This is a genomic window from Bremerella sp. TYQ1, assembly GCF_020150455.1.
GTDB classification, from domain to species: Bacteria; Planctomycetota; Planctomycetia; order Pirellulales; family Pirellulaceae; genus Bremerella; species Bremerella volcania_A.
In genome coordinates this window covers 4,728,527-4,786,197 of the sequence record NZ_CP083740.1, presented here as the reverse complement: position 1 = coordinate 4,786,197, position 57,671 = coordinate 4,728,527, and the positions used below count along the sequence as shown (strand labels likewise).

The 57,671-nt window shown below is 54.4% G+C and carries 51 protein-coding genes (2 of these 51 running past the window's edge); 27 read left to right on the top strand and 24 right to left on the bottom strand.

All coding sequences use genetic code 11. The annotated features are described in order from the left end of the window. From LA756_RS19370 to LA756_RS19360, 3 genes are all read left to right on the top strand, one after another. Positions 1-1,009, top strand: the 3' portion of a protein-coding gene (locus LA756_RS19370; protein ID WP_224436379.1) for a DUF1593 domain-containing protein. Its footprint begins 149 nt before the window's first position; only the last 1,009 of its 1,158 coding nucleotides appear in the window; the start codon falls outside the window, past its left edge; it ends in the stop codon at positions 1,007-1,009. A 145-nt stretch (positions 1,010-1,154) separates the two neighbouring features. Further along, positions 1,155-2,558, top strand: coding sequence for a DUF1254 domain-containing protein (locus tag LA756_RS19365; RefSeq protein WP_224436378.1), 1,404 nt, complete (start codon positions 1,155-1,157; stop codon positions 2,556-2,558). A gap of 95 nt (positions 2,559-2,653) precedes the next feature. Next, positions 2,654-3,808, top strand: coding sequence for an aldo/keto reductase (locus LA756_RS19360; protein WP_224436377.1), 1,155 nt, complete (start codon positions 2,654-2,656; stop codon positions 3,806-3,808). Between the two features lie 14 nt (positions 3,809-3,822). On the opposite strand, the gene LA756_RS19355 is transcribed toward LA756_RS19360, so the two are convergent. From LA756_RS19355 to LA756_RS19320, 8 genes are all read right to left on the bottom strand, one after another. Continuing rightward, positions 3,823-4,809, bottom strand: coding sequence for a glycosyltransferase family 2 protein (locus tag LA756_RS19355; RefSeq protein WP_224436376.1), 987 nt, complete (start codon positions 4,807-4,809; stop codon positions 3,823-3,825). A gap of 142 nt (positions 4,810-4,951) precedes the next feature. Next, positions 4,952-5,257, bottom strand: coding sequence for a hypothetical protein (locus LA756_RS19350; RefSeq protein WP_224436375.1), 306 nt, complete (start codon positions 5,255-5,257; stop codon positions 4,952-4,954). Between the two features lie 148 nt (positions 5,258-5,405). Next, complete coding sequence (locus LA756_RS19345; RefSeq protein WP_224436374.1) at positions 5,406-5,924, bottom strand: flavodoxin; 519 nt, start codon at positions 5,922-5,924, stop codon at positions 5,406-5,408. A gap of 93 nt (positions 5,925-6,017) precedes the next feature. Beyond that, positions 6,018-6,746, bottom strand: coding sequence for a hypothetical protein (locus LA756_RS19340; protein WP_224436373.1), 729 nt, complete (start codon positions 6,744-6,746; stop codon positions 6,018-6,020). A 296-nt stretch (positions 6,747-7,042) separates the two neighbouring features. Continuing rightward, positions 7,043-8,035, bottom strand: coding sequence for a DUF1559 domain-containing protein (locus LA756_RS19335; RefSeq protein WP_224436372.1), 993 nt, complete (start codon positions 8,033-8,035; stop codon positions 7,043-7,045). A gap of 37 nt (positions 8,036-8,072) precedes the next feature. After that, positions 8,073-9,164 carry a DUF1559 domain-containing protein gene (locus tag LA756_RS19330; protein ID WP_224436371.1) on the bottom strand — a complete coding sequence of 364 codons (1,092 nt, stop codon included), beginning with the start codon at positions 9,162-9,164 and terminating at the stop codon, positions 8,073-8,075. After that, a complete protein-coding gene (locus tag LA756_RS19325) occupies positions 9,161-9,865 on the bottom strand; it encodes a DUF2306 domain-containing protein (RefSeq protein WP_224436370.1) in 705 nt (234 codons plus the stop codon). The genes LA756_RS19330 and LA756_RS19325 overlap by 4 nt, the downstream gene beginning before the upstream one ends. 135 nt (positions 9,866-10,000) lie before the next feature. After that, the gene (locus LA756_RS19320) at positions 10,001-11,167 is read right to left on the bottom strand and encodes a serine hydrolase (protein ID WP_224436369.1); all 1,167 of its coding nucleotides are present in this window, start codon (positions 11,165-11,167) and stop codon (positions 10,001-10,003) included. Positions 11,168-11,356: 189 nt separating this feature from the next. Here LA756_RS19320 and LA756_RS19315 point away from each other — a divergent pair, with 189 nt between their 5' ends. Then, entirely contained in the window at positions 11,357-12,148 is a 792-nt protein-coding gene (locus tag LA756_RS19315) for a hypothetical protein (RefSeq protein WP_224436368.1), read from the top strand. 10 nt (positions 12,149-12,158) lie between these two features. Here the strand turns inward: LA756_RS19315 and LA756_RS19310 are convergent, their stop codons facing one another. Further along, positions 12,159-13,643 carry a SulP family inorganic anion transporter gene (locus LA756_RS19310; protein ID WP_224436367.1) on the bottom strand — a complete coding sequence of 495 codons (1,485 nt, stop codon included), beginning with the start codon at positions 13,641-13,643 and terminating at the stop codon, positions 12,159-12,161. A 423-nt stretch (positions 13,644-14,066) separates the two neighbouring features. Next, positions 14,067-14,411, bottom strand: a complete 345-nt coding sequence (locus LA756_RS19305) for a hypothetical protein (protein ID WP_224436366.1) — start codon at positions 14,409-14,411, stop codon at positions 14,067-14,069. Positions 14,412-14,540: 129 nt separating this feature from the next. Here LA756_RS19305 and LA756_RS19300 point away from each other — a divergent pair, with 129 nt between their 5' ends. Further along, the gene (locus tag LA756_RS19300) at positions 14,541-15,425 is read left to right on the top strand and encodes a M28 family metallopeptidase (protein ID WP_224436365.1); all 885 of its coding nucleotides are present in this window, start codon (positions 14,541-14,543) and stop codon (positions 15,423-15,425) included. On the opposite strand, the gene LA756_RS19295 is transcribed toward LA756_RS19300, so the two are convergent. Together LA756_RS19295 and LA756_RS19290 are read right to left on the bottom strand one after the other, a co-directional pair. Then, positions 15,422-15,829 carry a DUF4259 domain-containing protein gene (locus LA756_RS19295; RefSeq protein ID WP_224436364.1) on the bottom strand — a complete coding sequence of 136 codons (408 nt, stop codon included), beginning with the start codon at positions 15,827-15,829 and terminating at the stop codon, positions 15,422-15,424. The two genes, LA756_RS19300 and LA756_RS19295, sit on opposite strands and share 4 nt — an antisense overlap. Positions 15,830-16,056: 227 nt before the next feature. Beyond that, positions 16,057-17,457, bottom strand: coding sequence for a sulfatase (locus LA756_RS19290; protein WP_224436363.1), 1,401 nt, complete (start codon positions 17,455-17,457; stop codon positions 16,057-16,059). Positions 17,458-17,689: 232 nt separating this feature from the next. On the opposite strand from LA756_RS19290, the gene LA756_RS19285 reads away from it, so the two are divergent. The 6 genes from LA756_RS19285 to LA756_RS19260 all read left to right on the top strand — a co-directional run bounded on the left by LA756_RS19285 (position 17,690) and on the right by LA756_RS19260 (position 25,908). Next, positions 17,690-20,422: a PQQ-dependent sugar dehydrogenase gene (locus tag LA756_RS19285; protein ID WP_224436362.1), complete on the top strand. Its 2,733-nt coding sequence runs from the start codon at positions 17,690-17,692 to the stop codon at positions 20,420-20,422. 344 nt (positions 20,423-20,766) lie between these two features. Next, positions 20,767-21,777: a DUF1559 domain-containing protein gene (locus tag LA756_RS19280; protein ID WP_224436361.1), complete on the top strand. Its 1,011-nt coding sequence runs from the start codon at positions 20,767-20,769 to the stop codon at positions 21,775-21,777. A 107-nt stretch (positions 21,778-21,884) separates the two neighbouring features. Continuing rightward, a complete protein-coding gene (locus LA756_RS19275) occupies positions 21,885-22,271 on the top strand; it encodes a hypothetical protein (protein WP_315858322.1) in 387 nt (128 codons plus the stop codon). Next, complete coding sequence (locus LA756_RS19270) at positions 22,261-24,174, top strand: hypothetical protein (RefSeq protein WP_224436360.1); 1,914 nt, start codon at positions 22,261-22,263, stop codon at positions 24,172-24,174. Before LA756_RS19275 ends, LA756_RS19270 begins: the two co-directional genes overlap by 11 nt. Before the next feature lie 316 nt (positions 24,175-24,490). Then, on the top strand, positions 24,491-25,423 hold the full coding sequence (locus LA756_RS19265) for a DUF1559 domain-containing protein (protein WP_224436359.1): 933 nt from the start codon (positions 24,491-24,493) through the stop codon (positions 25,421-25,423). Positions 25,424-25,479: 56 nt separating this feature from the next. Next, positions 25,480-25,908, top strand: a complete 429-nt coding sequence (locus LA756_RS19260) for a hypothetical protein (RefSeq protein ID WP_224436358.1) — start codon at positions 25,480-25,482, stop codon at positions 25,906-25,908. Between the two features lie 94 nt (positions 25,909-26,002). On the opposite strand, the gene rph is transcribed toward LA756_RS19260, so the two are convergent. The 6 genes from rph to LA756_RS19230 form a co-directional block, all read right to left on the bottom strand. After that, positions 26,003-26,722 carry a ribonuclease PH gene (rph, locus tag LA756_RS19255; protein ID WP_224436357.1) on the bottom strand — a complete coding sequence of 240 codons (720 nt, stop codon included), beginning with the start codon at positions 26,720-26,722 and terminating at the stop codon, positions 26,003-26,005. Between the two features lie 36 nt (positions 26,723-26,758). Continuing rightward, positions 26,759-27,694 carry an ornithine carbamoyltransferase gene (gene argF, locus LA756_RS19250; protein WP_224436356.1) on the bottom strand — a complete coding sequence of 312 codons (936 nt, stop codon included), beginning with the start codon at positions 27,692-27,694 and terminating at the stop codon, positions 26,759-26,761. A 60-nt stretch (positions 27,695-27,754) separates the two neighbouring features. Continuing rightward, positions 27,755-28,984 (bottom strand): aspartate aminotransferase family protein, encoded by a 1,230-nt coding sequence (locus tag LA756_RS19245; RefSeq protein WP_224436355.1) that lies wholly within the window; start codon positions 28,982-28,984, stop codon positions 27,755-27,757. Positions 28,985-29,058: 74 nt separating this feature from the next. Next, positions 29,059-29,937 carry an acetylglutamate kinase gene (gene argB / locus LA756_RS19240; protein WP_224436354.1) on the bottom strand — a complete coding sequence of 293 codons (879 nt, stop codon included), beginning with the start codon at positions 29,935-29,937 and terminating at the stop codon, positions 29,059-29,061. Positions 29,938-30,172: 235 nt separating this feature from the next. After that, positions 30,173-30,592: a DUF4198 domain-containing protein gene (locus LA756_RS19235; protein WP_224436353.1), complete on the bottom strand. Its 420-nt coding sequence runs from the start codon at positions 30,590-30,592 to the stop codon at positions 30,173-30,175. A 49-nt stretch (positions 30,593-30,641) separates the two neighbouring features. Continuing rightward, entirely contained in the window at positions 30,642-31,595 is a 954-nt protein-coding gene (locus LA756_RS19230) for a DUF1559 domain-containing protein (RefSeq protein ID WP_224436352.1), read from the bottom strand. 258 nt (positions 31,596-31,853) lie between these two features. Here LA756_RS19230 and LA756_RS19225 point away from each other — a divergent pair, with 258 nt between their 5' ends. From LA756_RS19225 to LA756_RS19205, 5 genes are all read left to right on the top strand, one after another. Next, on the top strand, positions 31,854-32,315 hold the full coding sequence (locus LA756_RS19225; RefSeq protein ID WP_224436351.1) for a hypothetical protein: 462 nt from the start codon (positions 31,854-31,856) through the stop codon (positions 32,313-32,315). Then, positions 32,315-32,872: a peroxiredoxin-like family protein gene (locus tag LA756_RS19220; RefSeq protein WP_224436350.1), complete on the top strand. Its 558-nt coding sequence runs from the start codon at positions 32,315-32,317 to the stop codon at positions 32,870-32,872. Before LA756_RS19225 ends, LA756_RS19220 begins: the two co-directional genes overlap by 1 nt. Before the next feature lie 83 nt (positions 32,873-32,955). Beyond that, positions 32,956-34,404 carry an MATE family efflux transporter gene (locus tag LA756_RS19215; RefSeq protein ID WP_224436349.1) on the top strand — a complete coding sequence of 483 codons (1,449 nt, stop codon included), beginning with the start codon at positions 32,956-32,958 and terminating at the stop codon, positions 34,402-34,404. Next, the gene (locus LA756_RS19210) at positions 34,401-34,745 is read left to right on the top strand and encodes a type II toxin-antitoxin system ParD family antitoxin (protein ID WP_224436348.1); all 345 of its coding nucleotides are present in this window, start codon (positions 34,401-34,403) and stop codon (positions 34,743-34,745) included. Before LA756_RS19215 ends, LA756_RS19210 begins: the two co-directional genes overlap by 4 nt. A gap of 30 nt (positions 34,746-34,775) precedes the next feature. After that, positions 34,776-35,060, top strand: coding sequence for a type II toxin-antitoxin system RelE/ParE family toxin (locus tag LA756_RS19205; RefSeq protein ID WP_224436347.1), 285 nt, complete (start codon positions 34,776-34,778; stop codon positions 35,058-35,060). Between the two features lie 255 nt (positions 35,061-35,315). On the opposite strand, the gene LA756_RS19200 is transcribed toward LA756_RS19205, so the two are convergent. Then, a complete protein-coding gene (locus LA756_RS19200) occupies positions 35,316-36,965 on the bottom strand; it encodes an FAD-dependent oxidoreductase (RefSeq protein ID WP_224436346.1) in 1,650 nt (549 codons plus the stop codon). 250 nt (positions 36,966-37,215) lie between these two features. Between LA756_RS19200 and LA756_RS19195 the strand changes: the two genes are divergently transcribed. After that, positions 37,216-37,977, top strand: a complete 762-nt coding sequence (locus LA756_RS19195; protein ID WP_224436345.1) for an MBL fold metallo-hydrolase — start codon at positions 37,216-37,218, stop codon at positions 37,975-37,977. Between the two features lie 12 nt (positions 37,978-37,989). Here the strand turns inward: LA756_RS19195 and LA756_RS19190 are convergent, their stop codons facing one another. The 3 genes from LA756_RS19190 to carB form a co-directional block, all read right to left on the bottom strand. Beyond that, positions 37,990-38,769: a class I SAM-dependent methyltransferase gene (locus LA756_RS19190; RefSeq protein ID WP_224436344.1), complete on the bottom strand. Its 780-nt coding sequence runs from the start codon at positions 38,767-38,769 to the stop codon at positions 37,990-37,992. Positions 38,770-38,774: 5 nt separating this feature from the next. Next, positions 38,775-39,512, bottom strand: a complete 738-nt coding sequence (locus LA756_RS19185) for a hypothetical protein (protein WP_224436343.1) — start codon at positions 39,510-39,512, stop codon at positions 38,775-38,777. A 198-nt stretch (positions 39,513-39,710) separates the two neighbouring features. Further along, a complete protein-coding gene (gene carB, locus LA756_RS19180) occupies positions 39,711-42,986 on the bottom strand; it encodes a carbamoyl-phosphate synthase large subunit (RefSeq protein ID WP_224436342.1) in 3,276 nt (1,091 codons plus the stop codon). Positions 42,987-43,538: 552 nt separating this feature from the next. Between carB and argH the strand changes: the two genes are divergently transcribed. From argH to LA756_RS19160, 4 genes are all read left to right on the top strand, one after another. Then, positions 43,539-44,927, top strand: coding sequence for an argininosuccinate lyase (gene argH / locus LA756_RS19175; protein ID WP_224436341.1), 1,389 nt, complete (start codon positions 43,539-43,541; stop codon positions 44,925-44,927). Between the two features lie 80 nt (positions 44,928-45,007). Then, positions 45,008-47,212: a HEAT repeat domain-containing protein gene (locus tag LA756_RS19170; protein WP_224436340.1), complete on the top strand. Its 2,205-nt coding sequence runs from the start codon at positions 45,008-45,010 to the stop codon at positions 47,210-47,212. Between the two features lie 106 nt (positions 47,213-47,318). After that, a complete protein-coding gene (locus tag LA756_RS19165; RefSeq protein ID WP_261362119.1) occupies positions 47,319-48,305 on the top strand; it encodes a sigma-54-dependent Fis family transcriptional regulator in 987 nt (328 codons plus the stop codon). Further along, on the top strand, positions 48,302-49,360 hold the full coding sequence (locus tag LA756_RS19160) for an endonuclease/exonuclease/phosphatase family protein (RefSeq protein ID WP_224436339.1): 1,059 nt from the start codon (positions 48,302-48,304) through the stop codon (positions 49,358-49,360). Before LA756_RS19165 ends, LA756_RS19160 begins: the two co-directional genes overlap by 4 nt. Positions 49,361-49,368: 8 nt before the next feature. Here LA756_RS19160 and LA756_RS19155 read toward each other — a convergent pair whose 3' ends face one another. Further along, positions 49,369-50,547, bottom strand: coding sequence for a substrate-binding domain-containing protein (locus tag LA756_RS19155; protein WP_224436338.1), 1,179 nt, complete (start codon positions 50,545-50,547; stop codon positions 49,369-49,371). A gap of 177 nt (positions 50,548-50,724) precedes the next feature. On the opposite strand from LA756_RS19155, the gene LA756_RS19150 reads away from it, so the two are divergent. Further along, positions 50,725-51,606 (top strand): DUF1559 domain-containing protein, encoded by an 882-nt coding sequence (locus LA756_RS19150; RefSeq protein WP_224436337.1) that lies wholly within the window; start codon positions 50,725-50,727, stop codon positions 51,604-51,606. Between the two features lie 28 nt (positions 51,607-51,634). Continuing rightward, positions 51,635-52,021, top strand: coding sequence for a carboxypeptidase-like regulatory domain-containing protein (locus tag LA756_RS19145; RefSeq protein WP_224436336.1), 387 nt, complete (start codon positions 51,635-51,637; stop codon positions 52,019-52,021). An 81-nt stretch (positions 52,022-52,102) separates the two neighbouring features. On the opposite strand, the gene LA756_RS19140 is transcribed toward LA756_RS19145, so the two are convergent. Then, positions 52,103-53,035, bottom strand: coding sequence for a metallophosphoesterase (locus tag LA756_RS19140; protein ID WP_224436335.1), 933 nt, complete (start codon positions 53,033-53,035; stop codon positions 52,103-52,105). 321 nt (positions 53,036-53,356) lie between these two features. Here LA756_RS19140 and LA756_RS19135 point away from each other — a divergent pair, with 321 nt between their 5' ends. The 4 genes from LA756_RS19135 to gltB form a co-directional block, all read left to right on the top strand. Next, complete coding sequence (locus LA756_RS19135; protein ID WP_224436334.1) at positions 53,357-53,929, top strand: DUF2179 domain-containing protein; 573 nt, start codon at positions 53,357-53,359, stop codon at positions 53,927-53,929. A 131-nt stretch (positions 53,930-54,060) separates the two neighbouring features. Continuing rightward, a complete protein-coding gene (locus tag LA756_RS19130) occupies positions 54,061-55,200 on the top strand; it encodes a peptidylprolyl isomerase (RefSeq protein ID WP_224436333.1) in 1,140 nt (379 codons plus the stop codon). 459 nt (positions 55,201-55,659) lie between these two features. Continuing rightward, positions 55,660-56,658, top strand: coding sequence for a LysR family transcriptional regulator (locus LA756_RS19125; protein WP_224436332.1), 999 nt, complete (start codon positions 55,660-55,662; stop codon positions 56,656-56,658). Positions 56,659-56,792: 134 nt separating this feature from the next. After that, positions 56,793-57,671 carry the 5' end (the start) of a glutamate synthase large subunit gene (gene gltB, locus LA756_RS19120; RefSeq protein ID WP_224436331.1) on the top strand. It continues 3,732 nt past the right edge of the window, so 879 of the gene's 4,611 nt are visible here — the first part of the coding sequence; the start codon lies at positions 56,793-56,795; the stop codon falls past the right edge of the window.

The following is a 57,671-nucleotide window of genomic DNA, read 5'->3' as shown; positions in this document are numbered from 1 at the left end:
ATTCGGCCTGTCCTATCACTTTTCGGCAACTGCCTACGGCGAAGACAATAGTTCACGTGGTCCCAGGCTGCTTGTTTTGACCGATATCGGTGGCGATCCCGATGATCAGCAGTCGATGATTCGGTTAATGCTGTACGCGAATCAGTTCCGGATCGAAGGCCTGATCGCCTCAGCGTCCGGCACACCTGGCGAACTGAAAAAAGCCATCACGCAGCCAGATCTGATTCGTGAGATCGTTAATGCGTACGGTAAAGTGCGCCCCAATCTGTCGAAACATGAATCGGATTGGCCCACGACGGAACACTTGCTTTCATGCATTAAGTCTGGAAATCCACAGCGTGGTAGAGAACACATCGGCGATCGACACGACACCGAAGGTTCGCAGTTCGTCATCGAACGGATCGACGCGGGATCGTCCAGCGATCCCTTGAACATCACGATCTGGGGAGGCCAGACCGATCTTGCCCAGGCCCTTTGGAAGGTCCAGCATGGCCGCGGCCCCAAAGGCTATCGCGACTTTATCTCGAAGTTTCGCGTGTACGACATCAACGACCAAGACAAAATCGCCGACTGGATGCATGAACAGTTTCCTGGCTTATTTTACATCCTCGCAAAAGCGCCCCGAGGCAAAGATAAGCGGCTGGGCACCTATCGCGGCATGTATCTAACCGGAGATGTTTCAACGACGAGTCGTGAATGGATTGAAAAGCACATCACCGCGCAAGGACCGCTCGGAGAGCTTTATCCAATGCGGACTTGGACCAGCCCGAATCCCCATAAATGCCTCAAAGAAGGAGATACTCCCGCGTGGTTTTTCTTTCTACCGAAAGGAGGCAACGATCCGACCGATCCCGCGAAACCAGGATGGGGAGGGCAGTTTGTACTTGCCGAAGATGGCTGGTATCGCGATATGTCTCACTCGAAGGGCGATCCGCGAGAAACCGTCTCGAAGTGGCGACCAGAGTTTCAAAAAGACTTTGCCAAGCGAATGTCCTGGTGCATCCCCTAAGCACCTCAACTGCGCAAGATCCGACGATTTATTGGTTAAGCGTCAATAGTTTATTCTCACGACCGTCAGAACTGCAGTAAACTTCCAGAAACGCCTTTGAGTTGAGGCGTCTCTATTCTATGGGAATCGTTCGGGGGAATCTTCCATGAAGATCGTTTTGTGTAGTTTACTTTCACTCCTCTTGTTGGTCGCATCGAGCTGCTATATCCAGGCAGTCGAACTTACGCCGAATCAAGCCAAATCCAATGCGATCGACGCGTACATCTTTGGCTATCCGCTGGTGACAATGGAAATAACGCGACGCGTTATGACCAATGTCGAAAAGCCTAGTGGTACTCATGCACCGATGGGACAATTCGCGAGACTGCGCGAGTATCCTAATGCTGAGTTTCGAGATGTTACGGCACCCAATGCCGACACGCTTTATACGGTTGCCTGGATCGATGTTGCAACAGAGCCGTGGGTGTTAAGCCTACCAGACGCGGATGATCGCTATTACCTTTTTCCAATGCTCAGCGGATGGACAGATGTCTTTGAAGTACCAGGGAAACGGACAACGGGGACCAAAGCGCAAACTTACGCGATCACTGGACCTGGCTGGGAAGGTGAACTTCCTGAGGGAGTTGTCCAGTACAAATCACCGACAAGCATCGTTTGGCTTTTAGGTCGTATCTACTGCACTGGTACTCCGGAAGACTACAAAGCGGTCCACGAGCTTCAAGATAAAGTCAACGTTGTACCGTTAAGTTCATACGGGCACGACTATTCGCCTCCCGCTGGTCAAGTCGATCCCAGCATCGACACCAAGACTCCGGTTCGTGATCAAGTAAACGGCATGACGACCGAAGCGTACTTCAACTTGTTGGCGCAGCTAATGAAAGACAATCCGCCCTCGCCAGCTGACGAGGCGATGGTCAAGAAGATGGCGGCCATTGGGCTTGAACCAGGAAAGCCCTTCAAAATGGAATCGCTTCCAACCGAAGTTCAAGCTGCGTTACAAGACGTACCGAAACTTGCATTCCGGAAAATCCTGGGGCACTATGCCGATTCTGGAGAAGACATCCACGGCTGGCTCTTTACCACCAAGACCGGGCTGTATGGTACCGACTATCTGCAACGAGCATTCATCGCCGCGATTGGCTTGGGAGCAAATCGCCCTCAAGACGCAATCTATCCAACGTCCGAGAAAGATCCCAATGGTGAAGCGTACGACAGCCAGTATCAATACGTCATGCATTTCCCCAAAGATCAACTTCCACCGGTAAACGGATTCTGGTCGCTGACGATGTACGACAAGGATTACTTCTTCACGAAAAGCGAACTAAATCGTTACACGCTAAGTCAACGCAACGACTTGAAGAAGAATGCTGATGGCTCTGTCGATCTATACATTCAGCACGAAAACCCTGGCCCTGAAAAAGAATCGAACTGGCTGCCAGCGCCCGAGGGTAAATTCGTGTTGATGATGCGTCTGTATTGGCCTACAGAAAAATCTCCATCGATCTTGGATGGTACCTGGGAACCGCCAGGGGTTGCCAAAGCGGAATAGCTCTCCGCAGACCCACAATCGATCGGTATGAGTTTTGCGGCGATGAACGAGAGGTACTTTTCGTCCATCGCCGAACTTTTTACCGTGAGATTGTCATGAGTGAATTCTCGAGACGCCGTTTTTTATCGAGTGTTGGTGCCGGAACGACCGCAATGGTTGCCGGTTCGTTGATGGCCCAACAGCCCAATGCAGGAAAAGTTATGCCGACGGAAGGCCCCTCCAGCGATCGCCCGCTTCCTAAAAATGAAACTTCTCAGCTATCCCGCTACCGCCCTGCCCACCGCTTCGGCCTGGGTGGTGTCGCAATCGGGAACGGCTTTGCCCCAACATCGGATGCTGATGCTGAAGCAACGCTGGAAGCCGCTTGGGACGCAGGCGTGCGGTACTTCGATACGTCTCCGTTCTACGGATTCGGACTCAGCGAACGACGCTTCGGTCATTTCCTTGATAACCATTCACCTGATGACTATGTGCTGTCGACGAAAGTGGGCCGTGTTTTCACGGCGACTGCCAATCCACCGAACGCCGGCATTTGGAAGGAACCTTCGTCGTTCGAATACCGCTACGACTATACCGCCGAAGGCACGCGACGCTCAATTGAAGACAGCCTTCAACGGCTCGGCGTTTCGCAGATCGATATCGTGTTCATTCACGACTTGAACGAAGGCAATAGCGACCTGGGCAAAGACTGGGAGAAATACTTCGACCAAGCGGTGAAGGGTGCCATGCCTGAGCTCTGCAAGATGCGCGACGAAGGCTTGATCAAAGCTTGGGGGCTCGGTGTTAACCAGCCGGAACCCGCTTTGCGAGCCAGCGAAGAAAGCGATCCCGACATTCACCTATTGGCCACGCAGTATTCGTTGCTGGAACACGAAGATGCCTTGCACAACACGTTCCCCAAGTTGGAGGAGAAAGGAATCTCGGTCGTCGTCGGTGCTCCGTTAAATGCCGGCTACCTGGCTGGACGTGAGCGTTACCATTATGGAGGTGATATCCCTGAATGGGCACCGCAAAAGCGTTCACGCGTTCAGGCAATTGCCGAGCAGCATGGCATCGACCTACGCACGGCAGCCCTGCAGTTCTGCCTCGGGCCGAACGTGGTCTCGTCCGTTATTCCAGGGGCACGCAATGCAGAGCAAATTCGTGCCGACGCTCAATCGATGAAAGTCGACATTCCGGAAGAGTTCTGGACGGATCTTAAGCGAGATGGCTTGATCGCCAAGGACGCGCCCCTACCCAAGCTTGGATAGACGACGTCAATCGACTAAGCAGCCTGCCGTCGCATCTTGATCGACTGCGGGCTGTTTTCGTCAAAGTTGGTCAAACTGCGAACAGCATACGAATCGTTACCGTTCGAGGCGTAGTAGATCCGAGCATTGACTTCGCCCAGCAAGCCCATCCCAAACATCTGCGAACCAAGGATGGTGCTGAGTACGGCAAACAGCAGCAACGGGTTTCCCGTCATATCGACGCCGCCGATAAGCTTCATACCCAGTGTTGTCAGGACGCTAATTCCGGCGATGCCGATGCAAGCGAAACCCATTCGGCCGAACAGTTTCATCGGGCTCGTGAAGAACTGCTGCATATAAGCGACCGTCAGAAGGTCGAGTACAACGCGTGTCGTGCGCCCGATTCCATACTTCGTTTGGCCGAAACGGCGAGCATGATGACGGGTGACCACTTCCACGCACTTCGCACCGCGCTGGTGCGCCAGGATCGGAATGAAACGGTGCATCTCGCCGTACAATTCCAACTCGACGGCAATCTCTCGGCGAATAGCTTTTAGCGTGCATCCCAAGTCGTGAATCGGAAACTTGGTGACTTTGGAGATTAACCAGTTGGCGATCTTCGATGGAAGCTTTCGATTGACCCAGGCATCTTGACGGTTCTTTCGCCAACCATGAACAAGATCGTACCCTTCGTCGATCTTGGCGAGCATCATCGGAATGTCTTCCGGATCGTTCTGCATGTCGCCATCGAGCGTGATCACCACGTCCATGGAAGCATGCTGAATGCCCGCGTGCATCGCCGCCGTTTGGCCATAGTTGCGGCGAAATTCGACTACCTTTACGTGCGGATCGGTCGTGGCAACTTCCTTCAGTTTCGCGGACGAACCGTCAACCGAACCGTCGTCAACAAACAAGATCTCGTAGTCCCGTCCCAAGTTTGCTAGCACCTGATGCAAACTGCTATATAGCAGGGGAATGGTCTCGATTTCGTTGTAAATCGGAACAACAACGGAAACGCTCATAATGGCTTAAACCCGCAAAAACTCGAAGAAAATGGACATCGAAGCGGCAAATAGATTGCCGCCCAAGTCCCAATTGCGGGCAGATGTTAGCAAAGGAGCGGATCACGGGGCAAGATGGATCAAATCTCCCGGGCATTCTATCTCAACTTTGTTTGGTCTCGATTCGCCGAATTCCCAGCTCGACGAAGAGAGACCTCAATATCAGGACGCCAGACATCACCACCGCGATGACTATCCAGCCGTAACCACCGAGGACATTCAAGTAGTGAAATCCAGCACATGTCAACGCAGTGATTGTGGCGGCCCCAAACGTAATCAAATGACGTTTGTTCTTTTCGGTTCGCGTCGCCTTACTAGAAACAGCCAAACTGCCGCGGCGAAAAGCGAACACCATGCCGATGACGACGATTGTTGAGCTAAGGAACAGAGGAATGATCCAGATAAGCATAGTGCCCCTCGGAACGGAAGCGTTAGCGATCCGAGGATTATAATCAATCTATCGAGTTGCCGACCAGGAACGGCCGCGGAATGCTCGGGTCGCTACCGTTCCCAGTCGGACATCTCGACATCGTTGATAATTTGCGTTCCTGCCGGACTTACGCTGACTCAACGATGCCCGCCTCTTGGACCACTTGGGCAAGCCATTGCTGAATTCGATCTTCTGTCATTTCCCACTGGTTGTCGTCGTCCAAGCCAAGCCCGATGAAGTGGTTGTCGTCGAACAGTCCACGCGATTCATCGAACTCATAACCTTCGATCGGCCATACACCGATCAACTCGGGCGAACCAAGTTTCTGAATGGTTTCCCAAAGCTCGCCCATAGCATCGAGATAGTTATCGGGATAGCCGACGGCGTCTCCCATCCCAAAGAACGCTACCTTCTTGCCGGTTAAGTCCAAGCCTTCCAACTTTGGCAGGAAGTCGTCCCAGTCCGCTTGCATTTCACCGACATTCCAAGTGGAAACGCCGAAGAGCAAAATGTCGTACTTCATCACATCGTCAGGCTTCGCCTTATAGACGTCGTGTACCTGGCTGATGCAATCCCCGAGCAATTCTTTCATCCGATTAGCGGCGCCTTCGGTATTGCCGGTCGTCGACCCATAAAAAATGGCCATGGATAAATCCATATTTTCCTCGCTAGTGTTGGCAGTCATTCTTGAGTCCTCGACGACAATCACGTTCACATCGAGGATGAAATTTATCTGTTTTCAGGAAGAGATACCTAGCCGCTCGCAACAGAGATTGGCTCGGTGGTTGTCGCCTGCTTCGCGGTAGATGTGTGCCAATCGCTGCAAACAACAGGAACACTTCAGCGACTGGATCTCAAACGTTGTCGCATCCGCAATCGCGAGATACGCTTTCTCGTTTTGATGGAGCCGAGAAAGGACAGTAACCAGCGCGACACGGTAAAAGAAGATTTGCGGCGCCATCTCGATCGCAATGAGCAGAATCGGTTGAATCAACTCGGGAGGATAGCCCGCCTTCGACATGTAGTACGCAACTCCGTATCGTGCGTTGTGGGAATCTGGCTCGACATGGCATGCACGCTGACAGACATCGGCGGCGAGCGCAAACTGCCCGACCATCCCTAATCCGCGCGCAAGCCGTGACAAGACTTCGGCGTCGATGATGGGCAGCTGTGCCAAATAACAATAGACGTCGACCGCCAAGTCGGCCTCGTTCAAATGGGCGTAGCAGTCTGCAAGTGCCAATTGACCAGACACCGAAAGACCCTGAAGCGTTCGGGCCTGCTCTAAAGCATCTTTACCGTTTTGGAAGTCACACAATGCATGACATAAGACACCCTTCAACTCCCAAGCCGAGGCGTCGTCGGTATATTGAGCCAAATGCAGTTGCAATGTGTCGAATGCTTCGACGTAACTGCCTTGGTGGTAATAAAATAGAGCCTGATGGTAGGCATTTCCTGCACAAGCCATATCACTCTCGCATCATCTGGAGTGGACGGAAACCATGCGGCGATCAGCTTACTTTTAACGCTAGAATGCCGCAGCCGAGAGACCAAGAGGGCGGGAGAGCGGTAAGCTTCTTTCCCTCATTCGATGGCTAGCGAACGGACAAATCCGCGGCGGCTTGCTATAGATACTGAGTCTCAGTTTTAATGGATTTTAACGTTCTTCCCAGATGTTGGCAACTCTTTCGGGACGAAATTCCTAGAAGACGGGGCAATCCACCGATTGGTCTCGACAGGTAACGACCACGCTCGTGCTTATTGCTAGTAGTCGTGATGATTCGACTCTTCCCCGGCCCGCGTTCCCAAGGCACCCCACACGCCAAATGGGCTCTTACGTGGTTGCCGGTCTTGGGAAGAGGGTGGCGTCTGAGTTAAATCTCCCACATCAATCGTATCGGGAATGAAGCGTACGCTCCCATCGGCAAACGCTACTTGCGTTCCTCCGGGATGATAACTTCCCACAGAGAAAAATCCATCGACCGCCTCGTTACCACCGATTGCACAATTGGGGCTATTGGGTGGCAGGATGGTACTGAACATACCAGGCCCGGCAGCCCCATCTGCCCAATGGGCTCCACGGCCTTCAGGATGAAGTGGCATATCGATCGCGTAGTATTGCGGCAACGTGTCGCGTGTCTCGAAACAGAAGCTTGGACTATCCAGCAAGCTCTCTGGCTGATCGACCGCGATTTGCCCAGCGGTGAATAGGCCTTTCTCCGTGCCGATCTCGCCCATCAGGATCGTATTGCTCATTCCGTCCGTAATATCACGAAACCGAGTTGTCGTTTCACAGCCGAAGATGCCTCGTTGATGTCCTTCTCGATGAAGACCCGACGCGACGTCCCCGATGCAAAACGCATAACTGGTCGGCTCGCGCCCTGGCTTTACGCGAGACGAAGTAGGGCAACGAAAGATCTCGAGCGGTTGCTGCCATGGGAGTGATTCTGTTTCGCTGTTCCATCGATGATCGACAATTCGATCGTACAATTCCGATTGTTCCAACTCAGGCAGTATGGCCACTAAACCGCTTAGCCGCTCGCGATTGCCTGATGCAAGCGAAGTAGAAACGTCTGTTCCTGCCATCGCCGCAGGAAAGTAACCCTGCATGTCATGACAGTTATGCAGCGCCAGTCCGAGCTGCATGAGGTGATTGGCACATCGCATGCGACGAGCCGCCTCATGTCCGCTTTGCATTGGCAACACGCATATCAACAGCAGGATGAGCAATACCGAAACGACAATCGCTTCGGTCAAAGTGATTCCATCGCGGGATTTTCCCTGTCGAGTGTTCTTACAATGCATCGGCCGGTATCACCTCACGTCCATTAGAAGTCCCTAATGCTCCCCAGACGCCAAAGGGACTGGGCACGGCAGTGGCCGTCGGCTCGTCTTCATTTTCTGATGGTGCCGCAGCAAGGGCATCTGGTGAAGGAGGTGATGCGGAAGGGTTACCGGCATCGATTTCCTCCGAGATGAACCGCACGCTGCCGTCGCACATCAATACGTGGCAGCCCCCGGGGTGATAGCTTCCGGCTGAGTAGATTCCGTCGACCGCTTCCTCCCCACCGACAGCGCAGCTGGGGCTGTTGGGTGGTAGAATGGTGTTGACCAACTGCGGACCTGCTCCGCCATCGGCCCAGTTGTAGCCGCGTCCCAATGGATGCAATTCGACTTTGCTCAAATAATGCTCTCTCGCGGAGTCGGTCGTCCTAAATGCGATCGCTGGATCAGAAAGAACGTTCGGTGGAAGTTCAATGGCGTACTGCCCCATAAGTTGACGATTCCACTTCGTTCCCATTTCCGCCATGGCAATCGTATTGGAAGTGCCATCGGTTATGTCCTTAAATTGACTAAACTTCCCAGGAGCGAAAGCTCCCCGCAGCTTCGGCAAGTCGTGGATGTTCTGGGAAACATCTCCAATACAAAACGCATAATTGGTGGGCTGAAAATCTGTTTCTGTCGAAGGGGCGGAAGGACAAATGTATGTGTCGATGCGTGTCTGCCACGGCGTATACAGCGTTTCCCAGGGGGCTGGTCCCCCAGGCGAGAAGCCCTCGAAGCCCGTAGGATCCATAATCTGATCGTAAAGACTGCTTTCCTCGATGAAGGGAAGCAACACCACCAAACCGCTCCGGCGACTTTCATTGCCACCCAATCCGGTTCCACCTGTCGACATGGGGAAACGTCCCAAGGTGTCGTGGTAGTTATGCAGCGCAAGTCCCAACTGTTTCAGGTTGTTATTGCACTGCATCCGCCGCGCGGCTTCCCTGGCACAACGCCGCCCGAACGGGATCAAACAAAATAGCAGCGCCGCAATGATAAAAATGACAACGAACAGCTCTTTCAGCGTAAATCCATCGCGGGGCGTTTCGACGTCGTTCATGACATAACCTCTTGGGGCTGAGAATCGCTGGGGATCGCTTCGCCGGTAGAGCGTCGTCGCATCTTTCTCCAGCGAACGCATTCATAAGCGGCCATTGGCAAAATCCAACTGAGCCAAGCGTTCAGTTGGTAGGCGGCAAACGTCTCGGTATCGGTAACGATCAAGATGCCGGCGAAAATGCGAAAGAGCAGGGGAGCGACTAACAACAGGAAACAATGGGATGCCCAGCGTTGATGAATAGCAAACTTCCGCTGCATCGCGTACTTCGCGGCAAAGATCATCGTCACCGCAGTGGCAATGGCCTGCAATCCGAATCCAATACCTGCCAACGGCCCAGTAAATGCCCAGAAAGCCATCACAAATCCACTGGGGGCGACCAACGCCAGGATCAGAAAGAGCTGAACTTTTCCCAAACGACGATGCAGCGTCGCATGTGCCTTCCGTTTACCACTGATCATCAAATAGGCCGCAATCACTAAAGCAATCGGAGCGGTAAGAATGTGGACGTAGAAAGCCGGCGGGTAGATTCCCCGAAACGACTCCTCGCGCCCCAGCAGAAACACCGCGTCGAAGTTCGGCGGAAAGTAGTTGACGTATTCGGCGACGATTGAAAACAGTACACGTGCCAATAGAAAAACAACGACGGCAGCCGCGACAAGCTTCAGCTTTTGATACCGTGATGTCTTCGCACGTGTCGTCACGACATTGGAGGCATCCAGTGCCTCTTCCTGGTTACCCGAAGAGAGTTTGCAAAAAGTGGAGCAATAGGTGCGGTCCTATGCCCCACTGTGGAGGATAACCGAAGTTGCCAGCGACGTCGATTGAATTGTGTCAGGCTAGTTGGCGGCCATCATGACGCCGAGCAACTGCCGGGCAATGATGTTTGCTGCCGCTTCGCCCCCTGGCGTCTCTTGCAGATTGGTCCAGACGATCAAAGTCGTATCGGTCTCTGGATCGTATCCCATGAACGACTGGTAACCCGGCAACGAACCATCATGTCCCAGCATAGGCCCCAGCTTCGCGATCGCCAGTCCATATCCTGCGGTCTGCGGATCGCTTGGGTTGTTGGGCTGAATGCTCTTGAGACGTTCCTGCTGCAAGCTCTTGTCCAGCAAATTGCCTCCGACCAACGCTTCGACGTAGGTCGCCAAGTCTTCTGCGTTAGAAATCGCCCCGCCGGCAGCCCATGCCCACGATGGATTGGCATACGTAACATCGGTCGGCAGCAGTTTTCCCGCAAGTGCCTCTTTTTGCTCTGCTTTCGAGAGCTCTGGATTTTCATTGGAGCCGAACAGATATCCGTGCGCGTATGGCTTCGGCAACGTCGTATCGTCTTTAGCAGGAAGAAGTGTCCGCGTCATATTAAGCGGCTTGAAGATGCGTTCTTCAAACGCTTCTTCAAGTGGCATATTGGTGAAGCGTTCGATCAAGACACCTAACATGACAAAGTTGGTGTTGGAGTAGAAGTACTCGCTACCAGGCTTGAACATGGCTTTCTGCTCGATGCCCATCTGAATCAGTTCTTCTGGCGTGAAACTTTTCTCAGGGTGTTGATCCAAGATACGGTTGAACGACTTAAGTTCGCTATAAGTTGCGATTCCGCTTCGCATGTCGAGCAGATCAGCGATGGTGACCTGATCTCCTTGGGGAACGTTCTCGAAATACTTCGAGACTTTATCGTCCAGCTTCAGCTTGCCTTCTTGCACCAACTGCAAGATGACCGTGCCTGTCATCGTTTTGGTATTCGAGCCGACACGAAACGACATGTCCGCTTGCATCGGTTTCTGGGTTTTCAGATCTGCAACGCCAAACGCTTTCAACCACTGCTTGTCGCCTTGGCGAACCAAGACGACAGCGCCAGGGATGGCGTTGTCCTTCAAGATCGTTTCGACGGTCGCCTGAAGCTTTTCCTGGTGCTTGAATTCTTCCGCCGAGCTGAAACCAGACAGGGCGTAAAGAATCACCAAACTAACAACCACGCGGAAAAAATAGAGACGATTCATAGCCACCGTTTCGCCAGATAAAACACTTGGGTTGATCCATACTAGAAAAACTATAGCTTATCGACCCGCCGATTTTCTCTAGTCGGTACCTATCCAGAAAATTCCTTCCCGTTCGTGGCACGTTCCCATGATATTCGTTAGGTTCCGGGAAGGCTTGAGGATTCTATCTGTTCCAATAAGGAGATGGTGATGCGTACTTTGGCGATTATGCCTGTTGTCTGCCTACTGATTCTTGCCTCGAATGCGCACGGAGAAGAACAAGCACCAGGTAAATCGTCCGACACGTACGACCCTTTCCAGGCTTCTCCTAATGAGACTTCGCAGACGAAAACACCGTCAACAAAAACAACTAACTCTGGTCCCACTGACCCATTGGCCGCTCCTTCAACTCGCATGAAAAGAAGCGATCCTCAGCCATCGAAGTTCGTACGCTGGCTAGGAGCATCGGCCAAAACAGATCAGCTGATCGATGCCAAGATTCGTTATCAAGAAACCAAAATCCAGTTCATCGACACGCCGCTAGATGAAGTGGTTGGCTATCTCAAGCAATTGCACGGTATCAATATCGTGCTGGACCGGGAAGGGATGAAAGCTGAAGGCTTGAAAGTCGACATGCTGATCACTCGGAACATCGAGGGGCTCAAACTGCACAGTGCCCTCAACATTCTTTGCGGCGAAGAGGGACTGGGGTGGTACGTCGAGAACGAAGCGATCGTGTTCACTTCGGCGGACGCGGCAGACGAACATATGACCGTTCGAGCGTACTTCTTAAGCGACGCTATTTCCGTCGACCAGCTAACAGTCGCCCTTACTCAAGTGATCCTTCCAGAAACCTGGCAAGCTTCCGACGGGGCAAGCATTTCCCAGGTCGCCTCATGTCATATGCTGCTCGTACGACAAAATCGCATGGGGCACGACATGATCGAGTCGTTGCTTCAACAGTTGTATGAAGCAACGCAACAGACGTCGAACACGAACTAGTTGGCAGTGATTAATGCCCAGCCAGCTGCTTCACTGCATCGGGCTTATCGTGAATAGCGAAGCGGTCCACCATGTGAGCGCTCGCTGTGTTAAGCCCGATGAGCTCGACTTCAACCTCTTTCTGTCGATACTTCACGATCACTTTGTCCAGCGCACCAATCGCAGTGATGTCCCAGAAATGTGCATCGGTCACATCGATGTGCACGCGATCGAGTTCTTCCTGGTAATCGAACGAATTGACGAAACGATCGGCCGAGGCAAAGAAGACTTGGCCGCTGACGTTGTACGTCTTGCCCGTTTTACATTCGTGTAGTTCGCCTTCGACTTCCAAAATCTGCTGCACTTTGTGAGCGAAGAAGAAGCCGGACATCAGCACGCCAACGAGCACTCCCTGAGCCAAGTCGTGTGTCACGACCACGACCACGACAGTACTGACCATCACCACGCTGGAGCTCTTAGGATGAAACACGAGATTCGTAAGCGATTCCCATTTGAACGTCCCGATCGAAACCATGATCATCACCGCGACCAATGCGGCCATAGGAATCATCGAAACATACTCGCCTAGAAAGACAATCAGAATCAGCAGGAACACCCCGGCACACAGCGTCGAAAGTCTTCCACGTCCGCCCGACTTCACATTGATGACCGACTGACCGATCATCGCACAGCCAGCCATACCGCCGAGGAAACCAGCCACAATGTTCGAGCAACCTTGGCCGATGCACTCTTGGTTCTTATTGCTTTGTGTGTCGGTCATTTCGTCGACGATCGAGGCGGTCATCAACGATTCCAGCAAACCAACGACTGCCAATGTCACCGAAACGGGGAAGATGATTTGCAACGTTTCAAACGTCAGCGGAATCTCAGGGAGCAGAAACACTGGCAAGCTGTCTGGCAACTGCCCCATGTCGCCCACGGTATTGATGTTAAAACCAAACGTGACCGAAACGGCGGTCAAAGCACAGATGGCAATCAGAGGTGATGGAACTGCTTTGGTCAGATAGGGGAACAAGTAAATGATTGCCAAACCTGCGGCCACCATCGGATAGACGATCCATGGCACGTTAATCAGCTCTGGTAGCTGTGCCATGAAGATCAGAATTGCCAATGCATTCACAAACCCGGTGATTACCGACTTCGAGACGAAACGCATCAGCACACCGAGCTTTAAGTACCCAGCAGCGATCTGCAGGATGCCTGTCAGAATGGTCGCGGCAAGCAAATACTGCAGGCCATGCTCTTTCACCAACGTCACCATCACCAACGCCATTGCCCCGGTTGCGGCCGAGATCATGCCGGGGCGGCCGCCAACGAAAGCGGAAACGGTGGCAATACAAAACGAAGCGTACAATCCAACTTTGGGATCGACGCCAGCAATGATCGAGAAAGCAATCGCTTCAGGAATCAAAGCCAGCGCGACAACGAGACCCGCGAGAAGGTCTTTAGGAATATTGCCAAACCATTGTTGACGCCAGGATTCTGGTTTCTGCATCGTACTTCTTGTTCCAAACAGGAATTTGTGGGTAGGGAGCGGGGGGATCTTCATCCCAGCTCAAATCGATTTAGAAGGATCGCTACTCGGTGCAATTCAGCGAAAGGAGAGCTTGTTCGCAGCCGCCGTCGGGAAAACATCCCACGTTGCAGGTATGCCGAAGGGGGCGAACTTCACGCTGACAGAGAATCAACTACACCGGTCTATTTACCTTTATTTGGCGATATAAAGCTTGAACGGCATTCATAATACCACAAGCCTTGTCAGGCCGAAAGTTCAACTTTACTGAAGTTTGTCGTAGTTACCGCAGTCCGCCAAGAAAGCGGGCAACGCCCACGCAAACACAACCATAACACCAGAGAATACCCCATTAGATACCGCGGCCGCCGTGGCGATGAGTCCCCTGGTACGAGGAAAGAATGCCTAACGGGCCGAATTGATCGTCGTCGCTGTCCCGATCGCGACTCTCTCACCTTGCCGAACATATCCCCAACGTCCGATGCCGTCCGACTCGAACTCAACGAACATCACGTCGAGACGCCGCGAACGGATCAAGACACCGCGGCTATTTTCGAGTAGTTCGATCTGGCTCTCTCCCTGATCACGGCGGTCCAAAAGCTCGACAATATTCGGGTCTTCAAACAGCTCGGCGTTGTCCGGTACGATCGAAAACATGCAGTCCCCCTCCACATCGCCTGGAGGAATGGCGCATAAGATGAATCCGATGTGATGTTCGCCGTCGAGCGTTTGTAAAACGATGGCTTTCATATGGGCTTATCCACAATTGAGAGAACCGTGCGATTCCGGTTCGGTCGATTCTACTTCAAAAGAATCGAAACGCGCACGATTTCCATATAATCGTGACGAACTTGCCTTCCCAGTGTGGTGCACTAACTCATGGCTTTCGACAAAAATTCGATTCATGCCCAACTTCGCCAGCATGTCGATTGCCTGGCCACCGAGATCGGCCCACGAATCCTTGCGAAACCAGATACCATTGAGGCAACTTCTTCCTATCTAATTTCCCAGTGGCACAAGATGGGCTACGAGGTCCGAGAAGAAACGTACGAATCTTCAGACGGGCCGGCAACGAATCTCATCGTAGAAATTGAAGGCACCCAAGCAACAAACGAGGTGATCGTACTCGGAGCCCACTACGACACCATCGCCACGACTCCAGGGGCCGACGACAACGCATCGGCGGTTGCGGTTCTCTTGGAAACCAGCCGACTTCTCAGAGGGCTTCGACCGAAGCGGACAATTCGCTTTATTTCGTTTGCCTGCGAAGAAGCTCCCTACATGAGTCTCGACAGTATGGGAAGCCAATACCATGCTCGCGAAGCAAAGAAGCGTGGCGAACAAATTGCAATGCTCTGCCTAGAGATGGTCGGTTACTTCCGCGACGAACCGAACTCACAACAAGTCCCAGCTTCAATCCCAAAGTGGCTGCATCCACTCTTCCCGAAACGAGGCAACTTCCTCGCTGCCATCGGGAACCTGAACTCCTGGCAATTGTCTTGGGCTTTTCGCCGAGGCTTTAAGAAGGCGACCAAGCTAGGACTGTTTTCCTTATGCTTGCCTGAGTCGATTGAAGAGATACGACGCAGTGATAACAGTTCGTTCTGGGATCAAGGATACCCCGCGTTGATGCTGACAGACACAAGCTTCTTGCGGAATCCAAACTATCATCAACCGAGTGATACAGCAGACACGCTGGACTACCACGCCATGACGGAAGTTACTCTTGGTGTAACCTCTTCGGTAAAACGCCTTGGCAACTAAGCAATACGCCGTGCCACGTCATCAATCGTAGCGAGCCACTGATCGTACTGCCCACTTACTTCCCATAGTCGCCTCAACTGACAAGCTTCCGACTTGATTCGAGGCAGTGCCTGGTGAGCTAAACTAACCAAGTGATCCGTCTCGACACCCTGTTGCGATTGGCTCCAAGCGGCTAGGCAATCGAGCGACGCTTCTTGAAGGCCAGGACGCCCTCGAAGGTGGGCAAGTGCTTCGCAGGCCGCAAGCATTCTGATCGCAACATCCGTATCGATTTTCCCTTGGGACGTGTCAACGACGTCCTGCAACGCCTCTTCGATCAAGCAGACTCCTTTACTTCGCAGTAAACGATCTTGCCAATCACAAGCGGTATCGTTGTCGAAAATCTCGTATCCCCAGGCACCCATGTACGATGCGTCTCCGTGCAGTCCAACTAGCTCGCCACACAAAATAAGACCTATCGTTAGATACCGTCAATCGCCTTTCGAGTTCCCAAGAACAAATGGGAGATTCAAAAACAGTTCTCAACGAATTGCTTCATGCTTCTCAAGACCTCGATTGCCGAAGAAACCACCTCGTAAATTCCTGGGGCGTGCTGCAATATATTCATGTCGAAGGGGTGTTGCTTTGCGAGCTAATCAGCTTGCAGTTCATGCCAGTCGGCACCATCTTCCATGATGCTTTGGTTGATCTCTAAAAGCTTTGATTTTAACTTCGCAACGAGTTCCGGCTGCTGTGCGGCAAGGTCATTTTCTTGCTTGGGATCCTGCTGTAAGTCGAACAGTTGATAGTTCTTGTAACTTCCACCTTTAATCCGTGGGATCCAGGCTTCTTGGAACATATTGTTTTTGCTCATTTCATAGTCGCGTTCAGCTACGAGCGAGTAGTTTCCGTCACGCATCGCCACGATCGGACGCGAACGTTGCAAATGCCAGAACATCGGTTGGTGGCGTACGAATTCCCCCTCTCCAGAAACGAGTAGCGGCGTTAAATCACTTCCATCAAGATGGCGATTCGCAGGAGGAATTATTCCTAAAATTCCGCAGACAGTCGGAAAGATATCAACGATTCCCGCTGGTGTATCGCTGGCAATCACTTTTCCTGCATCAATTTTGCCTGGCCAATAGAAAATACCTGGCACACGAATCCCCCCTTCCCAATTGACACCTTTCTTTCCGCGAAGACCTCCTGTTCGATCGTCTCGATAACTGCCATTGTCAGAAGCATAGATAATCAACGTGTTTTCCGGCTTATCGATCGAATGCAACTTCTCAACCAAGCGTTCGATAGCGCGGTTTGTATTGTCGATCGTTCCAGAATAGATTGCCGCGTTGTCTTTCAGCGACCCATATTCAGAAACGATGTCATCCGGCGCGGCGATGGGCGCATGAGGCTCATGAAACCAGACGTTTAAAAAGAAGGGCTTCTTGCCATCTCGATGATTGTCGAGCCAGTCAACGGCCTCGTCGACGACTAGCTGACATGAATATCCTTCCAGCTTACCGACAGGCTTTCCGTTACGGATAAAGTTGCGAGGGTTCTTATGGCTTGGCTCGGCATTGTTCCATGTTGCAAACCAATAGTCGAAACCATGTTGATCCGGCGTTGGTTTGTCGAACTTTTTCGTGGGTAAACCAAGATGCCACTTGCCGATGTGCGCGGTCGCGTAACCTTGCTCCTTTAAGACTTCGGCCAAGGTATTTTCCCGCAGCAGCAAGTGCGATCGCTGAGACTCGTCATGAATCCAGCTGTATACGCCTGCTCGAATATGGTGACGCCCCGTCAGCATCGTTGCTCGTGATGGCGAACAAACGGCACAGCCGGAATAGAAGGCTTCAAATCGAGTTCCACCACGTGCCAGCGCATCGATCGCCGGCGTTTTGACAGGCCCGTCGTAGCATCCGACATCTTGATAACCCAGATCGTCCGCCAAAAGCATAACGACGTTCGGCTTCGTCTCAGCAGCCGATACGTTCACAGAAAAACCTATCGTCAGCACGCAGGGCAAAGCAAATAGCAAGATCGAACGAAACATGGAGTAACCTTTGGACAGGCGGGGACACTACAGGGTGGGGACGTGAATCGAACGCTTAGTGGACAACAACCGTTATGCTGGACGCCGGTTCTACTGACAACTATGTTGTAGCGAACCACCCCGGAAGTCAAAAAGTTCGTTCGATTACCTCACTTTCCCTTCCAGTTCCTACCTTCGGTTCCTCGCGAGCCCCTAATCCTTCCTCGACGCTGCCTACTTCAGGAATGCCGCCATGTCGTTTGTGAAGCTACCCTGTTTACTGCTCTGCCTCATCCCACTGCTTATCACCGTCTCTGGGATTTCCGCAGAAGATACTTCTTTCGATCCCTCTCGTTTGGAAGTCACAACGCTCGGAACGCAATTGAAGCAGCCCATGGAGCTGGCCGTTGCCCCAGACGGCAAAGTCTTTTACATCGAGATTAAAGGGCAACTAAAAGTCTATAACCCCGCAACGCGGCAGACAGAAACCGTTGGTGAAATCGAAGTCACAACGGCCCAGGAAAATGGCCTGATTGGCTTGGCTCTCGATCCAAAGTTTCAGGAGAACCGCTGGATCTATCTGCAATACTCTCCTCCTAATTTCTCAGGCCAGCATGTCAGTCGATTTACTCTCGTCGATGGCAAGCTCGATATGGAAAGTGAGAAAGTACTTCTAAAGTACGAAGAGCAACGTTTGCAATGTTGTCATCACGCCGGATCTCTTGAGTTCGGCCCGGACGGATGTCTGTTCATCGGCACCGGCGATAACACGCATCCGCATGGCGATTCTCACGGATACGCTCCGATCGATGAGCGGCAAGACAAGTTTCCTTGGGACGCTCAAAAATCATCCAGCAATACGAAGAGCTACAACGGCAAGATTCTTCGGATCCGTCCGCTTGCCGATGGTACGTATGAAATCCCCGATGGCAATCTTTTCCCCAAGGATGGATCGATCGGACATCCCGAAATTTATGTCATGGGATGTCGCAATCCGTGGCGAATTAATGTCGACCAAAAGACTGGCTACTTGTACTGGGGAGAAGTTGGCCCCGATGCTGGGAACGATGGTGCCCGCGGCCCGCGCGGTTACGATGAAGTGAATCAAGCCAAGAAAGCTGGCAACTTCGGCTGGCCCTATTTCATTGCCGACAATCAAGCGTATCACGACGTCGACTTTACGAGCGAAAAGATAGGCTCACAGTTCGATCCTGCCCGACCGATCAACGATTCCCCCAATAATACCGGCGCCCGTGAACTTCCTCCGGCGACGGAAGCTTTCATTTATTATCCCGGTGCCTCATTCGATAAGTTCCCCGAAGTAGGGTCTGGAGGTCGCACGGCATGCGCTGGACCGACCTACGATTTCGATTCGAACAACAAAAGCGAGACGAAATTCCCGTCGCACTACGATCGCTGCTTGTTCATCTATGAATGGTCGCGGCATTGGATTCTTGCTGTCCACTTGACCGGCGACTCTGAAATAGGGTCAATCGAACCATTCATGCCTGAGCAGAAATTCACGCGACCGGTCGACCTACAATTTGGTCCTGATGGCGCGCTGTACATGCTGGAATATGGCGAAACATGGGGAGTGAACGAAGACGCGAAACTGGTACGAATTGACTATGTTCGAGGAAATCGCCCACCGATCGCCGTCGCGTCTGTCGAGAACAATACGGGGAAACAACCGCTTAAAGTCAAGCTAAGCAGCGAAGGGACAATCGACAAAGATAACGACGCATTAGCATATCGGTGGATCGCCTACCGCGCTGGAGAAGAAACGCCGCAGCCCCAAATGATCTCGACTTCATCCAATTCAGAAGTAACTTTCAACGAGCCAGGCGTCTTCAACGTGGAACTCAAAGTCACCGACCCAAGTGGTGCCGAGTCGATCGCCTCGGTCCCTGTTATCGTTGGAAATGCGAGACCTGAGATAACGTTCGTTTCTCCAGAACAAGGAGATTTCTTCGACTCGGCAGAACAAATTCGCTACCAACTGACAATCCGTGACATGGAAGATGGCACATCAGACTTTGATGCAGCCGACGCTTTGGGTATTCCGGAAATCGATTTGGAAGCACCTAGACGTACGGCGGTAAACTTGAGTTTCGGCACCGGGAGCATTCCCAACGGTTCCGGAAGCTCCGGCGACGACAACGATCCAATCGGGCTCAAACGCATGAAGAAGAGCGACTGTTTCAATTGCCATGCCGTCGACAGCCTTCGTGTTGGTCCTGCATTCTTGAAAGTTGCCGAAAAGTATCGAAACGTTCCAGAAGCCTTCGAGGCATCGGTCAAACGAGTTCGTGAAGGATCTGCGGGAGTTTGGGGCAAAGTTCCCATGCTTCCTCACAGCCAACACTCAGTTGACGAAATTCGTGAGATGGTCTCGTGGGTTTATTCGCTTGAACCAGATAACGCTGTCCGTGTGTTCGATGGACTCGTCGGCAATATTCAACTCACAGATGCCGAGGTCGAAAAAGCTGGGCACGTGAAGTTAGAAGCAAGCTATCGTGATCTGGGTGCAGGCGATATTCCGCCACTTGTTGGAACCTCCAAGATCTATCTTCGCAAGCGAACTCTTGAAGCGGAACAAGCTGACGAAGTGAATGGGCCGCGAACTCTCGGCGGTCACACCGCTTCTGATGGAAAGTTCCTCGGAGCAATCAACCATGGCCATTTCGCGCGTTTCGACAGCATCCCTTTCGATCGCGTTGGCGGGCTTACGTTCCGAGTCACCTCGGCTGGCTCCGGTGGAAGGATTGAAGCTCGCTTAGACCAGCTGGATGGCCCCGTGATCGGTACGGCCAGTATTGACGTCAACGGAAGCTGGGATGCGTTTCATGATGTCTTCACGACGATCGCCCCTCAGAAAGGACGCCACACGGTCTTCTTTGTCTTTCAGAACGAAGAACGCCAAGGCGGACTCATGAATCTCGACACGGTCACATTTGAGCCTGCGACCAATCAGCCCCCCGAATGACCACTTACCACAGGCCAATAGTGGACATTTCTCCATAAGACGAAGCGCGAACGCAGAAGCAGATTACTCGTTTCACAAATGACTTGAGACTCTTTACCGGCTGAGGAACATTCACAGCTTTTGCGCAACATTATTTGCACTGTTTTTTATGTTTTTTCCTCATTTACCATTGTACATCGGCAGCATTGGATCGATAACCATAGCGAGAGATAACATGCCGTATGCATAGGCTTTGCGCTGACCAGGCAGTCACAAGCCAACCTTCCGCGTGCGACAAGCATTCTCTGCATACTTTTCATTTTACCTATTCTCGCCTATGCCTCTCCGCGAAAGGAATGCGATTCATGCCTCACGCCCTATCAATGTGCTCGCGTCGCCCCAAAGCCTTTACGCTTGTCGAACTGCTAGTTGTTATTGCCATTATTGGCGTCTTGATTGCCCTTCTCCTTCCTGCTGTGCAACAGGCCCGTGAAGCCGCGCGACGCTCGCAGTGCATCAACCATCTGAAGCAGATCGGTCTCGCTGCCCACAATCATCACGATACGTTTTTGAAGTTCCCCGCTGCTCTCTATAACCACAACGATGGCTACGCCGGCAACAACGAATCGGATCAGATTGGGCCCAACTGGGCAGTTAAACTGCTTCCTTTTGTCGAACAAACAGCATTGCACGATCTGTTTGAGGTTAACGAAAACCAAGCCGCAACCGCCGACAAATGGAACCGAGACGTCGCACTGCCCAACGGCGAGTTGGCACGAGCTCAAGAGATCCCTGGCTACCTCTGCCCTAGCGATGCCGCATCGAAAACTCCTTACAACGGCGTTGGCGGAAACTGGGGACGTGGCAACTATGCCGCCAATGGTGGTTTCGGCTCCTGGTGGAACGATGGGGAATCGCACACTCCCAATGGCTATGGAACAGCCTTGAATTCCGATGGCGCATTCACCGTGAACGACGGCCGAAACATGTCGGCAGTGACCGATGGAACTTCCAATTCAGTTCTCGTCGGCGAGATTCGGATCGGTGAAGTCGCAGGCGATCAGCGTGGCGTCTGGGCATTGGGAGTTTCAGGTTCCAGTGTCGTCAATAACTTTTCGCGGGGCGACTGTCACGGACCAAACGATAAGAACGGCAACTCGGACGACGTCTACGATTGCCAGGACTTTGCAGATGGCCGAGGTGGCTGCTGGGAGAATTGCCCGAACACGCAAGCCGTTTCGCGATCGCAGCATCCAGGCGTGGTGAACCTGGTCCTGATCGATGGAAGCGTTCGCAGCATCTCGGAAACAATCGACCAACCGACATGGGCCATGATGCACGCCATCCGAGACGGTGTCCCTTACGAAAAGCCATAATCCGTGGCTTTCAGTTTATTCCAGGATCGGCAAAGCATATAAAGAACTTGCCGATCCTGATTTCTCATACCTATATTCTTACCGTCCTATACGAAAGGCCTCCGCTCGTGACGATGCGATTACTGTTCCCTATTCTTGCAGTCTCTCTATTGGCCTGCTTCGGATGTGGTGAAAGTGTCTCTACGGTCCAAGGGACACTCACCGATGGAGGTGAAGCTCTTCAAGTTAGCGATCAAGGCGATATTCAGATTCACTTTATCCAGGAAGAAAATGGTCAGCTGACCGGTCAGACCTATATGACGAGTGTCGACTCTACCGGTCACTTTCAGGCAGAAGTCCCGGAAGGAAGCTACCGCGTTGCCATCCAACAACTCGATCCCTATCCGAACGTCGACAAGCTGAAGGGGAAGTTCGACCAGAAAAAGACCCCTATCAAACAATCCATCAAAAGCGGCGACAATCTCGACATCGATTTGAGTCAGTATGAAAATTAACGGCCGCAAGCATCTCCTTCTTGCGACTGCAGCGGCATTGTCAATTCTCACGTTTCTCGGCGGCTGGTACCTATTCTCAACTAAGTATCCGCCGCCCAATATGGCACTCTCGCAGTATGTTGCGGAACCGCCTCGTTTTCCGATTGTGTTTACGTCTCGGTCCAGTGCAGCCAGTCATCGTGCGGCCGCCGATGCAGGAGAACAGTTCAGCTACCCTGGCAAGTCGCTTTGGCAAGCAGCGGAAGGCAGACTCCGCCTTCTGCTACCCAATGGCAACGTTAGCGAATTGACTTGGGGTAGGCCGCTAGCCGACGGCACAACAATCATCGACGTCATGAGCCCCAGCGTGTCGCCGGATGGTAAAAGGATTGTCTTCGCCGGTCGTAAGTCCGAACCTGACGCGGGGCACTTTCGCTTGTTCGAAGTAAACGTCGACGGAACCGGCCTTCGTCAAGTGACCGGAGGTCCGAACGATTCCGGATGCACCCAACTTCCTCCGATGCGATACGCAGAAGATGGCATTTCTGTATTATCTGACAGCGAACGCACCAGTGTCGACTACGACGATGTCGATCCCACTTATGCACCTGGTGGGCACATCGTATTTGCCTCAAGTCGCACCCCAGACCTCGGACGAGATCACGCACGGCGAAGTACGACGATTTGGATTATGCGAGAAGATGGCAGCGATAAAAAACCGCTTTCTGCCAATCGAAACAACGATCGTTGGCCATGGATCGCGGAGAACGGCTACGTGATCTTCAGCCTCTGGAGTCGCAATCGTGAAGTCGTTTCGGAAGATCATCGGACGATCGAACCTTACCAGGAAGGTTCCCAATCCGGCACACTGCCGACCGATGCCTGGTTAGGTGCCCACATTGAACCCAACGGCGACTACTTTGGAAGCGTTCTCAAAACGAAACGACCGGTGTGGCGTCCTCGAAGGCTGTTCAATGGCAACTATGTCTTTATGACACCTCACACGGATGCAGACGACTCGCCAACGGTGACCATCTTGCAAGCTCGTCCAGGAAGCGTTGAAAACTCTCCTAGCTCCCTGGCGCGAGGAACGCAGTTGCCTGAATCGAACGAGACGTTCCTGATGGCAGGGCCAACACAATCAGCAGAAGATCGCCCACTACAGTTGGCATGCCCCAATCCTTTCCCTGATAACAACATTGTTCTTGCTGCGGCAACGCCGGATGAAGATGGCAATTGGGATGACCGTCGCTTTGGCATCTATTTGGCTAGTGACCAATGGAATCAAAACGGTTCCACAGAAACGATCGGGTTGACGAAGCTATTCGATGATCCAGCATTAGTCGATAGCGAGCCTGTCGCGGTTTATCGTCGCGAGATTCAATACAACTTCCAGACGCTCGAGTCGGGAAACGGAATGACAACAGTGACGCTCGCCGATGGCGAAACCTACACTGGGCCAACCGCACGTGTTTACAACTCGATGGTTCCCAGGATGAATAACGACGATGCTCCTGGCCAGCAGGCATCGGACAGCAACAGCTCCCCGATCTTTAACTCTCCTCCCGATGATCTGATTGAAACCATTCGCGTATTTGCCTCACATCGCGATCGGTTTGACTCACCAACCGAGGCCCGAACGCCTGGCAACTTTGAAATGCTGTTCGAGATCCCTGTCGAGCAGGGTGCCTTTGAATTCCAAATTCCCCCTGGCTCTCCCACAGTACTTGCTGGCTTTGATGCCTCGGGAAACGTTGCCAGTTGGCATAGCACGGCGACTAATGCTTCAGGCAACAGGACTAAGTTCTTCGCTTTCGCCGGCGACCACTATAGTGGAGCCCGACCAGGCTTTACCCATTTCTGCACAGGGTGTCACACCGGGCATAGCGGAACGCCCACACTCCGAATGCCTGTAAATCGCTAAGGCAATTTGCGATTTGCCCCATAGGCAAATCGGGGCACACGTCTCGTCCGATAGCATGTCGTCACCAAATACGACGCCATTATTCGCATTTTATTGGCTATCTGCGGCATTTCATTCGCCTTTGCAGATTGAGCCCAATGTGCCATTACATTTTTTACACTTTTCTACATAATTTCACCTGTCACCTGAGGCAGGATCGTTGACCGCTTCAGCGACAAACTCCTTTTCTTTCAACTCTTGAATTTGCCGGTACCCAGAAGCCCATCGAAGCATCGGTAAAAAACATCCTTATCTCTATTCTTTAGGACCTGAACTCATGCGCGTTGTTGGAATCGCCGAGCGTCCTCGGCATGGCTTTACTCTTGTAGAACTTCTTGTCGTCATTGCGATCATCGGTGTTTTGATCGCGTTACTGTTGCCTGCGGTACAGCAAGCTCGTGAAGCAGCTCGCCGTATGCAGTGTGGTAACAACTTGAAACAGATGGGAATCGCGATTCATAACTATCACGACACCTATCGCAACTTCCCTCCCGGACGTGTTCAATCGGGCGAACCGTTTTACGGCAACTGGTGCATCGCCATTCTGCCGTTCATCGAACAAAACGCTCTCTACGAATCGTACGATCACACGGTTACATGTGATCACTCCAACAACGCCGATGAAGTTGTCATGCGTTTGGACGCGTTTATCTGCCCCAGCGATCCGATGCCAGCTCCGATTCGCCAGCCGTCGTCCGGTTTTGGTCGCGATGCCCATGCGATGTCGTACAAAGGGATGAGCGGTTACGTCGAAGACGAAGCGTACAACTGGGACCATATCAAAGAAGTCGATATGTCGACCCAAAAATGGAAAGGCATCCTGCACTCCGTTGGTAACTACAACAGCGACAAGTTGAACTTCGAGAACATGGCCTCGGTCACCGATGGAACTACCAATACGCTTCTCGTGGGCGAGTATCATCAGCCGAAAGATGACTCCGGCCGTGGTGCGTTCTGGGCCCATTCCAAGTGGGGCTATGGGGTTGGATATGTGATTCTCGATCCGTACATCTTCGGAAACGAGTACAACACCTGCACGGCCAACACCAGCACCAACATTTGCCGACGGGCTTGGCATTCTCAGCACCCAGGCGGGATGAACTTCCTGCGAGCGGACGCTTCGACTTTCTTCCTCCAGGAAACGATTGACCTCCGTGTTTTCGCCGCCCAAGCCACCATGGGCAACGGCGAAGTCGAACGCATCAACTAACGTAGGCTCAACGGAAAACTCACCGCTTCGTTCACTCGGAACAGAGAAGATTCAATATGGTTCTTACGCTTTCACTTCGTACCGTCGCGCTAGGCATGCTGGTTGCCATGGTGATCGGCTGTAATCAAAGCAGCGAAGAGTTCGCCCCTGTCAGTGGCACTGTCACCATCAAGGGAAAACCTCAACCTAACTTGATTGTCAGCTTCTTGCCCATGGCCCAAGGAGAAGAATCGGGACCTGCGTCGTCGGGCTTGACTGACGAACAGGGCCGGTTCACGCTCAAGACAACCGGCGAAGATGGGGTCGAAGGAGCTCAGATTGGCCAACACCAGGTTCGTATCCGCAATCGGATTGTGCTAGGTGCGGAAGATGCAGTCGTTCAGGAGAAATCGTCTGGCATTCGACTGCCGAAGAAGGCGACCGACGGCAGCATGACCATCGATGTCCCCAAAGAAGGTCTCGATACGTTAACGTTCGAGTTGTAGTCCCTCGTGACTCGGCACGCACCATCGTGCCGTTGAGTTCAAGGCTTGCCCTGAAGCGTTCAGCTGCTTTTCAGGGCAAGTCTTACTCAACGTTCTAGCCGGCAATGGGCCATTTGCGGCCAAGCGCTTTCTGCTGCATTGCGGTCAATTCCTTGATACCGCTCTTCGCATGCTTCAGCAGCTTCGCGAGCTCGTCCTCGCTGAATGTTGCTTCTTCGCCGGTTCCCTGGATCTCGATGAACTTGCCACTTCCGGTCATGACCACGTTCATGTCGACCGTCGCCGCGAAGTCTTCTACATAGTCTAAGTCCAACACCGGCGAACCATTGACGATGCCAACGCTTACCGCGGCCAGGCTATCCTTAAAAACAGGACGCTTCGGATCAGGAAATTCGATCGTGCTGACCGCATCCACCAAGGCAATAAATGCCCCGGTGATACTCGCGGTTCGGGTACCGCCATCGGCATCCAGCACATCACAGTCCACAGTGATCATCTGTTCGCCGAGCGCTTCCAGATCGACAACCGCACGCAAGCTACGACCGATCAACCGCTGAATCTCGGTCGTACGACCATCGACCCTACGCGATTTACGCGTGGGCGTACTGCCAGGCAGCATGTTGTATTCGGCGGTGACCCAGCCTTTCTCGCTTCCTTTCAGCCATGGCGGCACCGAAGACTCGACGCTCGCGGTGCACAGTACCGTGGTCGCGCCGGCTTGGATCAACACGCTCCCTGGCGCGTTCTTGGTGTACTTCCGTTTCACCTTTAATGGGCGAAGCTGAGAGGCCGAGCGGCCATCGTGACGTGCCATGGGAACTCCTTGGTGCAAATCGTAGTAGCGAGTGTTTTAGTCGACTTGGATCTTGTCGACCGCTTCCGTCAAAAGCCAAACCAACAATCCCTTTTGGGCATGCATTCGGTTACCAGCTTCTTCAACGATGCGGCTCGTCGGGCAATCCATCACTTCGTCAGTAACTTCCTGGCCACGCTTCGCTGGCAGGCAGTGCAGGAAGATGGCTCCCTTCTCGGCAGCATCCATCAACTTACTGTTTACTTGGAACGCAGCGAAGTCTTTTTCGCGTTTGGCTTGCTCCGCTTCCTGCCCCATGCTGGCCCAAACATCGGTGTAAACCGCACACGCTCCATCCACAGCTTCAAACGGATCGTTCGTCTGTTCGATCTTTGCATCGGGGACATGCTTCAGAACTCGATCGATGAATTCCTGTTCGATCTCGTATCCCTTCGGAGCTGCGAGAGTGAACGTCATGCCCATCTTGGCACACGCCAACGCGAGACTACGAGAGACATTGTTTCCATCACCCACGAACGTCAGCTTCTGACCTTCCAGCTTGCCGAACTCTTCATGAATCGTCATCAAGTCGGCCAATGCCTGGCAAGGATGGCACAAGTCGGTCAAGCCATTGATGATCACCGTATTGGCGTACTTGGCCAGCGTTTCAACTTTTTCGTGCCCCTTGGCTCGACAGATAATCACGTCGAGATACTGACCGATCACGCGACTGAAATCTTGCGGAGCCTCTCGCTTTCCCCAGCCAACATCTTCGCCGAGAAACAAACTGCTGCCCCCTAGCTGAGCCATGCCGGCTTCAAAGCTGACGCGTGTTCGTAGCGATGGCTTCTCAAACAACAGCCCTGCCACTTTGCCTTGAAGGACTGGCTCGCGGACGCCCGACTTCAAACGTGCTTTGAGCTGATGCCCAAGCTCGAAGATTCGTTTTAGTTCGTCATCGGAAACGTCAAATAGGCTCAAGAAGTGTCGCATGGAAACGATCTCACGATTGGAAAAAGGGTCGCACTTGGTACCCGAGAAAGAGACAAGAAACTATTCTGCCGTCGTGGGCAGGTTTTTCAGCACGTCGGCCAGGATGTCGCATCCGCGATGAACTTCTTCTTCGCTGATGTTCATCGCCGGCAACAGACGAATGACTCGTCCCTGCGTGCAATTGATGAGAAGATGTTTTTCGAGGCAAGCTTTCACTGCAGGTGCGCCATCGACCGAGAGTTCCAGGCCAATCATCATTCCGCAGATTCGAACTTCCTGAATCAGATCGCACTCTTCCTTCAATGCGGTTAAGCGTTGTCGGAAAATCTCGCTGACCTGCTTCGCTTTCTCCAGAAGGTTGTCGCGTTCGATCTGCTGGATCGCGGCAATACCTGCTCGAGCAGCCAATGGGTTGCCGCCAAACGTTGCGGCATGCATCCCCGGCTTCAAGCTGGCGGCAATTTCGTTCGTTGCCAACAAAGCACCGCCGGCAACGCCACCACACAAGCTTTTGGCAAGCGTCAAAATATCGGGCTGAACGCCGAAATGCTGATAACCGAACCACTCGCCGGTTCGACCGCAGCCGGTTTGGACTTCATCGAAGATCAGCAGCAAGTTGTTCTCATCGGCGATCTTCCGTAGGCCTTGCAGGAACCCTTCCGGCGGAAGCTTGACGCCACCTTCGCCTTGGATGGGCTCGATCATGATGGCGCACGTATGCTCGTCGACTAAATCCCGGACTGCTTCCAGATCGCCGTGCGGGGCATAACTGAAGCCGGCCATCATCGGGCCGATCCCTTGGTGGTATTTTGGCTGAGCCGTCGCTGTTACCGCTCCATAGGTTCGACCATGAAAGCCACCCAGGAACGTGATGATTTTGTACTTCTCGTCTGGCGTGTGCAGACGAGCCAGTTTGATTGCCGCTTCGTTTGCTTCGGCACCACTGTTGCAGAAAAAGGCCTGCCCACCAAAGCTACGGTCGGACAGCATCTTCGCCCATTCCCCTTGGACATCCATATGCCAAGTGTTGGGGACGTGGATCAGCTTGGCCACTTGATCCTGCACGGCAGCAACGACCATGTCGGGACAATGCCCAAGCAAGTTACAGCCCCAACCAGGAAACAGGTCGAGATACTCGTTACCTTCGGCATCCCAGATCTTGGAGCCTTCGCCGCGGACCAAGTTGACCGGATAACGTACGTAGTTAGGCACCACATACTTTTCGAACATGGAAACGGTGTCCGCAGAGCTCAAAGGCTCGGTTCCGGCAGAAGCATCGGTCGTCGACATAGGAGGTTCTCCAAGACCAGGGTCCGTGAATGGGAAAATCGAAGGACAGCGGTCGGACCTAAAAGTTCGGCAAGTTAAAGAACGATTTCCGTTCCTACCCCGGTATTCGTGTAAATTTCCAACAGCAACGAGTGACGCAAACGCCCGTCGATGATGTGAATCTTGCTCACACCACGCGAGAGCGTTTCCAAGCAAGCTTCCACCTTCGGAATCATGCCGGCTGCGATTTGGCCTGACTTGATCATCGCTTCCGCTTTTTCACGGTTGAGCGAATGCACGAGCGTGTCGGGATCGTCCTTGTCGGTGCGCACGCCGTTGACGTCCGACAAGAAGACCAGCTTCTCAGCCCCCAAGGCTTCTGCGACAGCGTTGGCGGCGGTGTCCGCGTTGACGTTCAGCTTCTGCCCGGTGCTTTGATCGATGCACATGCTAGGGATGATTGGAACCTGGCCGGCATAACACAAGTTTTCGATTGTGGCTCGATCCACTTCGGTCACCGTGCCGACGTGGCCGAGATCGATTGGCTTGCCATCTTCACCAGGGAGCGTCATCCTTTCGCCGAACAGCACGCACTGCGGATCGAGGTTCAAGCTCATCGCGCGACCGCCGATGTCTTCGATCTCTTGTGTGATGTGGCTACAGACTTTGCCGGCAAGCACTTCTTCGACAATCTTCAACGTCGCATCGTCGGTATAGCGGCGTCCTTGAATGAAGTTCGGCTCGATCTTCGCTTCCGCCATCGCCCGACTGATGGCAGCTCCGCCGCCATGGATCACCACCGGCCGCATGCCGACTGTTTCCATGAAAACGATGTCAATCAAACAGTGCCGCAGCGCGTCGGGGTTTTCCATGACGCTACCGCCCAACTTGATGACGGTGACTTTATTGCGAAAGCGGCGGATCCATCCTAAGGCTTCAATCAGGACGTCCGCTTTTTCGATGGCTTCTTTCAAGGATGAATCTCTTCTGAGTGGAGCAAGCTCCGAGGTTCTTCTAACTTCGAACGAGAGCAGCGAGGGAACTACCGAGCCAGAAGCCGGTTTCCCCTGTCAAGGCACCCTGTGTCCGGGAAAACCCAACATTTTAGGGTGTCTTAAATCGCTGTGTCAACGCAAGACTGCCCAGTTTCCCCCGCTACAGTACGGGTAAACCAGCGGCACAGGGTGAAGATAGGAAGAAGATCGAAACTTACCGCCGCTGCAGTTCCAAATTGGCCTGATCGGTGCCCCCAGGCGGAACTTCGATGACTAGCTCGGTATCGTTGTTGTAGCGAGAGGGGACACGCTCCTTCGTGAGGCCCAGGATCTCGCCATTTGGGCCTTCGCGACCGACGACCGTACTGACCGACACGCGATGCCGCCCCACGAGGGCGCCATCTTCCTTTTTTAGCGAAAGGAGTTGATAGCGTCCGTCCTCATCTGTCTTGGCATACGAACCATACCCAGCTTCAAGCTGCCCCTCGACCGCGATCGGCTCGAATCCGACGACAGCCCCAGACAGTGGCTCACCGTCGAGTGTTACTACGCCTGAAACCGGAACGACTTTATCGCTACCGAAGCAACCGCTCAGTAGCAGCAGCGAAACGACCAATCCGAAACGATATTGCATCCAATAACTCCTTGCTCCGTAAAGTTCCCGTAACTTCCGAACGTCGGAACTAAGGAAGCGATGCCACTTCGTTTCTGGAAATGGTCGACAGTGCCTCGAAGACTACATTGTCGATCGTTTGAGGAATGCTTGTGACCGAGCCATCGCACATGGCGAAGTTTACCGTGCCGCCGGCATGTAGACTCGCAAACGCGCGATAGCACTTCCAATGCTGACTGTTGCCGGTCGCAGCATAGCATGCTTCCCAGTCAGGAATCCGGGTATAAGACTCTGGCTGAGCGGCTGCCAAGTTGTGGAAGTTCTGCGAACTTGCCCAGAAAGTCTTGCAGTCTGGACGGGTTTTCGTGTGATATTCCCCGATTAAAAGCGTATTCGTCGAGCCATCGGTGATCGTAGCGAACCGCTCGCAAGTCAGCCCATTGACGCCAGACACGTGCAGGGGACCGATCGATGCTCTTTCCGCCGCTGTATAAGTCCCAGCATAGGGTGGATAGTCGAAGTAGCCGTTCGCTCCACGGAACCGACGTCCAATGTTTCCCTTATAAGAGCCTGGGGCAATATCGGTGCCGACCAACTGGCTAGGCGTGACGAGCACTTCCGAACCAACATCGGATGGGCAAAGCATCGCGGGAAGAATCGTCTTCAGCACGTCCTCGTTACTCGCGTGCGAATTGTGGACGCTGTGGTCGTACTGTTCGTAAAGTGCGGTCTGCTCGATGTACGGCAAAATGGCAATCGCCCAGTTGGTCAAATTCTGGTTTGCCGCCGAAGTGGTACTCAGATTCACACTACCTGGCGGAAAGACCTGATAGGTGTCGTGATAGTTGTGCATCGCCAAACCGAGCTGCTTCAGCTGATTACTGCACTGCATCCGCCGAGCCGCCTCGCGCGCCTGTTGGACGGCCGGCAAAAGCAGGGCGATCAAAACGCCAATAATCGCAATGACGACCAGCAGTTCGACCAAGGTAAAGCCGCGCATCCGTCGAGGAGATGAAATGGGCATCGAATGTGTCCCGATATAAAGAATAGGAATTCCCCAGGTAGGCAGATCTACGCGTTAGGAGCGATAACTGACCCGCTCACATGGACTAAGGGATGCATTCAGCCTAAGGCAATATTTCCGATAACACAACTTTTTTATTCTTGGCGATCCATTTCCAGCATTTAGCCTGGAAATAGAGGCTGACATTGGACTAGGTCAGTCGTGGGGTATCTCGTTACGATAGGGGCTTCGAGACTCTCACGACCCCAGGGTGCTATCATGCGAACCGCCGTTCTTACTCTTCTCGCTTTGCTGATGTTTCCAGGCCTCGCATCCGCTCAACGTTACAGCGTGCTGCCGGGGGTTCATCAGCTTCCGAATGATTTGGTCGGCTATCTTGAATACCTCCAGGACCAGCAGTTGGAATCGCTGAAGCTATTCACCGACTACCTGGAAGAACGTGTCGAAGAGAAGGCTGTCCCCGAAGGTGTCCTGCTGAATGTGCAAGCGATTTACACCGAAGCCCAACTGAAAGCGACCGCCGATCCGAACGTGAAACGTGAGAAACTGGCGGAACTAACGGACATTTACTCCAAGCGAGAAAAGCTGGATGCCTCGGCTCCGCGAAACACCTGGTTCGGTGTCGATCGGGTAAAATTAGGTAACATGATGCGTACGGAATTCGAGACTTTCAGCAAAGAAGCCGAACGTACGCCGAAAGATCCTCCCCGCAAAAAGTAATGTCGCACTTCGCCCCCTCGATCCCTGCTCCTTCCGGAAACCTCCTTGCCGAGGATGGTCAGCAGGTTTCGTTGGCTACGCTATACGCCGACCGGCCGCTGCTGCTTCAGTTCTCGCGGCATCTCGGCTGTGTCTTCTGCGTCGATCACGCAAAGCAGCTTCTCAAGCATTACGAAACGTTCCAGAGACATAACTTGAACGTGGCCCTCGTCATCATGGGCGACGCCGATCAAGCTCGGAAGTTTCGGGAAGTGCTCAAGCTGAAATTCCCTGTCTACGCCGATGTCGACCAAAGCGTCTACAAAGCGTTTGAAGTCCCTCGCGGCAATGTCTGGCAAGTGGCCGGGCCACACCTTTGGTGGGAAGGCTTAAAGGCCCTCACACGAAGCGGCATCGGTCCACCCAAAGGGGATTTGATGCAGCTTTCCGGTACCTATCTGATCGATACCAACGGTCAGATCGTTTGGGACTTTCGTCCGAGCTCTTCGGCCGAGTTCCCCAATGTCGACAAAATCTTGGTCGCCGCTGACACGCTCTCGCCTATCGCCGACGCTTAACGCAATGCCCCCGTCACGAAACGGCCTCGGCGGTCTATAATCCAGTTTTCCATCTTGCGCCCTTTCGTACGGACCGCCTCCCCATGTCGATGACGCAGGCCGAGCAAACTGCGCCGCGGACGCCTATGACGTCCAAGGGGGATCTCAGCGCGGTGATGACGATCGCAACGCCAGCTCTTGCGGAACAGTTTCTCGAGTTCTGCGTCGGCACCACCGACACGTGGCTTGCCGGAAACTGTTTGTCGGAAGCCAACTCGGTTCCCGCGGTCGCTGCCGTAGGGCTGATGTCTTACACCTGCTGGATGATCTTCGTTATCTGTGCTTCGATCGGCATCGGTGCGACCGCCGTCGTGGCTCGTAATATCGGAGCCAATAACTGGAAGGATGCCGAGTTCGCAACCGAACAAGCGATCTCGCTTGGACTGATCCTTTCGGTCATCACGACCTTCGTGCTGTGGTTCCTGGCCGACGACTACATTGCCGCGATGCAGTTGGAAGGGAAAGCGTACGACATGGCGTTGCTTTACCTCCGCATTCTCATTCCCGCGATTCCAGGGTTCATGATGATCGCGGTAACGACTGCTTGCCTGCATGGCGCCGGCGATACGGTTACCGGGCTCATCGTCATGACAATCGTCAACATTCTGAACATCGCCATCAGTGCTGCGTTGGCGATTGGTGTTGGCCCCATTCCTAAACTTGGCTGGAGTGGAATTGCAATCGGCACGGCCGTATCTCATGTGATCGGCGGCTTGCTGTTATTGGCGATTCTCTTTCAAGGCCGAGCCCATCTCAAAGTTCAATGGCGCGGCATGTGGCCAAACGTTTCTCGAATGCGACGACTTCTCCGCGTTGGCCTGCCGGGCGGCTTGAACGACGCGATCGTGCTTTCCTCGCACTTGTGGTATCTCGGCATTATCAACAGCCTCGGCACGACTCAGGCCGCAGCACATGGACTCGCAATTCGCTTGGAGTCGCCTGGCTTCCTGTCGGCGTGGGCCTTTTCGGTGGCGGCGTCGTCTCTAACGGGCCAGCACCTCGGGGCGAACAATCCGAAGCGAGCGACCAGGGCCACGCTCGTCTCGCTATCGATCTGCTTCACGATGCTGTCGCTTTACTCGCTTACCATCGTGTTGGGCGGCAACTGGTTGACCGACGTTTTCCTCGGCTTCCCCCAGGAAGGAACGACCGCCTATTCGACGAGCGAAGCTGTCCTGAAAATCCTTTGGATCATGGCGGCCTGCTTGCCGTTTTACGCGGTGTTTACCGTCCTGAGCGGATCCCTTCGCGGCGCCGGCGATACGACCTGGCCGCTGCTGATCACGTTCATCGGCTTCCTGCTGATCCGCATGCCGGCCACCTATTGGCTGGCCTGGGAAACGATCGAAATCCCCCTGACCGGAATCACGCTCGAAGGCGTCGGCTGGGGCCTCACTGGCGCCTGGCTCGCAATGCTGCTCGACAACGTTGCCCGAATGATCCTCATGATCATCCGCTACCGTCACGGTGCCTGGACACGCATTGAAGTTTGAACCGCGTTTCAAATTCGTTTGTCATCGCGGCGATTCCACGCGATAATGCCATCATCTCCTTTTTACGGTTCCGCACTGTCTATCCGAAGGTAAACGACGTGAACGTCAAGCTGCCCAACAACCAGGAAGCGTTTCTTCAAAGCCTTGTTGCCAGCGGTCGATTTGCCTCGGAAGCCGACGCCATGGCCGAAGCGGTCCGCCTGCTTGCGGCCCAGGAACAACTTCGCGCCGAGCTTGCCAAAGGGATGGAGCAACTCGACTCTGGTGAACGCCTTACCGAAGAGGAAGTCTTCCCTGATATCCTCGCGGAATTAGCCGCCCTGGAAGAGCGTCGCTCTTAACCGTCTGCCCCTCCACCCACGTCTACAACGATGCCGAAACTCTTTTACTCGCCCGCAGCGAAAGAGGACATTCGCGACGCCGCTCTTTACATCGCTCGTGATAATATTCCCGCCTCTCAGCGATGGGTATTGGGCGTCAAAAACAAGTGCCGTCTGCTGGCAAAGTATCCAGAGATGGGTGAACGCCGTAACGACCTGGGGGATGGCATTCGCCTCTCGTCGTACCAAAACTATGGCATCTATTTCCAACGCACCGAGCGAGGTGTCGAAGTCGTCCGAGTCATCCGCGGTGACCGCAATACACAGTCGCTTTAATACCCGCCACGCAGACGCATTGCTTATTCTACCAGACTGTACAGGCATACTTGAGCGATCGATGGCTTGGCGGAATGGGTGCCCTTATTTTTGGCTGGGCGGGTGACGAAAAGGGGCTGAAGTTGGGGATTAGGCCACGCACATACGTGAAGAGTTCACGCATTTTCCTTGTACACTTGGACAATACTTCGTTACAATTTGCGCGTCGCAGCGGATTTGGGGCTGATCTCTGCTTTTAGGGGCGAAAGAATCGCGTTAGTTCTGGGGCTGATCTTCGGCGGCAGCGGCCATGTCGGCTTTGATTTGCTGCATTCGTTTTTCGTGAATGTCGGCCATGGCTTCGGCGGCACCAGGAACGTACTGGATGATCGAGTCGAACGCATCTTTCGGCAAGCTGACTAAATCGGTCGGCTCGACCGCACGCACGGTGGCACTTCGCGCCGTGTGCGAAAGCAACGCCATCTCGCCGATCACGTCTCCTTCTCCGGTCGTGTTGATCACGCGGCCATCGACTTCGATCTCAAGTTTTCCTTTCGCGACAAAGTAGAGCCGATCGCCAAAGTCGCCTTGATGGAAAAGTGTTTGCCCGGCAGCGATGTGTTCGCGACGAACGTGCTGCTCGTTGTGAACGTTCAACTGCGTGATGTCTCGCGGCAAGAAGAAGTCTTTCAGCCAATCAATGAAGACACGAATCTTCCGGTCCAAGCCTGGCATCTTGCCAACATAAATGGCTCGCCACATCACCCATGCGAAGAAGCCGGAGAACGTAAAGCCGAACACTTCGGCCACCGCACAGCGTGCCCCCAACGAAGCGAGCTTACCGAGACCTGCGAACTTGAAGTGAGAGCGTGGTTTGTCGCGAATCGTGGCGAGGATGTTCTCGGCACAAACAACAGCCTGACGCACGGCATACTGAGCAGTCGGCGGGCTGTTGTACCCTTCGCCGCTGGGCACCGCGGCACAGTCGCCCAAGCTCCAAACGCCGGGATGGCTGGTCGATTCCATCTCGTCGTTCACTTGAATGCGTCCCCGATCGCACTCTAGTGGTGTGTTCAAAATCACTTCGTGCGGCTCAGTGGGTACCGTCGCGACGACGGTTCGCGAAGGGATCGTCTTCGCTTCCTTGCTGGCTTTGCAAAGGATCACGGCTCGATCGGCCGAGACTTCGTTCAAGCGATGCTCGAGAATAATCTCGATGCCTCGTTTCCGCAGCAGCTTGTCGGCGTAGGCGGCCAGGTTTTCTTTCATCTCTGGCAGAATGCGATCGGCACTTTGCACCAGAACCATTCGCAGGTCACTGCGGGAAATGTTGGGGAACGCGCGGACCGCCTTCTTAAGGAAGTCATCCATTTCCGCGATGCACTCGACCCCGGAGAAACCACCGCCGGCAACGACAAACGTGAGCAGTCGTTCTCGTTCCGCTGGATCGGTGCAAACGCTGGCTTCTTCCAGCATTTCGACCACGTGGTTTCGCAGCCGAAGCGCATCGCCCAGGTATTTAAACGGAATGGCATGCTCGTACATGCCTGGCACTTTGGCGTGTGCCAGCTGGTTGCCCAGCGCAATCACCAAGTGGTCGTACGAAAGGACCTCGGAACGTGGCACACGCCCAGGAGCAAGCTGTACGGTTTTATTGACGACGTCGATCTTTTCGACCGATCGGGTATACAGCACAACGCCAGGGGCGATGCGTCGAATCGGACTGATCACGTGCAGCTGTTCGACGGCCCCGGAAACCACTTCCGGCAGCAGCGGCTGGAAGGTGATGTAGTTCTCTTCGCTGACGAGAATTACCTCGATGTTGACCGACGCTTTGTGAAATCGCTTCACACGCCGGACCAACTCGGCAGCCGTATAAACGCCCCCAAAACCACCGCCCAGAATCACGATCCGTTGTTTATCCATCAAGCTGTTCACCACCGCTGGGAAGGGTCTTCCGGGTAAAAACGATTGCTGACGTTGGCGATATTGTAACGACTTTAACTACGACAATCGATTCGCTGCGCTTGCGTGGTACGTTGCCCACTCTTACAGTTAAAATCTGTTTAAGACGCCTCGCACGTGGCGTCGTCGCAAACCATGGTTCGGCTTGCGACGGTTTCCTGGTTTCTTTTAAACGCAGCGTCCCCATTGCGGAACGTCTGCCGATGATGGCATGAAAATTCGCCTGCTGATGCCGATGGTCGATCCGAAGAGTCGACTGCAATACACCGCTTCGGCGTTGATCGACGATCATATCGCGATCGATACCGGCGGGCTTTCGTACTTGGGCAGCATCGAGCAGCAGCGCGCCATCGAACATGTGCTGTTGACGCATTCGCACATTGATCATGTCGGCGGTCTGCCGCTGTTTCTCGACAATATCTTTGAGCCAACTGCGGACTGCCCGACCGTTTATGCGGGTGAAGCCACGTGGCACAGTTTGGAACGGCATTTATTCAACGACGAGATCTGGCCAGACCTTCAGCGTATTGGTGGCGACTGTCCTTTCTATCGGAAACAGATTGTCGACGCGCAGCGACCGATTGAGATCGGTGGATACAAAATCACGCCGATTCCTTTGCAGCACATTGTCCCGACGCTGGGGTATGTGATTGAAGGAGAGCAGGGGAGTGCGTTGTTCGCCTGGGACACGGCACCGTTTCTCGAGTTCGATGCCATCGCGAAGTCGATCCCGAACTTGAAGCTGATCTTCCTGGACGCCAGCTTCCCGAACGAGATGCAGTGGCTCGCCGAGAAAAGCCAACACACGACCCCGGCACAGTTTCAGCGACAAGTCGAGAACATTTCAGCCGACGTACAGATCGTTGCCGTCCACCTGAAGCCAGGCTATCACGAGCAAATGGTCAGCGAACTGGAAGCACTTCATCTACCCAACGTCGAAGTCGCATGCCGCGACAAGATTTACGAGATTTAAACCGAGACGTGATTACGCAGGTGGCTTTACCGCGCGGGTCGCCATAAACGTATCGATGTACCGCGAGATGAGATCGCTGTCGTCGAAACGATCTTCGAACAGACCTGCTAAGAGAAACCCTGCCTGCAGCTGGCCGCCGAGCTGATCCTCTAACGTATGGCCGAACTCTAAAGGACGCTGCTGCATGGCGTTGGCTTGTTCCTGCTCGGTCAGATGGGTGAGATCGGAGTAAGGAATTTTGTGCCGTACGATCAGTTGCCCCTGTTCATCCTGGGCTGCCTCGTCGAAGACAAACCGTACTGGATTCGAGATACCGGACAACAGTGTGCCGCCAGGACGCAGCACTCGAAAGGCCTCTCGCCAGACCGGCAGGACATCGGCGGCAAAGCAATTGGAGCAAGGATGAAAGATCAAGTCGAACGACGCATCGGCGAAGGGGCTGAGATCGGCCATATCGCCTTCGACGGTTTCTAGTGCCAGGCCATCGCGATCGGCCACAAGCCGATCTTGGTGCAGCTGCTTGGGTGAGTTGTCGTAGACAACAACGTCCGCTCCGGTTGCCGCGAGGATCGGCCCTTGCTGCCCACCCCCGGAAGCGAGACATAAGATCTTCACGCCAGCCATCGACGCAGGAAACCAATCGCGCGGCACAGGCTTGGTGGGTGTCAGAATCACCGACCAGATTCCGGCTTTGGCTTGGGCGATTTCGTCGGAACTTACCGGAACGGTCCAGCGATCGTTGGCTTCGACCTGACGATCCCACGCATCTCGATTGAATTGGCGAACGTCCATAACGATTAGTCTTCGCGGCAGAAGTAGAGCTTGCCATCTTGCATGCCGACGGCGAAGTCTTGCATCAAGACGATCGACGCGTTGTCGTCGCCAGGGTACGCTACGCTGACATGCAGCAGGTGCGTGGGCTCCGGGAAGAGAGCCATCGATTGGTCGCCGTTGGGTGGATAGAAATCACGACTCGATCCTTCCAACGGCGTGACGGTAACGTTGCTGGCTTCGATTTGACCAGGCACTTCGTCACGGACGACGAGCAACTCGAGATGGTCCATGTACTGCTGTATTTGATCGGAATCGGCTCCTTCCCACCATGTCATTTCGACCCAGGGCTGCTTGGGGCTGACAGCGTATAGTTCGAGGAAACGTGTGCGAAACGCTTCAGGCGTTTCCGGCGGAGCGGTCGTCGAAAGCTTCCACGGCGAAGCGTTCGGCCGAGCACTGGAACGCGAAACGCCAGCGCCGCCGCGAACTCCGGATGACATCGATGTGGGCCGACCGACTTGGCTGTTCGGCTTTGGCGTGGGGAACGCCGCGGGCTTGGGGGGAGCCATCGCCGAACGCGAACCACCTGCAGCATGATCGCGCGGCTTGTCGTCCAGCGACTGCGCGGCAGGAGGCGCGGACTCGGCCGGATCGTTTGCCGTGGTGGCTTGTGGTGCGTCGCTCGGGACGATAGCGTTGTCGCCAAAACAACCACCGGTCACGAAAAGCACCGCCACCCAAAGACGTGTCCAGTTTTTCATTCCGCCGAATCCTTCGTAGGCCTACCCCTCGATTGCCTGACAGTTAGAGGCTGCCCCTAAGTCTAGGAAGCCGCGCCGGCGTGTGCAAATTCAATTTAGGAATCGCTCCCGGCATGAAAAAAGGCCGGAGATCTCGGCATGAGAATCTCCGGCCTAAACGTTCGTTGCAGCCTCGACCGCGCGAAGTTTGAATTCGCGTTAGGTCGTTTGATGGATGCGGACTTGCTTGAAGCGGTCTTGGAGCGACTCGACTTCCATTCCTTCTTGTCGCAAAGCTTCCATGGCTTTCGTGGCCGCTTCGGCAGCTTGAATGGTGGTGATACAAGGGATGCCATGCTGAACGGCGGCGGCACGAATGCGGCCTTCGTCGGTTCGCGCCCCTTTCCCGTTGGGCGTATTCATCACCAGGGAAACGGCTCCGTCGATCATCAAGTCCAGCAGGTTCGGATGCCCTTCGGCGAGCTTCTTGATTCGCTGGGCCGGAACGCCGGCTTCTTCCAAACGCTTGGCCGTTCCGTCGGTCGCGAGGAGCTCGTAACCGAGATCTCGCAGGCGGGCCGAGATGTCGGCGATCTGATCTTTATGACGACCAGAGACGCTGACGAAGATCTTGCCATCTTCCGGCTGCGGCAACACCACACCGGCGGCGAGCTGACACTTGGCAAACGCCAGACTGAAGCGTTCGCTGATGCCCATCACTTCGCCGGTCGAACGCATTTCGGGGCCGAGGACGATGTCGACGCCGGCGAACTTGCGGAACGGGAAGACCGATTCTTTGATCGAAACGTGGGCCGGGATCGGCTCGCCGGTGATGCCCAGCTCGGAGAGCGTGCAGCCGGCCATCACTTTCGCCGCGATCTTCGCGACCGGCATTCCGGTGGCTTTGGCGACGAACGGAACCGTACGGCTGGCACGTGGATTCACTTCCAGCACGTAGACGTTCATCTTGCCATCTTCCTGCTTCACGGCGTATTGCACGTTCATCAGGCCGACCACTTTCAGGTACTTCGCCATGGCGATGGTCGCCTCGCGGATCTCCTGAACAACCGGACCAGGCAAGCTGTACGGTGGAATCACGCAGGCCGAGTCACCACTGTGCACGCCCGCTTCTTCAATGTGTTCCATGACGCCAGACACGATTACCGTCTCGCCGTCGCTGATGCAGTCGACATCGACTTCGGTGGCATCTTCCAGGAAGCGGTCGATCAGAACCGGCTGCCCCTGAGCGACGAGAAACGCTTCGGCAACGAATCGCTCGAACTGCTTGTCGTCGTAGCAAATCTCCATCGCACGACCACCCAGCACGAAGCTTGGTCGAACAAGGGCAGGGAAGCCGACTTTGGACGCTTCGGCTCGGGCCTGGCTCATGTTACGAGCGATCGCATTGGCAGGCTGCTTGAGGTTCAAGCGACCGAGCAGCTGCTGGAACTGCTCGCGATCTTCAGCCGCATCGATCGTGTCGACGCTCGTTCCGATGATCGGCACGCCGGCGTTCGCCAAACCACGAGCCAGATTCAGCGGCGTTTGACCACCAAACTGAACAATCACCCCATCAGGCTGAACGACGTCGCAGATGTTCAGCACGTCTTCAGTCGTCAGCGGCTCGAAGAACAGCAAGTCGGACGTATCGTAGTCGGTACTGACCGTTTCGGGGTTGCTGTTGACCATGACCGATTCGATGCCCATTTCTCGAAGAGCAAACGAAGCGTGGCAGCAGCAATAGTCGAACTCGATCCCCTGACCGATACGGTTCGGTCCGCCACCCAGGATCATGATTCGCTTTTGATCCGGCTTCTTGGCAGGGACTTCGTTTTCGATTTCGTAGGTCGAGTAGTAATACGGCGTGTAAGCCTCGAACTCGGCGGCACACGTATCGACCGATTTGTAGACGGCCGCGATCCCACGCTTTTTGCGTTCGCCGCGAACTTCCATCTCGCTGCTCTTAAGCAGTGTCGCCAGTTGGCGGTCGGCGAAGCCCCAGCGTTTCGCTTGCAGCAGCTTTTCTGTGCTGATGTCAGCAATGGAACCGATCGCCGCGAGTTCGTCTTCAAACTCGACCAACTGCATCAGCTGATCACCAAACCATGGATCGATGCCGGTGATTTCGTACAGCTGAGCGACCGTCATGCCAGACTTCAACGCATAGCGAAGATACCAGGGACGTTCGGCGTTGGGCTTGGAAAGCTTCGCACGAATTTCGTCGTCGGTCGGCTGTTCGTCGGTGCCCCACAAGTCTTTGCCGTCGCAACCGAAGCCGAAGCGACCGACTTCCAGACCACGCAAAGCTTTCTGGAACGATTCCTTAAACGTACGGCCGATCGCCATCGTTTCGCCGACGCTCTTCATCTGGGTCGTCAGCGTGCTGTCGGCTTCGGGGAACTTCTCGAAGGCGAAGCGTGGAATCTTCGTCACGACATAGTCGATCGATGGCTCGAAGCAGGCCTTCGTTTCGCGAGTGATGTCATTAGGCAGTTCGTGCAAACGGTAACCGACGGCCAGCTTGGCGGCGATCTTGGCGATCGGGAAACCGGTTGCCTTCGATGCCAATGCCGAGCTACGGCTGACACGTGGGTTCATCTCGATCACGATCATGCGGTCGGAAGTCGGATCGCAGGCGAACTGAATGTTCGAGCCGCCGGTTTCGACGCCGATCTCACGAATGACCGCCAGCGAAGCGTCACGCATACGCTGGTATTCTTTATCGCTCAGCGTTTGCGCAGGGGCGACGGTAATACTGTCGCCGGTGTGGACGCCCATCGGATCGAAGTTTTCAATCGCGCAGATGATCACGACGTTGTCGTCGCGATCGCGCATCACTTCCATCTCGTATTCTTTCCAGCCGATGATCGATTCTTCGATCAGCACTTCCGTGACCGGCGACTGGTCGAGCCCGTTGCGGACGAGGCTGTCGAACTCTTCGCGGTTATAAGCGATGCTTGAACCGGAGCCACCCATCGTGAAGCTGGGGCGAACGACTGCCGGCAGGCCGACTTCGTCGAGAACTTTGCGGGCCTCTTCCACGGTGTGCACGGTGGCACCGCGGCAAACTTCCAGGCCGATCTTATCCATCGCCTGCTTGAACTGTTCGCGTTCTTCCGCTTTGGCGATCACGTCGGCTCGGGCACCGATCATCTCGACGCCATACTTTTCAAGGATCCCATGCTTGTCGAGATCCATCGCCAAGTTCAGTGCCGTTTGACCACCAAGGGTCGGCAGCAAAGCACAAGGGCGTTCCTTGGCAATAATCTTTTCCAGGATATCGGTGGTAAGCGGCTCGATATAAGTCGAGTCGGCCGTATCCGGGTCGGTCATGATGGTGGCTGGGTTGGAGTTCACCAACACCACCTCGTACCCTTCTTCTCGAAGCGATTTGCAGGCCTGGGTGCCAGAATAATCGAACTCGCAGGCCTGGCCGATCACGATAGGACCGGAACCAATGATCAAGATCTTTTTGATATCGTCGCGTCGCGGCACTGGGGGGCTCTCGTCCTGGGCTGAAGTGAGGGCGATGACAGGCGCGCACTTACCCCTGTCTTCATCAACTTGAAGTGCAAAATCCCACCAATTTAAACGCACGAACGAAGCGATAACAAGGGGCGCGGAAAGCGGATCGGACCAGCTTCTGGCAAATCGCGGCATCCCCCAGCAAACCACCGACTCGATCAAGGCATCGTTAGCGGGCTTCCTTCCCCAAAAGATGCCCCTTTAGGGAATCGAAACTGGGCTAAACAAGGAAACTAGAGAATCCGCCCCCAAACCCAGGCAACCGGTGCTTTTCAGATAGGCAGCCACCATTTTTGATAGTTTGCGGCAAATATCAGGATGCCCTACAAACGTCCGATTCTCCCCGGATTGCGCGCATCATTCCGGCTATATCGATCGATCGTCGTAAATTCTGCTGGCGCAATGCTTAATAACTGCGCACTCACCCAGCTGGCGCGTTGACAGTGCATACCGATCCACATAGCATTTAAGTGGTTTACGATTCTTGACGCACTCCACTCCTTGCATAATTCTGAGGCAACCTTGTCCCGGAACAGCCCCTCTCAAAGCGGAGTCTTTAACTCCGCCGTCGACTCCCGGGTCGAAAAGTTCACCGAAAGCATCAGCTTCGACCACCGACTGTACGCCCAGGACATCCGCGGCTCGATCGCCCACGCTGAAATGCTGGCCGATGTTGGCGTGTTGACGACTGACGAAGCTTCGCAAATCACGACCGCACTTGCACTTATCAAGGGCGAGATCGAAAACGGCACCTTCCAGTTCGACGAAAAACTGGAAGACGTCCACATGAATATCGAGAGCGCCTTAGTCGGCCGCTTAGGCGACGTCGGGCGAAAACTCCATACTGGACGTAGCCGAAACGATCAGGTCTCGACCGACACCCGACTATGGGTGCGCGATTCGATCGATGAAACCGATCGACTATTGAAGCAGTTGCAAGCCGCCTTCGTGGGCCGCTGCGATGGCGACATCGGGACCATTCTGCCGGCCTACACGCACATGCAACGAGCCCAGCCGGTGCTCGCTCCGCATTATTGGCTGGCTTACACCGAGAAGCTTCAGCGCGATCGAGAACGGTTGGCCGATTGCCGTCGTCGTGTGAACGTGTGCAGTCTCGGCACCGCGGCTCTCGCAGGAACGACCATTCCGATCGACCGCGAGAACGTCGCCAAACGGCTCGGCTTTGAATCGGTTGCCGCGAACAGTATTGATGTCTCCAGCGACCGCGACTTCCTCGTCGAATACGCGTTTTGCCTGACGATGATCGCCGAGCACCTGAGCGTTTGGGCCGATGAATGGGTCCTGTGGTCGAGCGTGGAATTCAAATTCATCCAAATCCCGCAGCAATTCTGCACCGGCAGTTCGATCATGCCGCAGAAGATCAACCCGGACGTATGCGAACTGATTCGTGGTAAATCGGCTCGGGTTATCGGGAACCTCCAGTCACTGCTGGTCCTGATCAAAGGCCTGCCACTGGCGTACAACCGCGACTTGCAGGAAGACAAAGAGCGTTTGTTCGACTCCGTAGATACGGTTCAACTTTCGCTCGACTTGGCCGCTTCGATTGTCGAAGGAGCCGTATTGAATGTCGAATCGATCAATTCTCGGCTGGAAGATGGCTTCCTCGACGCGACGACATTAATGGAATACCTCATCGGCAAAGGCACCCCTCAGCGGACTGCCCACCACCAGATTGGTAGCCTGGTCGCAAAGGCAATGGAAAAGAAGTGCCGCTTGTCGGAATTGCCGCTGGACGATTTTACGGCTGTTAACGATTCGCTCGATAAGTCTGTTTATGACGTCCTGGGAGTGGAAAAAGCGGTCGCTGCTTTCCGCAGCTACGGCTCAACATCGCCTGAGGAAGTGAAAAAGCAAGTTGTTCGCTGGAAGGAGCAATTAGAATTGAGCTAACGCTCATGGATTTTTTCCTTGCCAAGGAACCGGCATTGCTAAAGCCAGAAATGCCATCCCACTAACCTTGCGAAAAACTGATGCAACGTTTCCTGAAAATTGCTTTCCTGATTGCCGCCGTCGTGGGTTTGACTCTTCCTGTGCATGCGCAGACCCAACCTCCGGCTGAGCCTGCGCCGGAAGCTCCCGTGGATACCGCGGCCATCGAAGCCATTAAGGAATCGAACCCGACAACGCCGCAGCAGTTAATCAACGCGGCTCTTTTGACAGGCGATCTCGGCCGAGCCGATCTCTCGAAGCAATACCTGCAAAAGCTGATCGACAACGATCCCCCTGTCGAAGAGATTGTTGCCGCCCAGCGCAACCTCGGCACCGCTCGACTATTCCGTCTGTCGACCATGGAGTCGCTGCAGCCGGAAGGGGAAAAAGCGGCGACCATGCTGCTGGAGAAACTGGACGGTTACATCAAAGACCCTAAGCGTCTGGAACAGCTGATCGGCCAACTGATCGACAGCGACAAGAACGTTCGTCGTCGCGCCGTGAAAGAACTGGAAAACGCTGGCTCCGACGCCGCGAATCCGCTGTTCGCCGCGATGGTCGATCCCGCTCGCGAAGACGTTCGTCCGGCAGCCAAGCGAATGCTGGTGCGTCTCGATAAAGCGATCCATGGCCCGCTGCTTGCCGCACTGGATAGCGACAACTCGCTGCTCGTCGCCGAGTTGGCCGACGTGGCGCAACAGCTGGAACTGAAAGAAGCAACTCAGTTTCTCGTCGGCCCTTACGTACTGACCGATGACGAACAACTGAAGTCGGCAATCGGCGAGTATCTCGACGCCATCGTCAATGCCCGACCAAGTGAAGCGGATGTTACCGAATATCTCACCAAGCGAGTGAAATCGTATCTTGGCGCTGGGCCAATGTTCAGCGTGAACGAAGATGGCCTGGTCGACCTCTGGACGTGGGATGCCGACAAGAACGAAGCCGTGATGACTCCGCTTCCCCCGGCCGATGCCGAAGTCGCCACTGCCGGTCAGCTTCTGCATGATCTGTACGCTCTCGCTGCGGACGACGCGGAAGTGCAAGTTCAAACCGCATTGGCGGCCATGCAGCGAATGGCGGTCCTCGACGAATCGGACACTCAGCTCAAGCAGCTGATCGACGAACATGGTATCGAGCTGATTCAAACGACCCTCGATCGGGCACTGGAAGATCGTAAGTTCGCCCAAGCGGCTGTTGTCGCTTGCGAGCAACTTGGGGCCACCAAGAACGCTGATCTTCTGATTGCTGTGGATGGCAACCCAAGCCCGCTTGCTCTTGCCCTGCAATCGCCTGTCTATCGAGTACGTCGCGCCGCGGCGAAAGCCATTCTGGCGATCGATCCGAAGTCTCCCTATGCCGGCTCGGCCGAACTGCTCGACACGCTTGGCTTCATGGCCAATGGACAAGGAAAACGCCTGATTGTGTTGGGCGAACTGCACGAGCAACGGGCCCGAAAGATGGCCAGTTTGCTTGCCGAGCTTCAACTGGAACCACTGATCACTCCCGGCGGCCGCGAACTGTTTCAAGCGGCTTACTCCTCGCCAGACGTCGAAGCGATTTTCATCAGCAAACCGCTCGCTCGCCCAGCCATGATGGAGTCGGTGCAAATCCTGCGAAAGGATCGCCGCACGGCCGATCTGCCGATTGGCTTGATTTCGCCCATCGATGAAGTGATCTCCTACCAGCTGCGTACCAAAGACGATCCGTTAACCGAAGTGATGATTCGCCCGAACGATTCGCAAGGGTTCGCGTTTCAGCTAAAGCAGTTGTACATGGCCCAAGGGCGTCTGCTGGTACCGTACGACGAACGAGCCACCGACGCCGAGTTCGCCATTGCCGAGCTAAGCCGGATGCTGGATGCCAAGCAAGAGTACGACTTCTACAACTTCCTGAAGCTGGAAGAGATTGCCGTGCGCCGCTTGGTCGACGACGAAGTGACCGAAAACATTGCCAAGCTACTGGGCAAGCTGGCCACTCCGGCCGCTCAAACGGCGCTGGTCGACTATGCAAGCGACCCGTTTCACCCTGCTGCCTATCGCCAGGCATGTGCCGATGCATTGAAAGCTGCCATCGCCGAGCGAGGCATTCTTTTGACGAAAGATCAGATTGTCGCCCAGTACGACCGCTATAACGCCTCGGAGAAATTGGACTCCGAGACTCAGGCCGTGCTCGGCAAAATTCTGGACATCCTCGAGGCGCCGACCCAAAACGTTCGTTTCGACCAACCGGCCAAGATCGGCCCGTAGGTTTGCAATGGGACTGTATTCCGAAACGACTTCCAACTACACGCAAGACTTCGCACCCCTGGGGCACGAACCGCCGATCCCTGGTTTGATCGGTTCGAGCAAGGCCATGGGCGACGTCTATCGTCTGACGCGAAAAGTCGCTCAGACCAATGCGTCGGTCTTGCTGCTCGGCGAGACAGGGACTGGTAAGGAAATGATTGCTTCGTCGGTTCACCGCTTGAGCCAACGAGCCTCCGGTCCTTTCGTGAAAGTCAACTGCGGCGCGTTAAGTGAAAGCCTGCTGGAAAGTGAACTGTTCGGTCACGTTCGCGGGGCGTTTACCGGGGCCATTGGCAACCGCACCGGACGTTTCGAGGCAGCCCACGGCGGCACCATTTTCCTCGACGAAATCAACTCGACGTCGCTTCACCTGCAAGTGAAACTGCTGCGTGTTCTGCAAGAGCGAGAGTTTGAACGAGTTGGCGATACAGCCACCATTCGCGTCGATACTCGCGTGATCGCGGCAAGTAACCGTCTGCTGCTGGAAGAAGTCGGCGAAGGCAAGTTCCGTGAAGACTTGTACTGGCGACTTAACGTCGTGCCGATTCGCATTCCACCGCTGCGGGAACGTCGCGAAGACATCCCGGAACTTGTTGCCCACTTCCTCAACGTTTACAGCGAAGTCAACGATCGGCACGTGGTGCACATTCAACGGGAAGCGATGGAAGCCTTGCAAGATCATAACTGGCCTGGCAACGTTCGCGAACTGCAGAACTACGTGGAACGAGCTGTCGTGCTGGCCGAAGGAGACGAACTGACGCTCGATCTCTTGCCGCCAGAAATTCGCAGCGGCGACAACCGCTCGGCAATGAGCCTCGGCCGAGGTGCGGCCGACTTCGATACGCTCGCCTTCGAGGTGGTCCAGCAGGGACTGCAAGATGCCGACCCCGAATCAGAAGATCTCCACTCGCGCGTCGTCAATCGTGTCGAGAAGGAGCTGATCGTGCAAGTGATGTCGTCTTGTGCCAACGTGCAGACCAAAGCGGCCACGCGGCTCGGCATCAACCGCAACACGCTGCATAAGAAGCTGAAAGAGTACGAGATCGAATCGTGATCGCCGCGGAAACGACCAAGTCCGAATCGTCCTGGTCGTGGAAACAGGCAATCGCCGCTCGCATTTGGCGGTACTCGCAGCTTTTCATCGTGCTTCTCTTCGTTGCCACGCTCCTGACTGGCTTCGCGTGGGAATATTGGGTCTGGGATATCCTGGCCAACCTCCGCGTGCAGCAGATCGTCGTTGCGGTCGTACTGGCGATCGTTTGCGGGTTCTATCGTCGCTGGATCTGGCTGGGCATTTGCGTGGCCTGCATGATGATTCATCTGCCGTGGTTTCTACCGAACGGCCATCACACTGCCGGATCGTTCGACTACCAAATCGCCACGTTCACGGTCTGCAACGTGAACTCCGCGAATCATCATTTCGATGCGGCGATAAGTGACATTCTTCTCGACGAGCCAGACGTGTTTGTCGTGCTGGAGATCACTTCGCAGTGGGCAGAACAAATCGAAGCGGCAACGGCGGACGCGTACCCTCACAAGATCGTTCGCCCGCAAGATCAAGGCAATTTCGGTATCGGGCTTTATTCGCGTCATCCGATCGTCACTTCGGATGTGTTTCGCTTGAACGTCGATATCGATTCGATCGAGGCGATCGTGCAAATCGATAATAAGAAGTACCGCGTTATCGGCACTCATCCCTTGCCACCGATTCGGGCAAGCGGCTTTCACGATCGCAATCAGCATCTCCAACTGCTGGCCGAGCATCTTCGCCAACCGAACGAAAGCTTCGCAGGCCATCCAACCATCGTGATGGGAGATTTGAATATCACGCCTTGGTCGCCGATCTTTCACGATTTCGTATCACGCAGCGGTCTGCAAAGTTCGCATCGCACCGTTGGCCAACCTCTCGGTGGTTCGACAACACCGACGTGGTACGTTGTGCCGACATTCATGATGGGACTTTCGCTCGATCACATCCTGCACAGCGACGACTTGGATTGCCTGACCCGTCGCGTCGGAGGCCCGATCGGTTCCGATCATCGGAGTGTTACTGTCACCGTCGGTGGGCTTGTCGAAGAAAGCGTCGAAGAGATCGACGAACTGCATTGACGTTGTCGCTACTTCTCTTGCCGGCACTGCTTTCGATACTGCGAAGGAGTCATCCCCAACGTCCGCGCGGTCATCCGGTTCAAACACGAGTAATGACTGAAGCCGATCATCGTCGCGATTCGCTGAGTCGATAAATCGGTCGTCTCTAAGAGATGCTTGGCCCGATTAAGCCGAACCTCTTGAATGACGCTGCCCATCGTCTGACCAACCCGCTTTTTGAATTCAAGCTCTAAAGCTCGCAGCGAGATACGCACCTCGTTAGCGACATCTTGGGTACGGATTCCGGAGCATGCTCGGTCATGAATGAATTGCAGTGCCACATCGATGTCGGTGAACACCGGCTTTTGAATCCCTAGCGTTGATTGCCGCGGAACGATCTTTAGCGGAGCCAAGTCGAGCTCTTCATCCGACGTTGGCTTACCCAGGATGATCTTGTGCAGCCGCTGGGCGGCTCGAAAACCGATCTCTTCCGTGTCGAGGCGGATCGTCGAAATCGGCGGCGAGCAGAGCCGCGACAGATCGGAATCTCCGACGCCCAAGATGGCGACTTGCTCCGGGATTTTCATTCCAAGATGACTAGCGCACCAGGCCGCCCACGTCGCCACACGATCGTTCATGGCAAACACGCCGACCTGCGATCGACTGTTCTGCAAGATGGCGATCAACTCTTCAACGCCGTCCCATGTCTCTTCTTTGCCGAACAACTCGTCGAGCGGCTTGGTGACTTCCACGCTGCTGGTCTTCAAGTCAACGCTGGCCGCCTCTTGAAGAAACGCTGTACGGCGTGCCTCGGAAACGGAGTTGTGCACCTGGCTGACGAAGACAACATGACGATGGCCGAGCGATTGGAAATGCTCTAAACCCATCCGTGCAATCGCATGACAATCGGTCGAGAACGATGGGATGCTTGTCCCACGAAAGTCTCCCGAAGCGGAGACCACCGGGACGCGACCACGCTTGAGCCAAGACAGCAACTCAGGCGTATTGGCCCCATTCACGATCACCCCATGCACTTGTCCAGCCCAGGGGGGATGCTCCGTTTCCTTCTCGATGTTCTTGAGATAACGGAAATCGCACAGTTCGATCGAATCGTCCGCTTGAAGATACCGCACAACGCCATCCAAAAGCATCCGCGCATAATTCGTCCAGTACGGAGCAAAGAACCCAAATTTTAGCTTCAGGGCCATGATTTAGATTGCGCTAATGGTCACATTTTCGTGCGCTGTCGATTATATACGGTTTCCGAATATCGGAATATATTTTTTCTATCCCGCAGTAAACAAGAGGCACTTCGTTCGGGCGGGATCCCCCATTATCTACTAATTTTCTATCCAATTCTCCTGGAACGAGAGAGGTAATCTTTGATGACTTCTAACCCAACGACGAAGTCCCGGCGCGGCTTCACCCTGGTCGAACTATTGGTGGTGATCGCCATTATCGGTGTGTTGATCGCCCTGCTACTTCCGGCCGTGCAGCAGGCTCGCGAGGCGGCTCGACGCAACGCTTGCTCGAACAATTTGAAGCAGATCGGCCTGGCACTGCATAACCATCACGACACGCATGGGAAGTTCCCACCGGGCTGGATCGCCACGAACGGTCCAGATTCGACCTACGGCTGGGCTTGTTACATCCTGCCGTTCATGGAGCAGAACAATATTTACGAAGCGATTGGCGATCCGACCAATCCGCTGGATGATGCCAACGACAAAGCTGGCGCCATCATCGATTCGTATCTATGCCCATCGTCGACATTGGCCGACAAAGACGAAGATGGCTATGCCCGAGGAAACTACATGGGCAATCATGGCCACTCGATGGGACTTTCCGATTACGGCGGGTTCTTCAAGAACCGTAGCGAATTCAAGTTTCGCGATATGGTCGACGGTACCAGCAATGTCATCATGATTGGCGAAGCCGAAGGGCACAGCGACATCACCGACGGCGGCTTTCCGTCGTGGGCTGGAACTTATTATCACACGCTGGGCTATACCAATGGGCGATTCTCACGCGTGCGAATTGGTAACGAAGGCTTTCCGATTAACTTCGGCTTGAACGGCTCTGGCATGACGCAGCGGCAATGCTTCTCCAGCCGACACCCAGGCGGAGCTCAGTTCGTCTACGCCGATGGGAGCACCCACTTCATTCCAGAAACCATCGAAGTCGGAACGAAGGATGACGTCAGCAACTACGGCGTCTACATCAAACTGCTGACTCGAAACGACGGCCAAGTGATTGGTAACTACTAATCGCACAGAAACTATTGGAGCCGTTGAAATGAATGCAATTTGTAAGTTTTTGAGCCTGGCGTTTCTTGTTTGCCTGGCGATCGGCTGTGCCGACGAAGGACTGAAACCAGTAACTGGAACCGTCCTGCTCGATGGTCAGCCGGCAGATGGTGTGAGCGTGATCTTCGTTCCTGTGGAAGGAGGCCGAACCAACTCCATCGCCAAGACCGACGCCACAGGTCACTTCGAGCTTCGCTACACCAGTCGAAACTCCGGCGCACTGCCAGGCACCTACAAAGTGCTGATTAAAAAGGAACAGAACGACACCGGAGTCGAGCTGATTCCGGCCCGGTATAGCAGCGGACGCTCGGAGACTCGGGCCGAGGTAACCGAGGGCGGCGAGAACACCTTCCACTTTGAAATTGAATCGAAGTAGTCGAGCCGACTTACCTCAAGAGAATATGAATCGCTGAAAGCAGGGCGGAGTTTTCCGTCCTGCTTTTTTCGTGATGCCGTGTTAGCTTGTTTCGTGACGCGTGTGCGACCAGGTTCCGTCAGGATAAAGCTTCAGTTCCATCCAACACGCAGGAAAGCCAAGGTAATCCTTATTGCCCCACCAGTTGCCGCTGACGGCGCCGCCGCAGATGTACGTCGTGTTATCGACATCAACGCGGTCGACGGTGTGCATGTGCCCGCTCAGGCAAAGCTTCACGCGGGGGTATTTTTGGAACAACGCTTTGATGGCCGACAGCCGCTGCGGCGACCAACCGGAAGGAACGTTGTACCCTTTGCCAAGTCCCTTGTCGGTTGACGGCTCGAAGAAGTGTGTCACCGACATCAGCGGCGCATGGGTGACAACGCACGCCGGTTGATCACTCTTGGCGAGTTCTTCCTCGAACCACTGCCACTGGGCGTCGTCAATTTCGCATCCCTGATGTTGAAACGTATCGAGCAAAAAGAACTGCCAGCCACCATGCTCGGCCGCGAAGTAACGGTGCGGCATGCCATAGGTCTCGACCGCTTTCGCTTTCTCCTGATAGCTCTCTGGTTTGTCCTTGGCGTAGTCTTTCCAGCGAATGTCATGATTGCCAATGCAGCTGAGGCTGGGAACGTTCAGCCGCTGCAAAACGTTTTCTTTCCACTGCCGGAATTGGATTTCGGTCTGTTCTTCCGACTGCCCACCATCGACCGCCATGACGTTGTCGCCACCGAACACGAAAAGCTGCGGAGCCTCTTCACGAGCCTGGATCGAATCGATCAACTGGGCGACCTTCTGCATGACTTCCCCATTACCGGCTGGCTGATGGGTATCGGTGAGGAAAGCCATCGTCAGTGGCTGATCTGTGGTCGAGGAAGTCGAGGCGGTTTCTTCGGCAAGCGCGGCTGCCCCTGTCAAAGCCAAGCTTCCACCAAACAACGTCTGTAGAAATGAGCGACGAGCAACGGACATCGGATTCTCCGGCGGGTTATGGTGTTCACAAGCACCGATTCGTTCGTCGCATCCCGATGGCACGGGATGCCTTCGGGGCGCGATTCTAATCCTGTTTTCCCTGGTTTCGAGAAGCGGCTTGGCATTTTGCGGACATCGATTGGCGTTCTTACCCAATGCGCACGATTTTTGAATTTTTCTTGTTGAATGCATGAAGCCAATTCAAATGCTTGCGGTTCCCCGTCTTGCTTGGGCAAAGTCGCATAGACCTATCCCGCGAAACGACCGGCGAAGATAAAATGCTCCGCTTCACTTTCGTTTCATGTTTGGGAAGGGCTTCAGATGGAGTGGCTTTCGGAACTTTCACCTTGGGTTTTGGCGTTACTGATCTTCCTCGTCCGAGTTGTCGACGTGTCGATTGGAACGCTGCGCACCATTTGCGTTGTTCAAGGACGCATGGCGCTTTCGGTGGTCTTGGGCTTCTTTGAAGTTCTGATCTGGATCGCGGCCCTATCCCAAGTCATCATCGGCGTCTCTGACAGTCCCATGTTGATGGTTGCGTATGCCGGGGGATTCGCGCTGGGGAATGCCGTGGGGATTGGCTTAGAACGGAAACTGGCCCTCGGATCGGTCGTCGTGCGTATCATTGCCCAGGAAGAAGACTCTGAAATCGTCTACGCCCTGCGCGATCGAGGCTTTCGAGCCACAACGTTTGAGGGGGAAGGCGTCGAAGGCCCTGTCGACTTGATCTACGTCCGCTGCGACCGGCGGAAAGTTGCCAACTTGCTGAAGATAGCCAAAGCGATCAAGCCGAACATCTTCTATACCGTCGAGCCGGTCCAAGAACAGAGCGAACGCTTTGCCGAACCACTGCCACACCCGACGGGATGGCGATCGGTTCTCAAGATGAAGTGAAATCCTGACGTGAACGCCGGTAAACTCTCCTTCGCTGCTTGACCCCCGGGCGGCAGTACTAAAGAATCGGGTGATTGACTTCGCCCCCATTGGGCCCGACGGGGCCTATTCATGTTGAAGGAGTTCGCTTGATGCGTGCGTGGACCGTTTGGATGCCCTTGTTGTTGGTCGGTTTGATCCCTGGAATGCTTACCGCTCAGGAAGCCCCTGCCGCGTCGGAACCGATGGCGGAAGCTCCGGCTTCGCCCGCTTTGCAGGATGAATTCACCAAGAAGTTGGCCGAATGGAAGGTGATCATCACCGAACTTCGCCGCATCCAACAGGAATACCGCCTGGCCCCGGAAGCCGATCTGCCGAAGTTGCGAAAGGAATACGACAAAGTCCTGGAACAAGGGATGGCGATGCTTCCTTCGATTGAAGATGCCGCCATTCAGCGATTGAAAGATCATCCCGGCAATAACGAAGCCCTGCAGTTCGTCCAGAAGATGACCAACGATTCACTGGAGAAGGACGACTACGAACGAGGCTATCGTTTGCTCCACGTTCTGCTCGATAACGACGTGGAAGAGAAGTACCTGTTGCCTGCCCAAGTGGTTGCCGCTTTCGGTACCGATCATTTTGAAGAATCGGAAGACGCCTTTAAGAAGCTGCAGAAAGTCGCCACCAAAGAACCGGATGAACGGGTTCTTCAGTCGGGCTTCATGGCTTCGCAGCTCAAAGACAAGTGGAAACGAGAACAAGAGTTCCGCCAAAAGGACGCCGAAAAGGACGACCTGCCTCGCGTGAAGCTTTCGACTACCAAGGGAGATTTGGTGATCGAGCTATACGAAGACGAAGCACCTGACACGGTGGGCAACTTTGTTAGTCTCGTCGAGAAGAAGTTCTACGACGGGCTGCCGTTTCACCGGGTTTTGCCGCACTTCATGGCTCAGGGGGGCGATCCGAAAGGGGACGGCTCCGGCGGACCGGGCTACAACATCTTCTGCGAATGCTACGAAGAGGATGCTCGTCATCACTTTGCCGGAACGCTAAGCATGGCCCACGCCGGCAAGAACACCGGGGGCTCGCAGTTCTTCCTCACATTTCAAGCAACGCCGCATCTTGATGGTAAGCACACCGTCTTCGGCCGTGTGATCGAAGGCATGGACGTCCTACCGAAGATTACTCGCCGCGAACCAGGCGGGCTGACGGCACCTCCGGCCGATCGCATCTTGAAGGCGGAAGTGATTCGCAAACGGGATCACGAGTACGTCCCTAACAAGACGCCATAAATCGCAATTGCGCTCGGTCATACATTACCGACGACTGCGCGTTTTTCTACACATTCGCGTAGGTTTTCCCTGACGGATGCTCACTTAGAACGATCGAGCATCCGTCCAATTGCAGTCCAACTTCAGTCTCAGTAATAAAAGGCACGTCCTAGTACGTGCCTTCTTCATGCGCGGATAATTGCTAGCATTCGGGAAGGCGCAAAAGCTTAACGGAAAATAACGCGCAGTTATCGGGCGAAGAGGGCGTTTAACGGAACGCATTTGAAGTGGCTAATTTGTGACCACAGCACGACTTACGAAAACATGCCTCTCAGAGGCCCTTCGAACTTAGGGAATTTAAACCTCGACATGCTTGACGATGGGGGCCACGATTAATAACCTTACATTTCGGTTTTTAATCTTGGATTTCACCAGTATCTAAATTCCGCATAGTTCCCCCTTCACTTCCCGAAGTCGTTCATGCACGTAAAGTCCCTCAAGGTGTTCTGCGATGTTGTCGGTCAACGCAGCTTCTCAAGAGCTGCGGATGAGAACGGCATTTCGCAATCTGGCGCAAGCCAGGTCGTGCACCAATTGGAGGAACGCCTCGGGGTGAAGCTTATCGATCGCTCAAAACGACCCTTGGTACCCACCGCCGAAGGTGAACTCTATTACCAAGGCTGTCGTCAACTCGTCCAGCGATACTACGCATTGGAAGAGGATGTCCGCACGTTCCATAAAGAACTTGCCGGACAAGTGACCATCGCTTCGATCTACTCGGTGGGGCTTAGCCACATGAACGCCTGTGTGCAGGAGTTCCTCGGCAAGCACCCGAAAGCCAACGTTCGTCTTCAGTACCATCACCCCGACACGGTGGTGCAGTTGGTCGAAACGGATCAGGTCGACTTCGGTTTGGTCAGCTATCCGAAAACGTGTAAGACGATCAAAGTCGATATGTGGCGAGAGGAACCAATGTTCCTCGTCTGTGCGCCCGGCAATGAACTAGCCGAGCGTGAAACGGTCTGGCTCGACGAACTCGATGGTCGCCGTATGGTGGGCTTCGACACGCGTCTGCAGATTCGTCGCGAAATCGATTTTGTTCTCTCTTCGGCCGGAGCCGACGTTCAAGTTGTCATGGAATTTGACAACATCGAGACCATCAAACGGGCCATCGAGATCGATGCCGGGTTCGGCTTGCTGCCGATCGACACGGTAACACGAGAACTCGAAACCGGTTCGCTTGTCGCGGTGCCTCTGGAAGGAAGCCCCTTGTCTCGACCGCTGGGGATTGTGACCCGGCAAGGGAAGGAACTCGGGAAGACGGCACGTCGTTTCATTCAGCTGCTTCACGAAAAAGCAGCAAACTCGGAAGCCGTTGCGTCCGAGTCGGAAGTTAAACAGGTGGCATCCACGTTTGCCCAAGGCGAAGCGTCGGGTGCCGAAAGCGATCTTGAAAACGGAGTTTCGGCACGCACTTAAAACGTTCCTCGTACGAAGACAAAGTCTCCACGGGGAACAAGCCTGCGGAGATCTTGTCTACCGACTTGATCCAACACCCCCATCGAAGACATCCGGGCGCGTGCCCGAAGTATTAGCTAGAAGAAGGTAGAACCATGATCCAGCCAAACCAACCGACCTCGCGTACTTATCGGACCGAGCGTCCCGGTAAGGAAGGTTTGTACGATCCGGCAATGGAGCGGGAAAACTGCGGTGTGGGCTTTGTCGCTCACATTAAGGGAAAGCGTTCCCACCAGTTGGTCCTCGATGCCGAAGCGATGAATATCAACATGGACCACCGTGGCGGTTGCGGCTGTGAAGCCAACACCGGGGACGGTGCCGGTATGTTGACTGCGCTGCCTTTGGAATTCCTGGCTCGCGTTGCCAAGGAAGACCTCGGCAAAGAACTGCCGGAACCTGGGAAGTTCGCCGCCGGTATCGTCTTTTTGCCCCGCGATCCGAAGTCGCGCGAGCACTGCAAGAAGACTGTCGAAAGCCTGATCGAAGAACATGGTCAGGTTCTCGTCGGCTGGCGTAAAGTACCAACCAATCCAGTCGGAGCCGACATCGGCCCAACCGCCATGGCATGTATGCCGGAAATCGAGATGCTGATCATCTCGGCCGGAGGTGGCTTGGAAGGGGACGCGTTCGAGCGTCAACTTTATCGCATCCGTAAGCGTGCCAGTCACATGCTTCGCGGCGACTTGAACCTCGCCGAACGAACGCTGTTCTACATCTGCACTTTGTCGACGAAAGTGATCGTCTACAAGGGGATGCTGACAACCGCTCAGCTGGTTCCGTTCTATCGCGACTTGCAGTGCGAAGATTACACCACGCACTTGGCCATGGTTCACTCGCGATTCAGCACCAACACGTTCCCTTCGTGGGACCGTGCCCAGCCGAATCGTTTCATGTCGCACAACGGCGAAATCAATACCGTTCGTGGTAATGCCAACTGGATGAAAGCCCGTGAAGGGCAAGCCAAGAGCGAACTG

Bases quoted from the DNA above. Each gene is read 5' to 3' on its own strand.
- LA756_RS19265 (WP_224436359.1), top strand. From the start codon at position 24,491: ATGCGCGTTGTTGGAATCGCCGAGCGTCCTCGGCATGGCTTTACTCTT.
- LA756_RS19205 (WP_224436347.1), top strand. From the start codon at position 34,776: ATGCCGAAACTCTTTTACTCGCCCGCAGCGAAAGAGGACATTCGCGAC.
- LA756_RS19245 (WP_224436355.1), bottom strand. From the start codon at position 28,984: ATGTCGACGACCGATGCTTCTGCCGGAACCGAGCCTTTGAGCTCTGCG.
- LA756_RS19285 (WP_224436362.1), top strand. From the start codon at position 17,690: ATGTCGTTTGTGAAGCTACCCTGTTTACTGCTCTGCCTCATCCCACTG.
- LA756_RS19170 (WP_224436340.1), top strand. From the start codon at position 45,008: ATGCAACGTTTCCTGAAAATTGCTTTCCTGATTGCCGCCGTCGTGGGT.
- LA756_RS19145 (WP_224436336.1), top strand. From the start codon at position 51,635: ATGAATGCAATTTGTAAGTTTTTGAGCCTGGCGTTTCTTGTTTGCCTG.
- LA756_RS19330 (WP_224436371.1), bottom strand. From the start codon at position 9,164: ATGAACGACGTCGAAACGCCCCGCGATGGATTTACGCTGAAAGAGCTG.
- LA756_RS19260 (WP_224436358.1), top strand. From the start codon at position 25,480: ATGGTTCTTACGCTTTCACTTCGTACCGTCGCGCTAGGCATGCTGGTT.
- LA756_RS19140 (WP_224436335.1), bottom strand. From the start codon at position 53,035: ATGTCCGTTGCTCGTCGCTCATTTCTACAGACGTTGTTTGGTGGAAGC.
- LA756_RS19190 (WP_224436344.1), bottom strand. From the start codon at position 38,769: ATGGACGTTCGCCAATTCAATCGAGATGCGTGGGATCGTCAGGTCGAA.
- LA756_RS19355 (WP_224436376.1), bottom strand. From the start codon at position 4,809: ATGAGCGTTTCCGTTGTTGTTCCGATTTACAACGAAATCGAGACCATT.
- LA756_RS19295 (WP_224436364.1), bottom strand. From the start codon at position 15,829: ATGGGTGCCTGGGGATACGAGATTTTCGACAACGATACCGCTTGTGAT.
- argF (WP_224436356.1), bottom strand. From the start codon at position 27,694: ATGCGACACTTCTTGAGCCTATTTGACGTTTCCGATGACGAACTAAAA.
- LA756_RS19150 (WP_224436337.1), top strand. From the start codon at position 50,725: ATGACTTCTAACCCAACGACGAAGTCCCGGCGCGGCTTCACCCTGGTC.
- LA756_RS19320 (WP_224436369.1), bottom strand. From the start codon at position 11,167: ATGAATCGTCTCTATTTTTTCCGCGTGGTTGTTAGTTTGGTGATTCTT.
- rph (WP_224436357.1), bottom strand. From the start codon at position 26,722: ATGGCACGTCACGATGGCCGCTCGGCCTCTCAGCTTCGCCCATTAAAG.
- LA756_RS19225 (WP_224436351.1), top strand. From the start codon at position 31,854: ATGCGAACCGCCGTTCTTACTCTTCTCGCTTTGCTGATGTTTCCAGGC.
- LA756_RS19155 (WP_224436338.1), bottom strand. From the start codon at position 50,547: ATGGCCCTGAAGCTAAAATTTGGGTTCTTTGCTCCGTACTGGACGAAT.
- LA756_RS19215 (WP_224436349.1), top strand. From the start codon at position 32,956: ATGTCGATGACGCAGGCCGAGCAAACTGCGCCGCGGACGCCTATGACG.
- LA756_RS19305 (WP_224436366.1), bottom strand. From the start codon at position 14,411: ATGAAAGCCATCGTTTTACAAACGCTCGACGGCGAACATCACATCGGA.
- LA756_RS19365 (WP_224436378.1), top strand. From the start codon at position 1,155: ATGAAGATCGTTTTGTGTAGTTTACTTTCACTCCTCTTGTTGGTCGCA.
- LA756_RS19350 (WP_224436375.1), bottom strand. From the start codon at position 5,257: ATGCTTATCTGGATCATTCCTCTGTTCCTTAGCTCAACAATCGTCGTC.
- LA756_RS19130 (WP_224436333.1), top strand. From the start codon at position 54,061: ATGCGTGCGTGGACCGTTTGGATGCCCTTGTTGTTGGTCGGTTTGATC.
- LA756_RS19165 (WP_261362119.1), top strand. From the start codon at position 47,319: ATGGGCGACGTCTATCGTCTGACGCGAAAAGTCGCTCAGACCAATGCG.
- LA756_RS19315 (WP_224436368.1), top strand. From the start codon at position 11,357: ATGCGTACTTTGGCGATTATGCCTGTTGTCTGCCTACTGATTCTTGCC.
- LA756_RS19345 (WP_224436374.1), bottom strand. From the start codon at position 5,924: ATGGCCATTTTTTATGGGTCGACGACCGGCAATACCGAAGGCGCCGCT.
- LA756_RS19200 (WP_224436346.1), bottom strand. From the start codon at position 36,965: ATGGATAAACAACGGATCGTGATTCTGGGCGGTGGTTTTGGGGGCGTT.
- LA756_RS19360 (WP_224436377.1), top strand. From the start codon at position 2,654: ATGAGTGAATTCTCGAGACGCCGTTTTTTATCGAGTGTTGGTGCCGGA.
- LA756_RS19220 (WP_224436350.1), top strand. From the start codon at position 32,315: ATGTCGCACTTCGCCCCCTCGATCCCTGCTCCTTCCGGAAACCTCCTT.
- LA756_RS19290 (WP_224436363.1), bottom strand. From the start codon at position 17,457: ATGTTTCGTTCGATCTTGCTATTTGCTTTGCCCTGCGTGCTGACGATA.
- LA756_RS19270 (WP_224436360.1), top strand. From the start codon at position 22,261: ATGAAAATTAACGGCCGCAAGCATCTCCTTCTTGCGACTGCAGCGGCA.
- LA756_RS19195 (WP_224436345.1), top strand. From the start codon at position 37,216: ATGAAAATTCGCCTGCTGATGCCGATGGTCGATCCGAAGAGTCGACTG.
- LA756_RS19280 (WP_224436361.1), top strand. From the start codon at position 20,767: ATGCCTCACGCCCTATCAATGTGCTCGCGTCGCCCCAAAGCCTTTACG.
- LA756_RS19185 (WP_224436343.1), bottom strand. From the start codon at position 39,512: ATGAAAAACTGGACACGTCTTTGGGTGGCGGTGCTTTTCGTGACCGGT.
- LA756_RS19135 (WP_224436334.1), top strand. From the start codon at position 53,357: ATGGAGTGGCTTTCGGAACTTTCACCTTGGGTTTTGGCGTTACTGATC.
- LA756_RS19230 (WP_224436352.1), bottom strand. From the start codon at position 31,595: ATGCCCATTTCATCTCCTCGACGGATGCGCGGCTTTACCTTGGTCGAA.
- LA756_RS19310 (WP_224436367.1), bottom strand. From the start codon at position 13,643: ATGCAGAAACCAGAATCCTGGCGTCAACAATGGTTTGGCAATATTCCT.
- LA756_RS19300 (WP_224436365.1), top strand. From the start codon at position 14,541: ATGGCTTTCGACAAAAATTCGATTCATGCCCAACTTCGCCAGCATGTC.
- LA756_RS19340 (WP_224436373.1), bottom strand. From the start codon at position 6,746: ATGGCTTGTGCAGGAAATGCCTACCATCAGGCTCTATTTTATTACCAC.
- LA756_RS19125 (WP_224436332.1), top strand. From the start codon at position 55,660: ATGCACGTAAAGTCCCTCAAGGTGTTCTGCGATGTTGTCGGTCAACGC.
- LA756_RS19235 (WP_224436353.1), bottom strand. From the start codon at position 30,592: ATGCAATATCGTTTCGGATTGGTCGTTTCGCTGCTGCTACTGAGCGGT.